This window comes from Bradyrhizobium sp. 195 (assembly GCF_023101665.1).
Classification (GTDB): Bacteria; Pseudomonadota; Alphaproteobacteria; order Rhizobiales; family Xanthobacteraceae; genus Bradyrhizobium.
Genome location: NZ_CP082161.1, coordinates 3,712,451 through 3,770,121, shown reverse-complemented (window position 1 = coordinate 3,770,121; position 57,671 = coordinate 3,712,451). Strand labels below are relative to the sequence as shown.

General features: G+C 61.0%; 49 protein-coding genes and 3 pseudogenes (2 of these 52 running past the window's edge). 13 read left to right on the top strand and 39 right to left on the bottom strand.

What is annotated here, in order from left to right; all coding sequences use genetic code 11:
* The 6 genes from IVB26_RS17195 to IVB26_RS17170 all read left to right on the top strand — a co-directional run.
* On the top strand, window positions 1–88 hold the final stretch of the coding sequence (locus IVB26_RS17195; RefSeq protein WP_247972732.1) for an acetoacetate decarboxylase. Its footprint begins 707 nt before the window's first position; only the last 88 of its 795 coding nucleotides appear in the window; the start codon falls outside the window, past its left edge; its stop codon occupies window positions 86–88.
* A gap of 32 nt (window positions 89–120) precedes the next feature.
* Window positions 121–1,299 (top strand): DUF3734 domain-containing protein, encoded by a 1,179-nt coding sequence (locus IVB26_RS17190; protein ID WP_247972731.1) that lies wholly within the window; start codon window positions 121–123, stop codon window positions 1,297–1,299.
* 34 nt (window positions 1,300–1,333) lie between these two features.
* Window positions 1,334–2,485, top strand: coding sequence for an HlyD family secretion protein (locus IVB26_RS17185; protein WP_247972730.1), 1,152 nt, complete (start codon window positions 1,334–1,336; stop codon window positions 2,483–2,485).
* Between the two features lie 21 nt (window positions 2,486–2,506).
* A complete protein-coding gene (locus IVB26_RS17180; protein ID WP_247972729.1) occupies window positions 2,507–4,123 on the top strand; it encodes an MDR family MFS transporter in 1,617 nt (538 codons plus the stop codon).
* 47 nt (window positions 4,124–4,170) lie between these two features.
* On the top strand, window positions 4,171–4,953 hold the full coding sequence (locus IVB26_RS17175; RefSeq protein WP_247972728.1) for a 3-hydroxybutyrate dehydrogenase: 783 nt from the start codon (window positions 4,171–4,173) through the stop codon (window positions 4,951–4,953).
* 172 nt (window positions 4,954–5,125) lie between these two features.
* Window positions 5,126–5,737, top strand: coding sequence for a DUF1275 family protein (locus IVB26_RS17170; protein ID WP_247972727.1), 612 nt, complete (start codon window positions 5,126–5,128; stop codon window positions 5,735–5,737).
* A gap of 607 nt (window positions 5,738–6,344) precedes the next feature.
* On the opposite strand, the gene IVB26_RS17165 is transcribed toward IVB26_RS17170, so the two are convergent.
* The 10 genes from IVB26_RS17165 to IVB26_RS17120 are packed head-to-tail and all read right to left on the bottom strand — an operon-like array spanning window position 6,345 to window position 16,419.
* Window positions 6,345–7,718, bottom strand: a complete 1,374-nt coding sequence (locus IVB26_RS17165) for an amidohydrolase family protein (RefSeq protein ID WP_247972726.1) — start codon at window positions 7,716–7,718, stop codon at window positions 6,345–6,347.
* Window positions 7,715–9,298: an ABC transporter substrate-binding protein gene (locus IVB26_RS17160; protein ID WP_247972725.1), complete on the bottom strand. Its 1,584-nt coding sequence runs from the start codon at window positions 9,296–9,298 to the stop codon at window positions 7,715–7,717. Before IVB26_RS17160 ends, IVB26_RS17165 begins: the two co-directional genes overlap by 4 nt.
* 13 nt (window positions 9,299–9,311) lie before the next feature.
* Window positions 9,312–10,631: a dihydroorotase gene (locus tag IVB26_RS17155; RefSeq protein ID WP_247972724.1), complete on the bottom strand. Its 1,320-nt coding sequence runs from the start codon at window positions 10,629–10,631 to the stop codon at window positions 9,312–9,314.
* Window positions 10,632–10,640: 9 nt separating this feature from the next.
* Window positions 10,641–11,303 carry an aspartate/glutamate racemase family protein gene (locus tag IVB26_RS17150; RefSeq protein ID WP_247972723.1) on the bottom strand — a complete coding sequence of 221 codons (663 nt, stop codon included), beginning with the start codon at window positions 11,301–11,303 and terminating at the stop codon, window positions 10,641–10,643.
* Window positions 11,304–11,325: 22 nt separating this feature from the next.
* Window positions 11,326–12,210: a polysaccharide deacetylase family protein gene (locus IVB26_RS17145; protein ID WP_246929805.1), complete on the bottom strand. Its 885-nt coding sequence runs from the start codon at window positions 12,208–12,210 to the stop codon at window positions 11,326–11,328.
* On the bottom strand, window positions 12,197–13,012 hold the full coding sequence (locus IVB26_RS17140; protein WP_247972722.1) for an ABC transporter substrate-binding protein: 816 nt from the start codon (window positions 13,010–13,012) through the stop codon (window positions 12,197–12,199). Before IVB26_RS17140 ends, IVB26_RS17145 begins: the two co-directional genes overlap by 14 nt.
* A 15-nt stretch (window positions 13,013–13,027) precedes the next feature.
* Window positions 13,028–13,792, bottom strand: coding sequence for an amino acid ABC transporter ATP-binding protein (locus tag IVB26_RS17135; protein ID WP_247972721.1), 765 nt, complete (start codon window positions 13,790–13,792; stop codon window positions 13,028–13,030).
* Entirely contained in the window at window positions 13,789–14,646 is an 858-nt protein-coding gene (locus tag IVB26_RS17130) for an amino acid ABC transporter permease (RefSeq protein ID WP_247972720.1), read from the bottom strand. Before IVB26_RS17130 ends, IVB26_RS17135 begins: the two co-directional genes overlap by 4 nt.
* Window positions 14,643–15,470, bottom strand: a complete 828-nt coding sequence (locus IVB26_RS17125; protein ID WP_247972719.1) for an ABC transporter substrate-binding protein — start codon at window positions 15,468–15,470, stop codon at window positions 14,643–14,645. Before IVB26_RS17125 ends, IVB26_RS17130 begins: the two co-directional genes overlap by 4 nt.
* Window positions 15,471–15,495: 25 nt before the next feature.
* On the bottom strand, window positions 15,496–16,419 hold the full coding sequence (locus IVB26_RS17120) for an N-carbamoyl-D-amino-acid hydrolase (protein ID WP_247973193.1): 924 nt from the start codon (window positions 16,417–16,419) through the stop codon (window positions 15,496–15,498).
* Between the two features lie 184 nt (window positions 16,420–16,603).
* Between IVB26_RS17120 and IVB26_RS17115 the strand changes: the two genes are divergently transcribed.
* Both IVB26_RS17115 and IVB26_RS17110 read left to right on the top strand, forming a co-directional pair.
* The gene (locus IVB26_RS17115) at window positions 16,604–17,491 is read left to right on the top strand and encodes a LysR family transcriptional regulator (protein WP_247972718.1); all 888 of its coding nucleotides are present in this window, start codon (window positions 16,604–16,606) and stop codon (window positions 17,489–17,491) included.
* A gap of 91 nt (window positions 17,492–17,582) precedes the next feature.
* A complete protein-coding gene (locus IVB26_RS17110; protein ID WP_246918367.1) occupies window positions 17,583–18,482 on the top strand; it encodes a LysR substrate-binding domain-containing protein in 900 nt (299 codons plus the stop codon).
* Window positions 18,483–18,631: 149 nt separating this feature from the next.
* Here IVB26_RS17110 and IVB26_RS17105 read toward each other — a convergent pair whose 3' ends face one another.
* The 12 genes and pseudogenes from IVB26_RS17105 to IVB26_RS17050 all read right to left on the bottom strand — a co-directional run bounded on the left by IVB26_RS17105 (window position 18,632) and on the right by IVB26_RS17050 (window position 32,187).
* A complete protein-coding gene (locus IVB26_RS17105; RefSeq protein WP_247972717.1) occupies window positions 18,632–20,125 on the bottom strand; it encodes an amidase in 1,494 nt (497 codons plus the stop codon).
* Window positions 20,126–20,140: 15 nt separating this feature from the next.
* Window positions 20,141–20,938, bottom strand: coding sequence for an FAD binding domain-containing protein (locus IVB26_RS17100; protein WP_247972716.1), 798 nt, complete (start codon window positions 20,936–20,938; stop codon window positions 20,141–20,143).
* Window positions 20,939–20,949: 11 nt separating this feature from the next.
* Window positions 20,950–23,338: pseudogene (locus tag IVB26_RS17095) on the bottom strand (xanthine dehydrogenase family protein molybdopterin-binding subunit).
* Window positions 23,339–23,340: 2 nt separating this feature from the next.
* Window positions 23,341–23,832: a (2Fe-2S)-binding protein gene (locus IVB26_RS17090; RefSeq protein WP_246918355.1), complete on the bottom strand. Its 492-nt coding sequence runs from the start codon at window positions 23,830–23,832 to the stop codon at window positions 23,341–23,343.
* A gap of 21 nt (window positions 23,833–23,853) precedes the next feature.
* Entirely contained in the window at window positions 23,854–24,960 is a 1,107-nt protein-coding gene (locus tag IVB26_RS17085; protein ID WP_247972715.1) for an ABC transporter ATP-binding protein, read from the bottom strand.
* A 2-nt stretch (window positions 24,961–24,962) separates the two neighbouring features.
* Entirely contained in the window at window positions 24,963–25,868 is a 906-nt protein-coding gene (locus IVB26_RS17080; protein ID WP_247972714.1) for an ABC transporter permease, read from the bottom strand.
* Window positions 25,865–26,755, bottom strand: coding sequence for an ABC transporter permease (locus IVB26_RS17075; protein ID WP_247972713.1), 891 nt, complete (start codon window positions 26,753–26,755; stop codon window positions 25,865–25,867). The genes IVB26_RS17080 and IVB26_RS17075 overlap by 4 nt, the downstream gene beginning before the upstream one ends.
* 77 nt (window positions 26,756–26,832) lie before the next feature.
* The gene (locus tag IVB26_RS17070; RefSeq protein ID WP_247972712.1) at window positions 26,833–28,182 is read right to left on the bottom strand and encodes an ABC transporter substrate-binding protein; all 1,350 of its coding nucleotides are present in this window, start codon (window positions 28,180–28,182) and stop codon (window positions 26,833–26,835) included.
* A gap of 649 nt (window positions 28,183–28,831) precedes the next feature.
* The gene (locus IVB26_RS17065; protein WP_247972711.1) at window positions 28,832–29,848 is read right to left on the bottom strand and encodes a branched-chain amino acid ABC transporter permease; all 1,017 of its coding nucleotides are present in this window, start codon (window positions 29,846–29,848) and stop codon (window positions 28,832–28,834) included.
* Between the two features lie 2 nt (window positions 29,849–29,850).
* Window positions 29,851–30,729 (bottom strand): branched-chain amino acid ABC transporter permease, encoded by an 879-nt coding sequence (locus IVB26_RS17060; RefSeq protein WP_247972710.1) that lies wholly within the window; start codon window positions 30,727–30,729, stop codon window positions 29,851–29,853.
* A gap of 13 nt (window positions 30,730–30,742) precedes the next feature.
* Complete coding sequence (locus tag IVB26_RS17055; RefSeq protein ID WP_247972709.1) at window positions 30,743–31,456, bottom strand: ABC transporter ATP-binding protein; 714 nt, start codon at window positions 31,454–31,456, stop codon at window positions 30,743–30,745.
* Window positions 31,453–32,187: an ABC transporter ATP-binding protein gene (locus IVB26_RS17050; protein WP_346732877.1), complete on the bottom strand. Its 735-nt coding sequence runs from the start codon at window positions 32,185–32,187 to the stop codon at window positions 31,453–31,455. Before IVB26_RS17050 ends, IVB26_RS17055 begins: the two co-directional genes overlap by 4 nt.
* 556 nt (window positions 32,188–32,743) lie before the next feature.
* On the opposite strand from IVB26_RS17050, the pseudogene IVB26_RS17045 reads away from it, so the two are divergent.
* Window positions 32,744–32,908, top strand: a pseudogene (locus IVB26_RS17045) (ABC transporter substrate-binding protein); the annotation flags it as partial.
* Window positions 32,909–33,053: 145 nt separating this feature from the next.
* On the opposite strand, the gene IVB26_RS17040 reads toward IVB26_RS17045, so the two are convergent.
* The 4 genes from IVB26_RS17040 to IVB26_RS17025 form a co-directional block, all read right to left on the bottom strand.
* Window positions 33,054–34,679, bottom strand: a complete 1,626-nt coding sequence (locus tag IVB26_RS17040; RefSeq protein ID WP_247972708.1) for an AMP-binding protein — start codon at window positions 34,677–34,679, stop codon at window positions 33,054–33,056.
* A 77-nt stretch (window positions 34,680–34,756) separates the two neighbouring features.
* Complete coding sequence (locus IVB26_RS17035) at window positions 34,757–35,917, bottom strand: ABC transporter substrate-binding protein (RefSeq protein WP_247973192.1); 1,161 nt, start codon at window positions 35,915–35,917, stop codon at window positions 34,757–34,759.
* A gap of 185 nt (window positions 35,918–36,102) precedes the next feature.
* Window positions 36,103–38,043, bottom strand: coding sequence for an NADPH-dependent 2,4-dienoyl-CoA reductase (locus IVB26_RS17030; RefSeq protein WP_276578732.1), 1,941 nt, complete (start codon window positions 38,041–38,043; stop codon window positions 36,103–36,105).
* A gap of 241 nt (window positions 38,044–38,284) precedes the next feature.
* The gene (locus IVB26_RS17025) at window positions 38,285–39,058 is read right to left on the bottom strand and encodes an SDR family NAD(P)-dependent oxidoreductase (RefSeq protein WP_247972706.1); all 774 of its coding nucleotides are present in this window, start codon (window positions 39,056–39,058) and stop codon (window positions 38,285–38,287) included.
* A gap of 189 nt (window positions 39,059–39,247) precedes the next feature.
* On the opposite strand from IVB26_RS17025, the gene IVB26_RS17020 reads away from it, so the two are divergent.
* A complete protein-coding gene (locus IVB26_RS17020; RefSeq protein WP_247972705.1) occupies window positions 39,248–39,694 on the top strand; it encodes a PaaI family thioesterase in 447 nt (148 codons plus the stop codon).
* Between the two features lie 12 nt (window positions 39,695–39,706).
* On the opposite strand, the gene IVB26_RS17015 is transcribed toward IVB26_RS17020, so the two are convergent.
* The gene (locus IVB26_RS17015) at window positions 39,707–40,678 is read right to left on the bottom strand and encodes a quinone oxidoreductase family protein (protein WP_247972704.1); all 972 of its coding nucleotides are present in this window, start codon (window positions 40,676–40,678) and stop codon (window positions 39,707–39,709) included.
* Window positions 40,675–42,852: an acetate--CoA ligase family protein gene (locus IVB26_RS17010; protein WP_247972703.1), complete on the bottom strand. Its 2,178-nt coding sequence runs from the start codon at window positions 42,850–42,852 to the stop codon at window positions 40,675–40,677. The genes IVB26_RS17015 and IVB26_RS17010 overlap by 4 nt, the downstream gene beginning before the upstream one ends.
* Window positions 42,853–43,367: 515 nt before the next feature.
* On the opposite strand from IVB26_RS17010, the gene IVB26_RS17005 reads away from it, so the two are divergent.
* The 3 genes from IVB26_RS17005 (at window position 43,368) to IVB26_RS16995 (ending at window position 47,053) form a co-directional block, all read left to right on the top strand.
* Window positions 43,368–44,591 (top strand): ABC transporter substrate-binding protein, encoded by a 1,224-nt coding sequence (locus tag IVB26_RS17005; protein WP_458309372.1) that lies wholly within the window; start codon window positions 43,368–43,370, stop codon window positions 44,589–44,591.
* 135 nt (window positions 44,592–44,726) lie between these two features.
* Window positions 44,727–45,914, top strand: a complete 1,188-nt coding sequence (locus IVB26_RS17000) for an acyl-CoA dehydrogenase family protein (protein ID WP_247972701.1) — start codon at window positions 44,727–44,729, stop codon at window positions 45,912–45,914.
* Window positions 45,915–45,916: 2 nt separating this feature from the next.
* Window positions 45,917–47,053: an acyl-CoA dehydrogenase family protein gene (locus tag IVB26_RS16995; protein ID WP_247972700.1), complete on the top strand. Its 1,137-nt coding sequence runs from the start codon at window positions 45,917–45,919 to the stop codon at window positions 47,051–47,053.
* 346 nt (window positions 47,054–47,399) lie between these two features.
* Here the strand turns inward: IVB26_RS16995 and IVB26_RS16990 are convergent.
* The 11 genes and pseudogenes from IVB26_RS16990 to IVB26_RS16940 form a co-directional block, all read right to left on the bottom strand.
* Window positions 47,400–47,681, bottom strand: a pseudogene (locus IVB26_RS16990) (3-hydroxyacyl-CoA dehydrogenase); the annotation flags it as partial.
* 197 nt (window positions 47,682–47,878) lie between these two features.
* Window positions 47,879–48,781, bottom strand: coding sequence for an SDR family NAD(P)-dependent oxidoreductase (locus IVB26_RS16985; protein ID WP_247972699.1), 903 nt, complete (start codon window positions 48,779–48,781; stop codon window positions 47,879–47,881).
* Window positions 48,782–48,830: 49 nt separating this feature from the next.
* On the bottom strand, window positions 48,831–49,625 hold the full coding sequence (locus IVB26_RS16980) for an SDR family NAD(P)-dependent oxidoreductase (protein ID WP_247972698.1): 795 nt from the start codon (window positions 49,623–49,625) through the stop codon (window positions 48,831–48,833).
* Between the two features lie 140 nt (window positions 49,626–49,765).
* A complete protein-coding gene (locus IVB26_RS16975; protein WP_247972697.1) occupies window positions 49,766–50,566 on the bottom strand; it encodes an enoyl-CoA hydratase/isomerase family protein in 801 nt (266 codons plus the stop codon).
* A 125-nt stretch (window positions 50,567–50,691) separates the two neighbouring features.
* Window positions 50,692–51,537 (bottom strand): SDR family oxidoreductase, encoded by an 846-nt coding sequence (locus tag IVB26_RS16970; RefSeq protein ID WP_346732888.1) that lies wholly within the window; start codon window positions 51,535–51,537, stop codon window positions 50,692–50,694.
* A 17-nt stretch (window positions 51,538–51,554) separates the two neighbouring features.
* Window positions 51,555–52,718, bottom strand: coding sequence for an acyl-CoA dehydrogenase family protein (locus IVB26_RS16965; RefSeq protein ID WP_247972695.1), 1,164 nt, complete (start codon window positions 52,716–52,718; stop codon window positions 51,555–51,557).
* 1 nt (window position 52,719) lies between these two features.
* Window positions 52,720–53,913 (bottom strand): acyl-CoA dehydrogenase family protein, encoded by a 1,194-nt coding sequence (locus IVB26_RS16960; protein ID WP_247972694.1) that lies wholly within the window; start codon window positions 53,911–53,913, stop codon window positions 52,720–52,722.
* A gap of 133 nt (window positions 53,914–54,046) precedes the next feature.
* Window positions 54,047–54,775 (bottom strand): IclR family transcriptional regulator, encoded by a 729-nt coding sequence (locus IVB26_RS16955; RefSeq protein WP_247972693.1) that lies wholly within the window; start codon window positions 54,773–54,775, stop codon window positions 54,047–54,049.
* Between the two features lie 264 nt (window positions 54,776–55,039).
* Window positions 55,040–56,236 (bottom strand): CaiB/BaiF CoA transferase family protein, encoded by a 1,197-nt coding sequence (locus IVB26_RS16950; protein WP_247972692.1) that lies wholly within the window; start codon window positions 56,234–56,236, stop codon window positions 55,040–55,042.
* Between the two features lie 8 nt (window positions 56,237–56,244).
* Window positions 56,245–56,709 carry a MaoC family dehydratase gene (locus IVB26_RS16945; RefSeq protein ID WP_247972691.1) on the bottom strand — a complete coding sequence of 155 codons (465 nt, stop codon included), beginning with the start codon at window positions 56,707–56,709 and terminating at the stop codon, window positions 56,245–56,247.
* Between the two features lie 30 nt (window positions 56,710–56,739).
* Window positions 56,740–57,671 carry the 3' portion of an acyl-CoA dehydrogenase family protein gene (locus IVB26_RS16940; protein ID WP_247972690.1) on the bottom strand. It continues 235 nt past the right edge of the window, so 932 of the gene's 1,167 nt are visible here — the last part of the coding sequence; the start codon falls outside the window, past its right edge; its stop codon occupies window positions 56,740–56,742.

Genomic DNA, 57,671 nt, shown 5'->3' with positions numbered 1-57,671 from the left:
TGGCACTGTCGTCCACGACTACCTTGCACCTGGCGCCGCCGTGCGCGGATCCGGGTCCAAAGTTCTGATCGAAGCGAATGTCGGCTGATCGGATCGGCCATCATGCAAGGAGTCCTGGCAATGCTGAACGTGATACGTGAACAGACTAGTCCCGCGCCGCAACAGCAGTGCAATGTGCTGCCCTATGATGTCGTCGCTCTCGTGCTGCAAGGCGGCGGCGCGCTCGGGGCCTATCAGGCCGGCGTCTATGAGGGCCTGCATGAGGCTGGCATCCGGCCGAACTGGCTGGCCGGCATTTCGATCGGCGCGCTCAACGCCGCCATCATCGCGGGCTCGCCTGAAGGCGAGCGGGTACAGCGGCTGCGCGAATTCTGGGAGACCATCTGCGCCTTCTCGATCGAGTGGCCCGCCGGCGAAGGGCTCGCCAACGCCTTGCCCTTTGCGTTCGACATCAGCTCGGTGCGCAACGCGATGGCGGCGACGCGGGCCCTGGTGCAGGGCCAGCCCGGCTTCTTCAAGCCACGTTTCCCTTCACCGCTCTGGTCCCCGTTCTCGGGCGATGCGGCGACGAGCTTCTACGACACGGCACCGTTGCAACAGACGCTGGAGCGCCTCGTCGACTTCGACCGCTTGAACTCGGGCGAAATGCGCGTCAGCGTCGGCGCAGTCAACGTCCGCACCGGCAACCTGACCTATTTCGACACCGCCGAACGCCGTCTGGGACCGAAGCATTTCATGGCGTCAGGCGCCCTGCCGCCGGGATTCCCCGCGGTCGAAATTGAAGGCGAGCACTATTGGGATGGCGGTGTCGTCTCCAACACGCCCCTTTCCCGCGTGCTGTCCGGCGAGCCGCGCGACACGCTGACGTTCCAGATCGATCTCTGGTCGGCGATGGGTCGCGTTCCCCGCGACATGATGGAGGTGTCGAGCCGGCAAAAGGACATTCAATATTCCAGTCGGACGCGGGCCATTACGGACCACATGACGCGGATGCAGAAGATGCGTCAGGCATTGCAGCGGACGATGGAGAAACTGCCGACAAGTGCAAAGAACGACCCGGAAATCCGAGCCATTGCCGATCTGGCCCGCCACAGCTCCTACAACATCATCCACCTGATCTACCAGTCCAAGATCTACGAGGGTCACTCCAGGGACTACGAGTTCGGGTTGAGCGCGATGCGCACGCATTGGCAGAGCGGACTGGATGACATCCGCCGCACGCTGGCCGAGCCGCGGCGTCTCGATCGGCCGCCACCTGAGCTCGGCATGGTCACCCACGACATCCATCGTCGGGACTGAGCTTTAACGCATCCTGCAGATTTGGGAGAACGCCATGTCGACACTTGCCTATACCGATGAGCAAAAAGCCAAAGCCAGCCTTCGCCCCTCACGGCAGGCAATCAAACGTGCCGCCCTGGCGTTGGCGGCGGCGCTCGGCGTCGCAGCCGCCGTCGATTTCGGCCACTACTACCTCACCACCGGCCGCTATCTTGAAACGACCGACGACGCCTATGTCAAAGCCGATTCCACGATCGTCGCGCCGAAGGTTTCGGGTTATATCGGCGAAGTCCTCGTTACCGATAACGAGCCGGTCAAGGCCGGGCAATTGCTGGCGCGAATCGACGATCGCGATTTCAGGGCCGCGGTCGATCAGGCCCGCGCCGACGTCGCGGCGTCGGATGCAGCGGTGCGTAACCTCAATGCGCAGATCGAATTGCAGGAACCTGTCATCCAGCAGCAGGCTGCTCTGGTCGAGGCCAGCGAAGCCGGGCTGAAGTTCGCGCGGGAAGAACAGGCCCGCTACGACGGCTTGATGAAGTCGGGTTCCGGCACCATTCAGCGCGCACAGCAGACCGACGCGGCGCTACGCGAGAAGTCCGCTCAGTTGATCGGCGAGAAGTCGGCATTGATCGCCGCCAACAAGCGGATCGAGGTACTCGCCACCGAACGCGCCAAGGCGGCGGCTCAACTCGACCGTGCCCGCGCGGTCGAGCAACAGGCGGCGCTGAACCTCTCCTATACGCAGATCACTGCCCCCGTGGCAGGCACCGTCGGCGCGCGCTCGCTACGCGTGGGCCAGTTCGTGCAGGCCGGCACGCAGTTGATGGCGGTAGTGCCGCTCGATGCCGTGTATGTCGTCGCCAATTTCAAGGAGACCCAGCTCACCCATGTGCGAAACGGTCAGCCGGTCGAACTGTCCATCGACGGTTTCCACGGCACCAGGCTGCGGGGCCGTGTCGACAGCCTCTCGCCGGCCAGCGGCCTCGAATTCGCGCTGCTGCCGCCCGACAACGCCACCGGCAACTTCACCAAGATCGTGCAGCGCGTGCCGGTCAAGATCGTGCTCGACGATCACGATCTGAAAGGCCTGCTGCGTCCGGGCATGTCGGCCGAGCCCACCGTCAACACCAAGTCGGCAGCCGTTGCCGCGCGTGAAGCGAAAAGGCGCCTCGCCTCGCGCGGCCCGAGCGCCACGGCTGAATGAATCCGGGTCGTGGACAGTGTCATGAGCACGCTGCAAACCGCCGCCGATGCAAATCCCGCCGGTGAAGGCCGGACAACGGCGGCGCCGGCGGCTCCCGCCGTCTCCGCAAAAACCTGGATCGCGGTGGTCGGCGCCACGCTCGGCGCCTTCATGGCGGTGCTCAACATCCAGATCGTTAACGCCTCACTCGCCGACATTCAGGGCGCGATCGGCGCTGGAACCGACGACGGCGGCTGGATCTCGACCTGGTACCTGATCGCTGAGATCGTGGTAATCCCGCTCTCCGGCTGGCTTGCCCAGGTATTCTCGATCCGGGTGTATCTTCTCACTAACGCGATCCTGTTTCTGCTGTTCTCGGCGGCCTGCGCACTGGCGCAAAACCTGCCGCAGATGATCGTGCTGCGCGCCGTGCAGGGCTTTACCGGCGGTGTGCTGATCCCGATGGCGTTCACGCTCATCATCACGCTGCTGCCGAAGGCGAAGCAGCCGATCGGGCTCGCGCTGTTTGCAATCTCCGCGACGTTCGCCCCCGCGATCGGCCCCACGATCGGCGGCTATCTGACCGAGAACTGGGGCTGGGAATATATTTTCTACGTCAACCTGGTGCCCGGCACGGTGATGATTGCGATGCTGTGGTTCTCGCTTGAGCCGGCACCGATGAACCTGTCGCTGCTCGGCGAAGGCGATTGGCCGGGCATCGTTACCATGTCGATCGGCCTGTCCGCGCTGCAGACGGTGCTGGAGGAGGGCAACAAGGACGACTGGTTCGGTTCGCCCTTCATCTTCAGAATGTCGATTATCGCCGCGGTCGCACTGTCTGCCTTCCTGTGGATCGAATTGACAGCGAAGAAACCGTTGCTAAATCTGCGCCTGCTGGCCCGCCGCAATTTCGGCTTCGGCATCCTCGCCAACTTCCTGCTCGGCATCGCACTGTACGGCTCGGTGTTCATCCTGCCGGTCTATCTGTCGCGTATCCAGGGCTACAACGCTGAACAGATCGGCATGGTGCTGGCCTGGACCGGGCTGCCGCAATTGCTGTTCATCCCGCTGGTGCCGCAACTGATGCGGCGTTTCGATGCCCGGATCATCATCGGTATCGGCTTTGCGCTGTTCGCGGCCTCCAACTTCATGAACGTCCACATGACCAATGACTACGCCACCGACCAGTTGTTCTGGCCCAACGTCGTTCGTGCGGTAGGCCAGGCCTTCGTGTTCGCACCGCTGTCGGCCGTCGCTACTGCGGGCATCGAGGCGGAAAACGCGGGCTCGGCCTCGGGCCTGTTCAACATGATGCGCAACCTCGGCGGCGCCGTCGGCATCGCACTGTTGCAGACATTGCTCACCAAGCGCGAGCAGTATCACTCCAACGTCCTGATGCAGTCGGTCTCGATGCTGGAGCAGGCGACGCAGGCGAGGGTCGAGAAGCTGACGCAATATTTCATCAGCCACGGCGTGATCGATCGCAGCGACGCTGCCCACCGGGCTTATGTCGCGATCGGCAGGGTCGTGCAGAAGCAGGCGTTCATCCTCGCCTTCAGCGACATGTTCTTCCTGCTCGGTGCCGCGCTGATCGTGGCACTCGCGGCCTCCATGATGCTGAAGAAACCCGGCCAGCTCGATGCCGGCGGCGCCCACTGATCATCGTTTCAACCCACACCTCAAGGCAGGCGTCGAAAGCAATTCCGATGTTGAAGGACAAGGTGGCCATCATCACCGGCTCGACCAGCGGCATTGGCCTGGGAATTGCGCGAGAACTGGCGCGGCTCGGCGCTGACCTCGTCCTGAACGGGTTCGGCGAACCAGGCGAGATCGAGGCGATCCGCAACGGTATCGAGAGCAACCACGGCGTGCGCGCCGTCTACGACGGTGCCGACATGTCGAAGGCAGATGCGGTGCGCGGATTGATTTCGGCGACGGTCGAGCGATTCGGTCGTCTCGACATCCTGGTGAACAATGCCGGCATCCAGTTCACCGCCCCGGTCGATGAGTTCCCGACCGCCAAGTGGGATGCAATCCTGGGAATCAATCTGTCGGCCGCGTTCCACAGTATTGCGATAGCGGTGCCCCAGATGAAAAAGCAGCGTTGGGGACGGATCGTCAACATCGCCTCCACCCATGGCCTCGTCGCTTCAACACACAAAGCCGCCTACGTCGCCGCCAAGCACGGGCTGGTCGGCCTGACCAAGGTGGTCGGCCTGGAGACGGCCGGAAGCGGCGTTACCTGCAATGCGGTCTGCCCCGGCTGGGTGCGAACGCCTCTGGTTGAAAAGCAAATCAGCGACATCGCCGCGCAACGCGGCATCAGTCAACAGCAAGCCGTCGAGGAGTTGCTGTCCGAGAAACAACCGTCGCTCGATTTTGCTTCCCCAGAGCAACTTGGAGGCACCGTCGCCTTTCTGTGTTCACCGGCAGCGGACCAGATCACGGGAACAACGATCTCCGTCGATGGTGGCTGGACCGCGCAATAGCCGGGGCTGGCTGAGCCATGGCGCGGACCGTCAAGATAGGAGCAGCCAAAAAATGACTATGCTGGTGAGAGACTCCCGCGCCTTCGCAAGGACACCGGACGCAGCGGATGACGCAGCAGAGCTGTCGCGGCTTCAGGCTCGGCTGCCGCTGTTGCTCAGCATGATCGCCGGAATGGTCGACGCCACCGGCTTCTTCACCCTGGGTCATGTCTTCACTGCGCATGTGACCGGCAATATCGTACTGGCCGCCGGCGTGGCCGTGGACGGCGGCTCGTTTCACTGGGCGCAGCTATTGGCTATTCCGGTCTTCATGCTGGCGCTGGGGAGCGTCTGGCTGGTTGCGCAGGCTTCGCACCGGCATGGTCCAAGCCTCGCGCGGCTGTTGCTGCTGGTTCAATTTCTGCTGCTTGCCGCACTCCTGATCTTTTGCGTCACTACCAAGGCATCGGCCGACCCGGTCGGACTGCTGGCCGGCACGGCCGCAATGATCGCGGTGGCCGCCATGGCCTGCCAGTACGCCCTGCTCCGCCTGGCGGTGCCCGGCGCGATCTCGACGGCGGTGATGACCGGCAATCTGGCCAACGCGGTCTTGTCAACGATGGACTTGCTGACCGACCGACATCCCTTGCTGCCGCACGATTCGACCCCGCTGAATCGCTCGCTGGGTCGCCTGTTCGGATTCGTCTTCGGATGTGTCGTTGCAGCAGCAGCAACTTCACTGGCAGGAGATTGGGCCTGGTCCCTTCCGGCCGCACTGGCCGCTGTTGCGATCGCGGTGCGTTAGCGGCTGCCGGCGAGGCTGCAATCGCGCCCAGCTATCCCTTCGCCCGCACAGCCAATGAGGCCGGCGCTGCAAGCAGCGGGATTTTCGAATATATCGTGACGTCGTCCTGACCGAGTGCACCTGATCGCCCGAGGCGCCTATTCACAAGGCTTGCTCCCGTTGGCTGTAGCGAGATTTTTCTTGATCTCCCGGTGCACACGTCGTGCACACACCACCTTCTAAGCGATTGAAAAGCTTGATCTCTCGGTCCAATCCATCATCGGCCAATTTGAGCTAACCGGCGCCGAGGGGGTCAAAATAGAACAAGTCAAGGATAGCCAATGCTGCGGAGTGTTACCGCTTTTGCCCTTACCAAGTTCGCTCATCGCGCCATTGACGGGAATCCGTTGAGTCACCTGTTACGCTCAACTTGTCTCATGCACACGGTCGCTTTCACCTCTCCCTCAAGCTCTCCTGCCGATACCTCAACAGCGGCGACATCACATACTCCATGATCCGCCGCCGTCCCGTCTTGATCTCCACCGTCACCGCCATGCCGGGTGCAAGGTTCCTCGCTGCTGGAGCCGCGCGGCACGATCATCATCAGTTGCTGCGCCGGCCATCCACATCAGCCGCCAAAAGCCGCCTGGGCCTCGGGAAGATCCCAGATCTTGCCGATCGCAGCCGTCCCTGCCGATGTTATCGCGGCCTCATCGCCACGAACGTAGCGACCGGCGTCGATGAGCACGCAGCCATCGACCATGACCATATCGATGTTGGCGCGGTTGGCCAGCGCAACCAGTGCGCGCCTGACATCGAAGAGCGGCTGCAAATGCGGATGGGTGAGATCGACGACCGTGAGATCGGCGGTCGCACCCGGCGCAATCCTGCCGAGATCCGGCCGCTTGATGACGTCGGCCGCGGTTGCGGTGATCGACTCAATCAGTTCAGGCGAGTTGGCAACATCAGCGCACTGCGACACGATCTTGGAGATCAGTGAGGCTGCGTTGAGCTCGCCGAGCAAATCCATGTTGTAGCCGTCGGTGCCGACGACGGTCCGCACGCCATGCTCGGCAAAGCGGCTGAACGCGGCCGTGACGCCGGCGCGCGCAAACACGCGCGGGCAATTCAGCACAGTGGCCCCGCGCGCCGCCATCAATTTCAGATCGTCATCGGTCGACGCGATGCAGTGCGCCGCCAACAAGTCCGGCGCCAGGAGACCAAGCCAGTCGAGATATTGCGCCGGCGTGCGCCCCCCATAGCGCTTGCCAATGGTCTCGACCTCGGCGCGGCTCTGCGCCAGATGCGTCGTGATGGGAACACCGAGTTCGCGCGCACGCTCCGCACAGGCTTTCAAGAGATCCGGACCGCAGGTGTCGGTCGCATGCGGGCTCATGGCGAGACTGATGCGCCCGTCGCCACAACCGTTCCAGCGCTGATACTGCGCGTCCCAGGTCGCCATATCGGCTGCGCCGTCGTCGCCGGCATAGCGGACCACGCCGTCCGCACCGGCCTTGGCGTCGGAGGTTGAGAACAGATAGGGCGCCCCGTAGAAACGGATACCCATCTCTTCCGCCGCGTCGAACATTTCCGGAATCGTGTTGCGGAACGGCTCCATCACCGTAGTTGCGCCACCCTTCAGGAGCTGGAGGATGCCGAGGCGCGCCACCGAAAGCCGCTCCTCCCTCGTCAACAGGTCAGCGCCACGCTTCGTCAGCGGCAGAAGCACCGTGTACACAATGCTCTGATTGTTGCGGCGCCCGTTGCCATCCTCGGTGTGGCTGCGCGCTACTGCCTCGCTAAAGCAGTGATTGTGCAGGTTCATTAGGCCCGGCAACACCAAGCGGCCGGGTTTGTCATAAATCTGCTCCGCGGCGGGACGATCGCGCGTAACCGCGGCGATCTTCCTGTCTTCGATCAACACCCAATGATCGCGCAGGACATGCTGCACGCCGTCCTTGTGTGACAGCACATAGCTACCGAAGATCGCGATCGTGCTCATGCGGGGCGTACGTTCCAGAAGACGGCGGTGCCGTCGAGAATGCCGGTAATGCTCTTGCGGTAGGCGGTCGGCTGCTTGTACTGGCCGATCGGAATATAGGGAATCTCCTCGAAAGCCAGCGCCTGGATCTCACGGCAGATTCGCTGCTGCTCGGCGAGATCGGAGGCTGCCAGCCATTGGCTGCGCAACGCCGCCATCTTGTCGCTCTTGTACCAGCCGGCCACCTTGCCCTCACCGCGCAGGTTGGTATTGCCAGCGGGATTGAGCCAGTCGATGCCTTGCCAGTTGGCGACCGCCGCGCTCCAGCCGCCCTGCCCGATCGGCTCCTTCTTGAGCTGCCGTTGCAGCACGACGGCGAAATCGAGGCCGGCATACTCGACGTTCATCCCGGCCTTTCGCAAGCTGTCGACCGCAATCTCGCCCAACGGTTTCTGGGCCAGCGAATTGGTCGGGACGAGCAGCACGATCTTCTCGCCATTGTAGCCGGCAGCCGCCAGGTCTGCCTTAACCTTGGCGTAATCGCGGAGCCCGCGGAAGACGTCGAGCCCGACATCGCTTGCCATCGGCGTATCCGGCGCAAAGAAGCCGATCGGCGAGTATTGGTGGGCGGGAGCGGTGCCTGCCACGGCCGTCATGAAAGAGGACTGGTCGATCGCGCCGAGCAACGCCCGGCGGACGGCGGGATTGTCGAACGGCGGCTGCAGATGATTGAGGCGCAGCATGCAAGTGTAGCCTCTGGGATCGAGGATCCGCGTCTCGACATCCTCGGCCGCTCGCAGCACCGGCAATAGATCGTGCGGCGTGGTCTCCTGCCAGTCCTGCTCGCCGGTCTGGAGCGCGGCAACGCCGGTGCCGGCATCCGGCGTGGTGGTCCAGACCACGCGGTCGAAATGCACGATCTTCGGGCCGGCGGTCCAGTCCGGCTTGCCTTCGGCGCGTGGCTGATAGCGGTCGAACTTTGCGTAAGCATTGCGCGCGCCCTGCACGCGCTCGTCGGCGAGGTAGCGGAACGGACCGCTGCCGATGACTTCGGTCAGCGGCTTGAACGGATCCTGGCTCGCCAGCCGCTCCGGCATCATGAAGCAGGCATTGATCGCGGCCTTGCCGAGCGCCTGCGGCAGGAGCGGAAACGGCCGCTTGAGGCGGAAGCGGATGGTGCGGTCGTCAGCCCCCGACAGCTCGTCAGTCGCTTCCATGAGCTCGCCGCCAAACCCGTCTCGCGCCGCCCAGCGGCGGATGCTCGCGACGCAATCGCGTGCCAGGACCTTTTCTCCGTCGTGCCAGAACAGGCCATCCCGCAGGGTGAGATCCCACTGCCGGCCGTCGCTCGAGACGACATGGCCCGACAGCATCTGCGGCGAGACCTGAAGCGAGGAGCTGATGCCATAGAGCGTGTCGTAAACCATGAAGCCGTGGTTTCGCGACACTTGCGCGGTCGAATATATTGGATCGACGAAGGCAAGATCGATCACTGGAATGAAGCGCAGCGTGGTCTGCGTTTCGGCACGCACGATCCCCGGCAGCGACAGCGCCGGCACGGCGGCTGCGGCCTTGAGCAGTGAGCGACGGGACACAGGCATCGAAACAAACCTCCTAGGACGCAAAGCGGGCGAGGCGGCCGATCGGCGCGCCCAGCACCTCGTCGTCGCGCATGACGATGTGGCCGCGCACGATGGTGCCGAGCGGCCAGCCGGTGATTGGCTTGCCGGCAAACGGCGTCCAGCCGCAGGGCGAAACGATCCAGGACTCCTCGATGGTCCGCTTCGCCTTCATGTCGACCAGCGTGAAATCGGCATCGTAACCGGCGGCGAGCCGTCCCTTGCCGACAAGGCCGTAGACGCGCGCGGGACCCGCCGCCATGAGGTCGACGAGTCGCGCCAGCGACAGCCGGCCGGCATTGACGTGATCGAGCATCACAGGAACGAGCGTCTGCACGCCGGTCAGCCCCGCGGGACAATCGGGCCAAGGCAATTCCTTGGCGGCGCGCGAATGCGGCGCGTGATCCGAGCCGATGGTGTCGACGACGCCGTCGCGCAACGCGGCCCAGCTCGCCTCGCGGTGGCGCTCGCCCCGGATCGGTGGATTCATCACGCCAAAACCCTTGAGCGTGTCGTAACAGTCCGGCGCGACCTGCGTCAGATGATTGACGAGCACCTCGACAGTCGCGATGTCGCGATGTTCGCGCAAATAGCCGAGCTCTTCCGCGGTCGAGACGTGGAGGATGTGCGCCGGACGGCCGGTCTTGCGCGCCAGCGCCATCAGGCGGCGGGTGCCGAGAAAGGCGCACTCCTCGTCACGCCACTCCATATGCGATCGATGCGGCATGCCGCGCGAGAACATCGGCTTGCGCGCCTGCAGGCGATACTCGTCCTCGCTGTGGAAGGCGATGCGGCGGCGGCCTGCGCGCATGAGCTTTTCGAGATGCTCATCGTCTTCCACAAGCAGAGAAGCGGTCGAAGATCCCGCGAACACTTTGATGGCGCAAACGCCAGCTTCGCTTTCGAGATGCGCAAGCTCGCCGATATTGGTCTTGGCGCCGGCGATGTAGAGGCCGATGTCGCACCAGCTGTGCTCTTCGGCATAGCCTCGCTTCCAGTCGAGCCGCTCCTGATCGATGATCGGCGGGTTGGTGTTGGGCATGTCGAACAGCGTGGCGATGCCGCCGAGCACGGCGCCGCGCGTGCCCGTGCCGAGCGTCTCCACCTTGGCATCGCCGGGGTCACGCAGATGGACGTGGCTGTCGATCAGGCCGGGCAGCACGTGAAGGCCGCGAGCATCGATCACGTGATCGGCGGTGTCGGCCGATGTCGCCGACAGTGTCGCGATCAGGCCACCGGCAATACCGACGTTTGATGTCTCCTCGCCCCAGGGCGTGACGCAGGTGCCGTTCCGGATCAGGAGATCATAATGCATCGTCTGCTCTCATTGTCTCAACAGGACCGCGCCGACGGCGGCGGCGACCGCCTGCTGCGCCGGCTCGACCACGGGCACGCCGATTGCCTGCTCGAGCGCGGAGCGATGCGAGGCCATGCCGGCGCAGCCCATCACCACGACGTCGGCGCCGCGCTGCGTAACCAGCGCACGGCCCGCCTCGATGAGGCGCTCTCGGATATCGGCGCCCGCCGTTTCCGCGGCGCTGGCGCCCACCGACCAGCTTCCGGCATAGCGGGCATCCAACCCCATCTGCCGCACCATGCGCTGCTGGCGTCGGATGCTTTGCGGCGATAGCGCGATGATGCCGAACCGCTCGCCGAGGGTCAACGCCCGCAAAATACCCCATTCGGCGATGCCCATGACGGGACGGCCGCCTGCGGCTTCGCGGACCGCATGCAGGCCGGGATCGCTGAAGCAGGCGATGACGAAAGCATTCGCATCCTCCCGCGCGACGCGGTTCACCAACGGCATGACGACGCTGTCCGCGTCACGCTGCGAGGTGATGCTGGGCGGTCCTTCGGGAAGGCTCACGACCAGTATCTCCGGCCCGCCCGGGATCCGCAACGGCGCCACCGCCTCGTCGATCGCCGCCGTGACCGAAGCCGAGGAGTTCGGATTGATGATCAGGATGCGGCGACGGCTCGATGTCATGACTTGGCTCAAGCAGCTTGGCTCAACGATTGCCCGCTTCGTGGCGCTGGAAGTTTGCGGCAATATCGCGACCGGTTGTGATCCAGAGATCGGGACAGGATTTTGCGTAAGTCAGGAATTCGCGCAACAGCCGAAGCCGCATGGGACGCCCGCTGCATTGCGGATGCAGCACGGTCGTCACCATTGCACCCCAGTCCCTGACCTCGTCGAGTTCGTCCTTCCAGATCGAGAGCACGTGCTCCTTGGGGAAGATTGAGCGCGGGCTGAACCGCGCCGAGAGGCCATGCATCCAGTCGTCGTAGCTCGCAGTGACCGGCAACTCGATCGTGCCCGGCTTGCCGTCAGCGAGGCGATGGCGATACGGCCGGACGTCGTCGCGGAACGACGAAGTATAGACGATGCCGTGGCGCACCAGCGCTTTGCGCAGCTCTTCAGTGAATTCGCCGTAAGGCGCGCGATAGCCGATCGGCTTGACGCCAAGCCGGCGCTTCAGCACCTCGAAGCCGCGCTCGAGCTCTTCCTCGATCCAGGGATCGCCGGGATCCGGCAGGAGATGATGATAGCCGTGATGGCCGATCTCGTGGCCGGCCTTGATGATCGACTCGGCCATCGCCGGATGCGCATCGACCGACCACCCGGTGACGAAGAACGTCGCCTTCAGCTCGAGCTGGTCGAGCAGCTCCAGAAGCTTGGGCGTGCCGACACGCGCTTCATAACCACCATAGCTCATGGTGATCAGGCGCTGCGCGTGAACTGCATCCTTGCTGGTCCAGGCACTTTCCGCGTCCACATCGAACGACAGGAACATCGCCGACGTATAAGGCTTTGGCCAGGGATAGTCGGGTGCGGGATCGGCGGTGTTGGCCGGGGTGAGCGGGATGCTCGCAAGTGCCTTACTGTCCAGCATTGATAGTCGCCTTCTCAATCCCGTTATCGGTCAACTTCCATTTCGCAAGCAACGCACGATAGGTGCCATCCGCGATCAGCGCATCGACCGCCTGCGCCATCGCCTCTTGCAATGTCTTCTCCTTGATGGGCAGCGCGATTCCGGTGAGCTGCTGCGCGATGGTCTCGCCGACCGGCGCGTAGACGCCGGGTTCGAGATCCATGAGATAGGGCAGCGTCTCGTTGCCCTGCACGGCGGCATCGATACGGCCTTGCCTGAGCTGGTTGCGGGCATCGCCCGAGCCGTCTGTGCCTACGAAGACGATCGGATTGCTGGCACAGTTCTTCTCGCTCCATGCCGCAATCTGCGCCGGGAACGAGGTGCGGCGGCTGGCGCCGACCTTCTTGCCGCAGAGCGCAGCCATGTCCTTGAACTCGGTCGCGCGGGACTGCTGCACGAAGAAGCGTGGACCGCTGCGCAGGTAATCGACGAAGGTCGCTGTCTCGTGCCGGCTCGCATAGTCTGTGAAGCCCGACAGCACCGCATCCACCCGTCCCGTCGAGATCGACGGCATGAACTCGGCGAAGCTGGTCTCCTGCCATTCAATCTTGACGCCGAGCTTGCGGCCGATCGCCTCCCCGAGATCGACGTCAAAGCCGGAGAGCGCATTGGTGGCGGGATCGCGAAACTCCATGGGCGGATAGTTCGGAACCAGCGCGACCTTGAGGCTGCCGCGTTTGGCGATCTCCGGCGGCAGCTCGATCGCCCTTGCCGAAACACCCGCGGCCAGCAACAGTGCCGCCGCAACAACAAGTCTCTTCATCAAACCGCCCCCATATCAGATCACCGCCGAGAGAAAAGCCTTGGTGCGCGCCTCCCGCGGCGCGCCGAGAATCTCGGACGCCGGCCCCTGCTCGACGATCGCGCCGTGATCCATATAGACAACGCGGTCGGCGACCTCGCGCGCGAAGCCGAGCTCATGCGTCACCACCATCATGGTCATGCCGCTCCGCGCCAGTTCCTTCATGACCGCGAGCACCTCGCCGACGAGCTCGGGGTCGAGCGCGCTGGTCGGCTCGTCGAACAGCATCAGCATTGGCTTCATGGCCAGTGCGCGGGCGATCGCGACGCGCTGCTGCTGGCCACCGGAAAGCTGCGCAGGATAAGACTGCGCCTTAGCCGACAGCCCGACGCGCCTGAGCAGCTCGATGGCCTCTGCGCGCACCTCGTCCGGCTTGCGGCCCTGCACCTGCACCGGGCCTTCGGTGATGTTCTCCAGCGCCGTCTTGTGCGGGAACAGGTTGAAGCGCTGGAATACCATGCCGGTCTTCAGCCGCTGCTTCGCGATCTGCCGCTCGGTCAGGCGGTGCAGACGTCCGCCCTCTTCCCGCACGCCGAGCAACTCACCGGCGAGCCAGATGCCGCCACTGTCGATCGCGGTGAGCTGATTGATGCAGCGAAGCAGCGTGGTCTTGCCCGAGCCGGAAGCGCCGATCAAGCACATCACCTTCCCGGCCCAGACATCCAGCGAGACGTCCTTGAGAGCCTGAAACTCGCCAAAGGCCTTGCTGACGGAGCGGATCGCGACAAGGGGCTTTGTCATCGGACGAACTGCATGGTGCCGCGGGCAAAGCGTCGCTCGAGCAGCATCTGAAGCGGCGTCAAGATCGACACCACGAGAAGATACCAGAGACCGGCAACGATCAGGAGCTCGATCACGCGGGAATTGGCGTAGTAGATGTTCTCGGCGTTATGCAGCACCTCCGGATACTGGATGACGCTGGCGAGCGAGGTGGCCTTCACCAAGCCGATGAACTCGTTTCCGATCGGCGGGATCACCACCCGCATCGCCTGCGGCAGGATGATCCGGCGCAGCGCACGCAGCCGCCCCATGCCGATGGCCTGCGCAGCTTCGTACTGCCCGACGTCAACCGACAGCATCCCCGCCCGCATCACTTCGGACGTGTAGGCGCCCTGGTTGATGCCGAGCCCGAGCAGAGCGGAGAGAAACGGCGTCATGATGTCGACGGCCCGCGCGCTCCACAGGCCGGGAATGCCGATGGTCGGAAACACCAGCGCGAGATTGAACCACAACAGGAGCTGGAGGATCAGCGGCGTGCCGCGGAACAGCCAGGTGTAGCCGGCGGCGACCGATTTCAGCACCGGATTGGGCGAGAGACGCATGATCGCGACCACAACGCCGAGAAAGATGCCGAGCGCCATGGCGAGCACGGCCATCACCATCGTGTTGACGATGCCTTCCAGGATGACTTTGGCGGTCAGGAAGCGGCTGACGTAGGACCATTCGATCTGGCCGTTCGCGAACGCGCGGGCGATGGCGACAAGCACGAGAACGATTAGGGCCGCGCTGAACCAGCGGAACCAGTGCGGCTCGCGCGCAACATGCATCCCGGAGAGATCGGGAAATCCTTCAGCGAGGGCGGGCGCTGCCTTCATTGCGGAGCCGCGTTCATCAAGGGCTCGGCGACTGCGTTCGCGCCCAGCCCCCATTTGTCGAGGATGGCCTTGTAGCTCCCGTCGGCGATCATCGCGCTGAGCTTTTCCGTCACCACCTCGCGCAAGACGACGTCATCCTTGCGGAACATGATGCCCTGATAACCTTTGGCGAAGGGCTCGCCGACGAGGCGATATTTTCCGGCCTCCTGCGATTGGGCATATGGCAAGGTCTCGCTGCCCTGCACCGCAGCGTCGATGCGGCCCTGCTTGAGCTGGTTGCGCACGTCGATCGAATTCTCGCCGGGAACGTATTGGATGGCAGGCTTGCCGGCCGCCTCGCAATTCTGCTTGCTCCACTTGTCGATCTCGACGGGAAAGCTCGTGCTGCGCGTCGTGCCGACCTTCTTGCCACAGAGATCGGTGGCAGCCTTGGCCTCGCTCTCCGCCATCACGAAAAACTGCGGACCTGTCGTCAGATAGTCGATGAAATCCGCGGTCTCGCGCCGCGAGCTGCGGTCGGAAATGCCCGAGATGATGAAATCGGCCCGCTTGGTCTGGAGCGAGGGGATCAGCTCGGCGAAGGGCGTCTCGCTCCAGACGATCTTGAGGCCACCGAGCCGCTTGGCCAACTCGCCCGCGAGATCGATGTCGAGCCCCACGAGCTCGTTCGTCGCGGGATCACGATATTCCATCGGCGCGTAGGTCGAATTGACCGTGAGCCGCAATGTGCCGGCCTGCTTGATCTCTGACGGCAGCTCGGCCGCCTGCGCCGAACTGATGGCGAAAAGCGCCGCGAAGCCGGTGAACATCGGGAAGCGTATCATGTCAGGTCCTTGCCCGCGCCGTGAATCAATCCGCATCGAGAACGGCCGGCTCGATGACGCCGGCGCGCTCCGTGATCACTCTGTATTGCTCCGGCCGCCGGTGGGCGGCGAAGTTGAACATCTTGTCCTTCCCCTGCCGGCAGAGATCGAGATCGATGTCGGCGACGATCACCTCGTCCGCCAGGCTCGCTGCCTGCGCCACGATGCGGCCATTGGGATCGACGATGCAGGAGCCACCGATCAGCCCGGAGCCGTCCTCCTCGCCCGCCTTGGCGACCGAGATGGCCCATGTGGCATTCATGTAGGCGTTGGCCTGCGTGACGAGCATTGAATGGAAGGTGCGCAAGGAAGCATCCTCCGTGGTGCCGCCATTGGGATCATAGGCAGCTGAATTGTAGCCGATGCAGACAAGCTCGACGCCCTGAAGGCCGAGCACGCGCCAGGATTCCGGCCAACGACGGTCGTTACAGATCATCATGCCCATGATCGCGTGGCTCCAGGCCGGGCCGGCGCGAAACGCAGGAAAGCCGAGGTCACCATAGTCGAAATAGCGCTTTTCGAGCTGTTGGTAGAGCGCGCCCGGCCGCGGCTCGACCGAACCCGGCAGGTGCACCTTGCGATAGCGGCCGACAACCTCGCCGGCGCGATCGACCAGGATGGCGCAGTTGTAGCGCCGGCCGTCTGCCGTCTGCTCGGCATACCCGACATAGAAGCCAATGCGCAGCGCGCGGGCGCGATCGAACAGTTTTGCGACCTGCGGGTTCGGCATGACGCGCTCGAAATATTGGTCGAGGGCTGCGCCTTCGAGCAGCCAGCGCGGAAAGAAAGTGGTGAAGGCGAGCTCCGGAAACACCACAAGGCTCGCGCCGCGCGCGGCCGCCTCCTCCAACAAGCCAAGCATTCGGGCCAGCGTATGCTCCCGCGTATCGGCTTTTTGCGTCGGCCCCATCTGGGCGGCGGCCGCGCGAAGGACACGAACCAAGACTGCCTCCAATCTGTGCGCGCTGCTGCCTCAATAGGCGACAGAACTCTTTGATACAGCGTGCAAATCCGGCGCCATTAGGCGGAAACGCCGCTGCAAAATCAATTCGCTGTGCTATGATCTTTTGGCCAAGAGTATAATCTGGACTTATATGAACCTGCGCCAGCTCGAGATCCTGCGTGCCGTCATTCGCCACCGCACCACGGTGGCGGCAGCCGATGAGCTCGCGCTCTCGCAGCCGGCCGTCAGCAACGCCCTGAAGTCCATGGAAGCACAAGCAGGCTTTGCGCTGTTCGAGCGCGTCAACAACCGGCTGTTTCCAACCGCCGAGGCTATGGCGCTCTACAAGGAGAGCGAAGCGATCTTCGCGCTGCATGCCAAGCTCGAAAGCCGCGTGCGCGATTTGCGCGAGAATCGGTCCGGACATCTGTCGATCGTGGCGACGCCGCCGCTTGCCTATAGCATCATCCCATCGGCTCTGTCGGCCTTCCTGCGCAGTCGCTCCGAGACCCGGGTGTTCTTCGACGTCCGCCGCTACGAGGGCATCATCGAGGGCGTGCTGAGCCATGTCGCCGAGCTCGGCTTCGCGCTCGGGCTCACACATCATCCGGGCATTGCGCATGAGGTTGTGCACACCGGCGAGATGGTCTGCGTGCTGCCGCCAACACATCCGCTCGCCGCGCAGCCGATCGTCTCCGCGGCTGACCTTGTCGGCCTGCCCTTTATCGGACTCGAGCGCGGAACGCGGCTCGGCGAGGCCGTGCGCGAGAGCTTTGCCCGCGCCGGCGCGCCATTCCAATCGACCGTGGAAGTGCGCTATTGCAACACTGCCTGCGTGTTGGCGGCCGCCGGCGTCGGCGTCGCCGTGGTCGACCCCTTCTCGCCGCGGCAAAACGGCGGCAACGGCCTGGTCGTGCGGCCCTTCGCGCCGGCGACGCAGGCGGTGGCCTATATGCTATGGTCGGAAGCAGAACCCCTGTCGCGCCTCGCCAAGGCCTTCTTGAGCGAAGTGCGGCAAGCAAGCTGTTTACTGAACTGAGTGCCGGCCCGCGGCCTGATCCAGCGCCCGGTCATCGTTGAGAGGCACTGAGCACAAATTTTGCATAATACCGGGTGAAACGAGTGCCCTCATGAACCTCATCAGCCTCGACATCCGCATGCTCCGCTCGCTGATCTCCGTGGTCGAGACCGGCAGCATCACTGAGACCGCGCGACGGCTGGGCCGCACTCAACCAGCGATCACACTGCAATTGCAGCGGCTGGAGGAGCTTACCGGCAAGCAGCTGTTCGAGCATGGTGGCCGCAGGCTGACCTTGACCGACGACGGCACCACCGTCCTCACATACGCCAAGTCCATCCTGAGGTTGCATGACGAGCTGATTTCGCAACTGGCGTCGCAGGAGATCGAAGGCCAGGTCGTGCTTGGTACGCCCGACCTCTATGCGGCGTTCATGCTGCCGCAGATTCTGAGCGTGTTCCGAAAATCCTTCCCGCGCGTTCAGGTCGAGCTGAATTGCGCACTGTCGACACCGCTGGTCGGCCTCGTCAAACGCGGCGATGTCGACATCGCCCTCGTGACCCGCATGAACGACTTCACCGGCGGCCAGGTGGTGCGTCGCGAGCAGCTGGTGTGGATGACGGGCGAGCAATCCGCCGCGCACCAAGAGCGTCCGATCCCGCTGGCGCTGCTGCCGCCGGGCAACATCTACCGCGATTACGCCATCGATACGCTGGAACGCGCCAACCTGCGCTGGCGCATCGCCTGCGTCAGCGAAAGCGTCGGGGGACTACAGGCCGCGGCCTTCGCCGGCATGGCCGTCACCGTGCTCGGCCGCAGCGCGCTGGTGCCGGCGATGCGCGAGATCGGGGCCAACGAGGGCCTGCCGCCGCTGCCGAAGATCGAGCTGCTGCTCTACAAATCCAGCGGCGCAACCTCGAAGGCGGCGACCGCGCTGCACGATTATCTCGCGCACTACCTCCGCCTCGACGAAGAGCTCAGCGGCCGCGGCGCGCCGATCGAGCTGGGCTAGGCCGCTAAAAAACTCGAAAACAACCCCATGCACAGTAGAGCGGCCCTTGTTCGCAAAGGGATTTTCGCGTGCTGCTTCTCGCAGAGCCGCGCCGTCTTTTCGTTCGGTACTTGAGTTGACACGTCGGGCAAAACACCTGCACGATTGCATTAAGACCCCTTCACGGGCCCTCCACTGCCCTCACGTAGCGCCACCGGCGGCCAGAACTTCGCCCAGGGCTGCACCTGCTCGAACGCCGCCGCGATACGGAAGATCGTGGGCTCGTCGAGCCAGGGCGCGATGATCTGAAGCCCGATCGGCATGCCATCACGATCGAAGCCGCAGGGCAGCGTCGCCGCAGGGAGACCGGCAAGATTGATCGGCCAGGTAAAGGGCGACCAGCCAAGATGCAGATCGACCTTCCTGCCATCGATGGTATCGACGCCGATCTGGCCAGCCTGGAATGCAGTGACTGCAACAGTCGGCGTCACGAGGGCATCGACGCGTTCGAACAGCTTCACGAAAGCGCTGCGCGCCTGGCCACGGCGGTAGCTCGCTGTGATGTAGTCCGTGCCGCTGTAGTCACGGCCGGCACTGACAACGGCTTGGTAGTCCGTCTCAGAGCTTGCGAGGTCGGCTGCGGATTTGGTCGCGACCGCCGCAGCCTGTTCGGTGAGTGCGATCGGCTTCAGCGTATGCTCGAGAATTCCGGGATCGAGATCCGGCCCATCCATAGTGACCCGCGCGCCACAGGAATCGAGAATGGCGAGCGCCTTGTCAAACGCTGCGCACACGTCCGGGCTGACGGCGGCATAGCCGAGATCGGCGCTGGCGCCGATACGAACACCATCCAGGCGCCCAGCATTCGCATCGAAGCAGCGCCTGGACACCGGAAGACTCGCGGCATCACGCACATCGTAGCCGGCGATGATCCCGAGCGTCAGCGCAGCGTCCGAAACGGTGCGCGTGATCGGCCCGGTATGGGCAAGCGAAGCCCAGGACGGCGGCGAGAAGCCCGGCGAGCGCGGCACGAGGCCGAAGGTCGGCTTCAAGCCGAACACGCCGCAGAAGGAGGACGGCACACGGATCGAGCCGACACCGTCAGTGCCAATCGCGATCGGACCGCAGCCGGCGGCAACGCCTGCCGCCGCGCCGCCGCTCGACCCCCCACTGGTGCGACCAGGATTCCAGGGATTGCGCGTGATACCTGTGACAGGGCTATCCGCCGTCAACTTATAGCCGGACTCGCAGGTCGTGGTCTTGCAGGTAATGATCGCGCCGGCCGCCTTCAGCGCCGACACAACCGCGGCATCGTCCTCGGGCACAAAGCCTTTGTTCATCGGCGAGCCGGCATAGGCCGGCACGCCCGCGACGAAGACGAGGTCCTTGATCGTCACCGGCACGCCGGCGAGCGGCCCCTTGGCCTCACCGGCGCGCATCTCCTTCGTGAGACGGTCGGCCTCTGCCCTCGCCTGCTCGTACATGGGCGTCACAACCGCGTTGCAGGCCTCGTTCGTCGCCTGAAGCGCGGCGATGGTCTCGTCGACGACATCGCGCGGCGTGAAGGCCTTGCGCCGGTAGCCGGCCATGATGTCGGTTGCAGAAAGCGCGCCAAGGCCAGTCGGCGCCGGCGGAAAGGCCGTTCGGCCGGAACCATCAGTCATCATCAAACCCAGGAGCTAGCTGAGCGCCGCGTCGACGGCGCGCTTGGCCATCACAGTAACGAGATGCGCCCGGTAATCGGCTTCGGCATGGATGTCGGAGGTGAGGCCCTCGGTGTCGATCCTGATCGCCGCAATCGCGGACGGATCGAAATTGCCCGACAGCGCCGCCTCCATCGGCGGCACGCGGAACACGCCGGGCCCAGCACCGGTGACGGCGACGCGAACGCCATCGGCGAACTGCGCGACGAACACGCCAACCAGCGCATAGCGCGAGGCCGGAGCCTTGAATTTTGCGTAGCCGGCCTTGACCGGCACGGGGAAGCGGATCGCAGTGATGATCTCGCCCGGCTCCAACGGGGTTTCGAACAAGCCGCGGAAGAACTTGTCGGCAGCGATCTCGCGCTTACTGGTGACGACGGTGGCGCCAAGGCCGAGCACGCCGGCGGGATAATCAGCAGCCGGATCGTTGTTCGCGACCGAGCCGCCGATGGTGCCGCGACTGCGCACAGCGGGATCGCCGATCATCGAAGCCAGCGCCGCGAGGCCGGGGATTTTGGTCTGCACCAGCCTCGAGCCCGCCACCATCGCATGCGGCGTCATCGCGCCGATGGTGATGGTGGTGCCGCCGTCGGTGATACCCTTGAGGTTTGCGAGCTTCGACAGGTCGACCAGCGCCGGCGGATTGGCCAGCCGTTGCTTCAGCGTCGGGATCAGCGTCATGCCCCCGGCAACCGGCTTACTGTCCTCGATCGAGGTCAGGAGCTTGGCCGCATCCGGAATCTGGTCGGGCTGGTGATAGGCAAATGGTTTCATTGTAGTCCTCCCTATTCCGCCGCGACCGGCAGCGACGCGTTTTGCAGCAGGCGCCAGATCCGGTTCGGGGTCGCCGGCATGTCGACATGCGTGACGCCGAGGTGCGAAAGCGCGTCCACCACCGCATTGATGACGGCGGCCGGCGAGCCGATGGTGCCGACCTCGCCGCAGCCCTTCACACCCATCGGCGTGTGGGTGCAGAGCGTCGAGTGGGTTGCAACCTTCATCATCGGCAGATGATCGGCGCGCGGCATGCAGTAATCCATCAGCGAGCCCGACAGCAACTGGCCGGACCCCTCGTCATAGACCGCGTTCTCAAACAGCGCCTGGCCGACGCCCTGCACGATGCCGCCATGCAGCTGGCCCTCGACGATCATCGGGTTGATCACCGTGCCGACATCATCGACCGCGGTGTAGTTCACGAGGGTGACCGTGCCCGTTTCGGGATCGACCTCGACCTCGGCGATGTGGCAGCCGCCGGGATAGGTGAAGTTGATGGGGTCGTAATAGGCCTGCTCCTCCAGCCCCGGCTCAAGCACCTCGAGCGGATAATCGTGCGGGACATACGCGGCCCCCGCGATCTCCTCGAACGTCTTGATGCGGTCCGTACCGGCGACGGAAAACTTGCCGGCCCCGAACTGGATGTCGGCCTCGGACGCTTCGAGCAGATGCGCGGCGATCTTCTTGCCTTTGACGATCACCTTGTCCGTCGCCTTCGACAGCGCGGCGCCTCCGACGACTAGCGAGCGCGAGCCATAGGTCCCCATGCCGAACTGGACGCGGTCGGTATCACCAAACACGATGTCGACGTTGTCGAATGCGACGCCAAGCTTGTCAGAGACGATCTGGGCGAAGGTCGTCTCGTGGCCCTGCCCGTGATTATGCGTGCCGATCATGACCGTCACCTGCCCCGTCGGATGCACGCGCACCGTGGCGCTCTCGTAGAGACCGCCGCGTGCACCGAGCCGTCCGGCAAAGCGCGATGGCGCAAGGCCGCAAGCCTCGACGTAGGTGGAGTAACCGAGACCGCGGAACTTGCCTTTGCTGGCAGAAGCCGCCTTGCGCACGCCAAAGTTCTTGACGTCGGCTGCGACCAGCGCACCGTCGAGACAGCCTATGGGATCGCCGGAATCGTACTGCACCAGCACCGGTGTCTGATACGGATAGGCCTCCTTCGGGATCATGTTGCGGCGGCGGATCTCGACGCGGTCGATTCCCATCTCGCTCGCTGCGACGTCGACAATGCGCTCCAGCACAAAAGTCGCTTCGGGCCGGCCCGCGCCGCGATAGGCATCGACCGGCACCGTGTTGGTGAACACCACCTTCACGTTGCAGTAGATCGCGGGCGTGGTGTAGACGCCGCCGAGCAGCGGCCCGTAGAGATTGGTCGGGATGTTCGGTCCGAAGGTCGAGAGGTAGCCGCCCATATTGGCGAGCGTGTTGACGCGGAAGGCGAGGAATTTGCCGGTCTCGTCGAGCGCGAGCTCGGCCTCCGTGACGTGATCGCGGCCATGACGATCGGAGACGTAGCCCTCCGAGCGGCTCGCGACCCATTTTACCGGCCGCCTCACGCGCTTGGCGGCCCAGGTAATGACCGCCTCCTCGCCGTAGTGGAACTGCTTGACGCCGAACCCGCCGCCGACATCAGGCGCGACGACGCGCAGCTTGTGCTGAGGGATGTTCAGCACCAGCGCGCCCATCAGGAAACGCACGACGTGCGGGAACTGGCTCGTGGTCCACAGCGTGTAGCGATCGGTGCCCGGCTCGTATTCGGCGATCGCCGCGCGCGGCTCCATGGGATTGCCGATCAGGCGATTGTTGACAAGGCTCAGCTTGGCGACATGCGCCGCCTTCTTGAATGCGGCCTCGACCGCGCCCTTGTCGCCGAGCTCCCAATCGCAGCAGATGTTGTTCGGCACGTCGTCGAACAATTGCGGCGCGTCCGGCCTGATAGCTTCGAGCACGCCGACCACGGAGGGCAGCACCTCGTAGTCGACCTTCAAGAGTTCGGCCGCCGCATTGGCCTGCTCCGGCGTCTCCGCGACGACGAAAGCGACCATGTCGCCGACGAAGCGCACCTTGTCCTGGGCCAACATCGGAAACGGCGGCTCCTTCATCGGCACGCCTTTGGCGTCCGTGATACCCCAACCGCAGGGCAGCGATCCCAGTGCATCGTCGGCGACATCGTCGCCGGTCAGCACCGCTATGACGCCGGGCGAGGCCAGCGCTGCGCTCCTGTCGATGCCGCGCAGCGCCGCATGGCCATGCGGCGCTGCGTACGAACACGCCCGCCGTCATGCCCGGCCGCTTGATGTCGGAGACGTAGTTGCCGCGGCCGGTGAGAAAGCGCTGGTCCTCCTTCCGCTTCGGTGCGGCGCCGATGCCGATCACATTTCCCATGGTCACTCCCCCTTGGCGGCGTTCATGGCGGCAGCGCCGGCCATGACCGAGACGACGATGTTCTGGTAGCCGGTGCAGCGGCAGATGTTGCCTTCGAGGCCATGACGGACATCGGCCTCCGTCAGGTCCGGCTTCTCGGTCGCGAGCGCGACAGCGGTCATCAGCATGCCGGGCGTGCAGAAACCGCATTGCAGGCCGTGATGCTCGCGAAACGCCTCTTGCATCGGATGCATCAGGTTCGAGCCCGCCGCGCCTTGTAGGCCTTCGATGGTGAGTAGCGTCTTGCCGTCGAGCGCTGGAGCCAGCAGCGTGCAGCTCTTCACCGGCAGGCCGTCGAGATGAACCACGCAGGCGCCGCACTGACTGGTATCGCAGCCGATATGGGTGCCGGTGAGGTTGAGTTGCTCGCGCAAGAGCTCGGCGACGAGCGTTGCCGGCTCGACCTCGACAGTGGTTGGCCGTCCGTTGAGTGTGAAGGATATCTGCACGGTCATGCTCCTTTGCGCGACGGGTCTTTAGGCAAGTGGAAGCGCGCTGCCGGTGGCCCATGTGGCCATCACGACGTCGCCGACGGTGAAGGGATCTGCGAAGAAGGTCTTTTCCGGCACATAGGCCACGAACTCGTCGTCCGGCACGGTGTCGAGCATCACCTTGACGAAATAGCCCTGGTATTCGATCGCGAGCACCCGGCTCGGCAACGATGTGGTGCAGCCCGGCGGCAGGTCCCTGCCCGGCCGAACCAGCGCGACATCGTCGCGGCGCACCGCGATATCGACCTTGTCGCCGACGTTGACGCTCGGGCGAGCCTGAAGCGGCACCTCGATGCCTGAGGGCCCCGCCTGCGCAAGCGTGAAGCTGGCGCCGTTGACCTTCTCGACGTGCCCCGACAGCACATTCTGCCCGCCCATGAACTGGGCGACATAACGGTCGTGCGGATGAGCGTAGACATCGCGCGCCGGCCCGGCCTGCTTGATCTGGCCCTGCTCCATCACCACGACGAGGTCGGCGAGTGCGATCGCCTCCAGCTGGGTATGGGTGACGTGGATGAAGGTGATGCCGAGCTCCTGCTGCATCCGCCTGAGCTCCTGCCGCATCTGGACGCGGAGCTGCTCATCGAGTGCCGATAGCGGCTCGTCGAGCAGCAGCACGCGCGGCTCGGTGATCGCGGCACGCGCCAGCGCCACCCGCTGTTGCTGGCCGCCGGAGAGCTGGGCCGGCAGGCGGTCGGAGAATTGCGTCAGCCGCACCTTCTCGATCATGGCGTCGGCCGAGCGCAGACGATCGGCCTTGGACATGCCGCGCACCCGCAGGGCGAAGGCGACGTTCTCGCGCACGGTGAGATGCGGGAACAGCGCATAGGACTGGAACATCATCGCCGTGCGCCGCTGCACCGGCGCGAGGCCGACGACGTTCTGGCCGCCAATGACGATCTCGCCCGCCGTCGGATCCTCATGGCCTGCAATCATGCGCAGGATCGTCGTCTTGCCGCAGCCGGAAGGGCCGATGAAGCAGCAATAGGCGCCGTCCGCGATCTTCAAATTAACGCCGTCAACCACGTTGGTGACGCCGTCGAAGCTCTTGCAGACACCCGCCAGTTCGATATCGCCGCGATCGTTTTTCATTCCTAGCCCTTTGCCCGGCTGCCGCGCTTCTTCTGGATCAGCACGATGGTGCCGAGGCTGGCGCCAATGACGACGAAGGAGACGATAGTGGTCACCGTTCCCAGCGCGTAGAGCGAGGGCGAGGTGACGTTCAGCGTCATGCTCCAGATCTCCAGCGGCAACGTATTGAGCGAGCCCGCGGTCTGTAGACTGCGCGCAAACTCGTCATAGGACAGCGTGAAGCCGAACAGCGCGACCGCGATCAGGCCGGGCGCCAGCACCGGGATCATCACCAGCCTGATCGACTGCCACCGGCTCGCGCCGAGATCGTAAGCCGCCTCTTCCCAGGCGTGATCGAAGCGCGACATCACCGCGAACATCACGAGGACGCCGAATGGCAACGTCCAGGACAGCTGCGCGCCGAGTGCCGAGGTGTACCAGCTCGCGTTAAGCCCGAGCGCCTGGAACAGAAGCCCCGTGCCGAGGCCGAGCACGAGACCGGGCGCGACCAGGCTGCCGATCATCATGTAGAAGACGAAGGTGTCGCCCCGGAAGCGCCTGCGGAAGCCGAGGCCGGCGAGGAACGAGACCACCACCGTGATGACGGTGACGATGGCCGCGAGCTTGATCGAACGGTCGAACGAGCCCTTGACGTCGCCGGTACGCACCTGGGTGAAGAGGTCGACGAACCAGTGCAGCGACTGCCCCTTCATCGGGAATACGAGCCCGCCACGGATATCCTGGAACGACAGGACGTAGATGCAGAACATCGGGCCGTAGAGCGCGATGACGTAAGACGTAAACAACGCCGCCAACACGTAGAACGTCCACGGCCTGCCGTCCTTGCTCGGCGCGATCGCCTTGATCGTCGCGGCCGCTGCCGGCTTGGAGATATCGGTTTTGGGCATGTCGGCGAGAACCGCGCTCATCGCGTGATCTCCTGCCTCATATCGACGGTACGCAGGATCAACGAGACGATGGCGACCAGCACCAGTGTCAGCAGCACGGCGCTCGCCGCCGCGGTCGGATATTGCAGCACGCCGACATCCTCGTAGAACGCACTCACCACCGAGGCCGAGCCGCCGCCGGACATCACCTTGACCACGAAGAAGTCGCCCATCACGATCGAGACCACGAAGATGGTGCCGAGCGCGATGCCGCTCTTGGACATCGGCACCACGATCAGGCGCATGATGTCGAAGCGGCTGGCGCCGGCGTCGATCGCAGCCTCGATCAGCTTCTTGTCGATCCTCGCCATGGAGTTGAAGATCGGCACGATCATGAAGATCGTGAGCTGGTGGACATAGGCGATGACCACCGCAAGGTCGGAGAACAACAGCACCTCGAGCGGCTGGCGGATCACGCCCGCTCCTAGCAGCGCCTGGTTGATCAAGCCTTCCTTGCCGAGCAGCGGAATCCAGGAAATCATCCGGATGATGTTCGAGGTCCAGAACGGAACGGTGCAGAGCAGGAACAGGCCGATCGCCAGCAACTGGTTGCGGACGTGAAACACCAGGAAATAGGCAACGAAGAAGCCGATGATCAGCGTGAAGATCCAGGCCAGGACCGTGAACTTGATCGTCGCCAGATAGAGCTTCAGTGTCAGCGCCGAGTGCAGCACCTCGACATAGCTTGCGAGCGTGAAGCCGGGGGTGAGCCCGCCAAAGCCGTCGGTGGCGAAGAAGCTCGCACCGAGCACGACCAGGATCGGCGCCACAAAGAACGGCACCAGCACCAGGACCAGCGGCGAGACGTAGAGCCAGCCGGCCAGATTGGATCGCGATGGAGTTGGACTTTGAATTGGATTTGGCTGCATGTCAGCGAACGCCTCGATGTCGATCTCACCCGCCGGCGCGTCGCCGCGCCGGCGCCTTTCGTCAGGGAAAGCAGGTTTCAGGCCACCTTGAAGTCGTTCCAGCGCTTGTTCATGTAGGCGGCCTCGTCCATCAGCGTGTTCCAACAGGAGATGTTCTTGACGCGGTCGAGGAACGAGCCGCCGTCACGCTTGGTGCCGGCCTTCTCCATCGCGACGCCGTAGGGATCGTTGACCACCTCCGGCGCGGGCTGGCCCTCGTACCAGAAGGCCCATTCGGCCGGCGTGAGGAATTTCTTCGCGGTCGAGGGCACCGGGCTGTAATAGCCGTAGCGCGCGACGAAGCCGCCCTGCCACCCCGAGAGGTACCAATTCAGATATTCATAGGCAGCATCGAGTTTCTTGCCGGAGAGATGCTTCATCAGGCCCATGCCGTTGCACCAGCCGCGGTAGCCTTCCTTGCCGTTCTTGACGTTGACAGGCGCGTAGACGCAGGGAATTTCCTTGACGCGGACAGCCGCGACGGCGGGCGACCACATCGACTGGATGACCACCTCGCCCGCCGCCATCAGCTGCACCGACTGGTCGAAGGTGGTCCAGGTCGCGCGGAACTGGCCCTGCTTCTTCAGCTCGATCAGCTTGTTGCAGGTGAAGTCGATCTCCTCCTTGGTCATGTTGCCCTTGTTGCCGTACTTGATCAGCCCGGCACTCTCGAAGCAGAGCGCGGCGTCCATGATGCCGATCGCGGGCACGTCGAGGATCGCGGCCTTGCCCTTGAACTTAGGATCGATCAGGTCCTTCCACTCGGTCACCTCATGGCCGACGAGGTCGGGGCGATAGCCGATGGAATCGGCGTTGTAGACCTGCGGCAGGAAGGTCGCCCATTCAGTGACGCCGTCATTGAGATCGGTCGCATCGGGCTTGGCGATGTACATGGCCTCATAGGGCGAGATGCCCTGGCGCGGGATCTTGTGACCGTCGATCTCGCCTTTGGTGAAGATCGGCAGGATGTTGTCGAACTCCTTGATCTTCTTGACCTCGATGCCCTGGATCACGGCGCGCTTGGCGGCGAGCTTGGCCTGCCAGCCCTCGAGATCGGCAATATCGACCGTATTAGGCTGGCTTATGAAGCGGTTGATGGCGGCGGAGGTGTCGAGGTTTTGCATTGTCACCTTGAAACCGAGATCCTTTGCCGCCTGGTCGCCGATCGCTTTCACTACCGAATAGGACACGCCGACATGGCGCAGCTCGATGTCCTTGATCTCCTGCGCCCAGATGGTCGGGAAACCGCGGATCGCATCCGCCCCCACTGTAGCGCCAGCAACTGCCGCCGCGCCCTTCAACAACGTGCGGCGGCTCAGCTCTTTCGCAGGCCTCGCCTCCGTTCCCGCCGGATCGGAAGTGAATGTCCCCTTAGCCTCATCAGACATGGCAACCCTCGTTGGTTACGATGAACGCCCGCACCGGTCGCCATTGACCGACTGCAGATGTGATCAGTTGCGCGTGAGGCTAGGGTCGGAATTTTGCGAAGTAAAATTGGAAGTAAAAATTTGCGACATAAGCGCCACTAATGGCTCAACCCTCTGCACTTCGTCGCGGCAGGCGGCTCAGGAAGGCAGCAGGGCATAAGTACCGGTCGCTATGACGAGATAATTGTCTGGTCTTTCGTTTTGGCGAACTGTTCGAGGTCTGAGCCTGCCTTTCGAAGAAGCTCCTCGCTCTTACCTGATCAACGACGCAGCGCGATGCGCCGCAAGGGATGACTTTGGGCCTCCGCAACTGAACCTGCTGATCAACGCTTGGTAGTTCGAAGGTCCTCCGAAGGATTGGCTATGCTCGTTCGCCGACGGCCCACGCCAGTTTCAGCAAGTCTGCTCACGTTGGTCGTGGCAAGCTTTTCCTGGATTTCCCCCTGCACACGTCGTGCACACGCCGCCTTCTAACTATTTGAAAGACCTAAACTCTCGCTCCAGTCCATCATGGGTGCCGCAAGACCCGCTATGTGGCCGAGACATTCCGACGGCGCAAGGACGGCGAAAAATGGGCGCCGGCCGCCCGCGCGAAGATCCGGATCGTCCTTCAGCCTTTTCGGATTTTTCCCGCCAGTCGGTCAGCGATTTCCCCGATCTCTCTCGCTCCACCCGGAACGAGGAAGATGACAAGAAACAGCAAGGCTCCGAATACTGCGCCGGACAGACCTTTTGAGATCGCTTCAGCCATGTTGGGCACGAAGATGATGAAGGCCGCACCGACGAACGAGCCGGGCAGCCAGCCGACGCCGCCGACGACCATGCCAAGGAACAGTGATATCGCGAGCACAATTGTGTAACTGTCTGGCGCAACGAATTGAACAGCGATTGCGCCCAACCCACCGGCGACACCGGTGATCCCCGCAGAAACACCGAATGCGAGCGTTTTGTAGAGCGCGACGTTGACGCCCATGGCGGAGGCCGCGATTTCGTTATCGCGGATCGCCAAGAAGGCGCGACCTGAACGCGAGCGCAACAGGTTGACCGAGAAGATATAGATGGTGAGCGTCACGATGAGCGTGAAGTAGTAGAGCCACATGTCCTGCGACATCGGCAGGCCGAACGGGGCGTCCGGCTTGGTGACCACGAGACCCTGCACGCCTCCGGTCCACTGCTCCAGAACGAGTTTTAGGAGCTGCGGCATCGCGGTGGCAAGCGCGAAGGTAGCGAGCGCCAGGTACACGCCGGAGAGCCGAAGCGCCGGCTGGCCGAAAAGGAAGCCGATCCCGAAGCAGAGTATGCCTGCGGCAGGCAAACTGAGCGCATAGCCAATATTTAGGTGCTCCATCATCATGGCCGTGCCGTAAGCGCCGATGGCGTAGAACGCACTCTGGCCTAACGAGAACTGGCCGGAGCCCCCCGTTAGAATGTTGAGCGCCAGAACCGCAAGCCCGTAAATGAGCAGCATTGTCATCTGAAAGACGACAAAGTTCTTAGCGAACGGCGGCACGATCAATAGAATCAGCAACGCCAGGATGGAGATTCCTGTCGTGCGCGCGCTTGCTCGTGTTGGCGACACTTGGAGAATCGCTGATTTATCTTCATCAATTCTTTCGACGGCGCCCATAATTAGACTCGCTTCACTATTTCCCGGCCGAACAGGCCAGCGGGTTTGACGACCAGGACGGCGATGATCAGCGCGAGCGCGATCGGGAGTTTCAGCTCGTTGCCGACGCCGGGAATGTAGGTGCCGGCGAGGTTCTCGAAGACGCCGACCAGGAAGCCGCCGACCACCGCGCCGAACGGGCTCGACAGCCCGCCGAGCACCGCGGCGGCGAAGCCGTAGATCAGGACGCCGCCCATCATGTTGGGCTCGAGGAACACGACAGGAGCGATCAGCATGCCGGCGATCGAGCCGATCGCGGTGGCCATGCCCCAGCCGAGCGCAATCATCCAGCTCGTGTTGATGCCGACCAGGCGAGCCGATTCAGGCACCGAGGCGGCCGCGCGCATGGCAAGACCGATCCGCGTGTACTGGAAGAAGAAGTAGAGCCCGAGCAGCAGCAGCACCGTGACGCCGATCATGCCGGCCTGGTGGGTCGAGATCAGCTGGCTGCCCAGGAACGGCGCAGAACCGAACGGACTAGGGTACTCCTTGATCGTGAAGTCCCAGATCAGGCCGGCCGAGGAGTTGATGATCGCAAACAGCGCGATGAAGCCGGCGACATTGGTCAGCACCGGTGCCTTGGCGAGCGGCTTGAACAGGATGCGCTCGATCGCGATGCCGGCGACAAAGGAGAATGCCAGCGTGATGATGAAGGCGGCCCAATAGGACACGCCCCATTGCATCAGCTGCCAGGAGATGAAGGTCGAGAACATCGCCATCTCGCCTTGCGCGAAGTTGAGATGGTCGATGGCCTGGTAGATCATGACCACGGCGAGCGCCATGCAGGCATAGATCGCGCCCGTGGCGATGCCGGCCAGGACCTGGTTGGTGAACAGCTCCATTGTCCCGGCTCCCTCAGTAACCCAGATAGGATTTGCGGATTTCTTCGTTGTTCGCGATGTCCTTGGCCTTGCCCGACATCACGATGCGGCCGGTCTCGATCACATAGGCCTGGTCGGCCAGCTCGAGCGCGAGCTGGGCGTTCTGCTCGACCACCAGGATCGACACCTTGTCCTCGCGGTTGATCTTGCCGAGGATGCCGAACAGGTCGCGCACCACCAGCGGCGCAAGGCCGAAGGACGGCTCGTCGAGCAGCATCAGCCGCGGCCGCAGCATCAGCGCGCGGGCGACCGCGAGCATCTGCTGCTCGCCGCCGGACAGCGTGCCGGCCTGCTGGGTGTGGCGCTGCTTCAAGACCGGGAAATGCGCGTACATGCGCTCGATGTCGGAGACGATGCCGGCGCTGTCCTTGCGGGTGATGGCCCCGAGCTGGAGGTTCTCCTCCACCGTCATGGTGGTGAAGGTGCCGCGGCCCTGCGGCACATGAGCGATGCCGTACCGCACGATGCTCTCGGTGGAGCGGTCGTTCAGCGGCTTGCCGTCGAACTCGATGCCGCCGGTCGAGCGCACCATGTTGCAGATCGCGCGCAGCGTGGTGGTCTTGCCGGCGCCGTTGGCCCCGAGCAGCGTCACGAGCGAGCCCTCGTTGAGCGAGAAGGACAGGCCATGGAGCGCCTGGACCTGACCGTAATAGGCGCGCAGGTCCTTGACGTTGAGCAGCGTCGTCATTGGTCCTTGCTCCCGAGATAGGCCTTGATGACGTCGGGGTCGGCCTGCACCTGGGCGGGCGTGCCTTCCGCGAGCTTCTTGCCGAAGTTCAGCGCGACGACATGGTCGGCGATCGACATCACGAGGCCCATGTGGTGCTCGACCAGCAGCACGGTCATGTGACGCTCGTCGCGGATGCGGCGAATGAGGTCCCCGAGCACATAGACTTCCTCATGGTTGAGGCCGCCGGCCGGCTCGTCGAGCAGCAGGATCTTCGGATCGGCCGCCAGCGCGCGCGCCAGCTCGACGCGCTTCTGCGTGCCGAAGGGCAGGCCTGACACGACGGTGTGGGCGACGTCCTCGAGATCGAGATAGGCGAGGATCTCGTGCACCTTCTTGTTGACGCTGGTCTCGCTGCGCCGGACCCAGGCAAGCTTCAGGGAGTCGCTGATGATGTCGCTGGAGGTCTTCGAATGGGCGCCGACGCGGACGTTGTCCATCACCGACAGGTTCGGAAACAGCGCGACGTTCTGGAAGGTGCGGCCGATGCCGATCTCGGCGATCCGGTGCGGCGGCCGCGTCAGGATGCTCGCGCCTTCCATCAGGATGTCGCCGGACGACGGCTGATAAAGCCGCGAGAGGCAGTTGAACAGCGTGGTCTTGCCGGCGCCGTTGGGGCCGATCAAGCCGAGGATCTGGCCCTTGTGCATGTCAAAGGACACGCCGTTGAGCGCGATGATGCCGCCGAACACGACGCTCTTTCAACGGACGGATCATCTCAACCCCAATGCACAACGCGCGGATGCACCAAGTCGTGAAGAATGACAACGCTCACAGACGCGCCCGTCGTTCTATCAATGATCCGCTCGCTCCAACTCCGGTATCGTGCTTCGCGCACGCACTCGTACGAGACGAGCAACTGCACGCAAGGTCGATCCATCCTCAAGATGGAGCCGCTCTTTCGCAGATATGCGCTATTTGACCGAGCGATCAGCATCGTGACGGCACCAAATCGGCTTCTTGCGATTGGTGAACTGGGCAAGACGTCGAAGCCACACGTATGTGAGAAATGGCATGCCACCGTTGACCAACTGCTACGGCGCACGAGACGCTCAGGTCACTCGCGAACAACCCGGATCACGTAATTTCTTTGGCGCAAGCGCGACAGAATGCTGGCGGGGAATGACCTCGCCAACTTCTGGACTCCGAAGCAAGAAAGGCCGCTTTTCGTAATGACCGTATCGAAGACTTCCCAACGCATACTTCTCGGTATGATTGTCGGCGTTGCTTACCTCGCAAGCGCACTGCAAGATCAACGATCAAGGTGGCATCAACGGACGCAAAATCACGTTCATATCCTACGATGATGCCTACAGCCCTCCAAAAGCCGTCGAGCAAGCAAGGAAATTGATCGAGAGTGACGACGTCGTAGCCATTTTCGGTGCATTGGGCACAGCGTCCAACGCAGCGATAATTTCCTCGTGATGCAGGATCCATGGTGACGCGCGCGCTGCGGCTCTAACATCTGGACTGCGGCATCAAGGGCAACGGCGTCTCGGATGCGCCCAGATACCAGCCGCCGGCAGATTTCGCCAGGGCGGCACGAACGGTACGATAATCACGTGCTGGACAATCTGTCCGCCATATCGCGAAGCACAAACTTCTGGATCTTACCCGTCGCTGTCATTGGCATGGTTTCGACGATCTCCAGGCGCTCGGGCCAGTAGGACCTGGCCACACCCGACTCCTTCAAGAAGTCCCGCAGTTCGGTAAATGCCAGAGAGCACCCGGGCTTGAGAACGACGAAAGCACAGGGACGCTCACCGAGACGGGCGTCCTTCATTGCTACAATCGCGACTTGCCGGACCCCGGGGTGTCGATAAAGGACGTTCTCGATCTCAACTACAGGAATGTTTTCGCCGCCGCGAATTACGACATCCTTTAATCGACCTGTGATGGTGACGTAACCGTCTTGATCCAAACGCGCGAGATCGCCTGTTTCGAACCAGCCGTCCTCGTCCACGTTGTAGAGTTCCGGACGCTTTAGGTACCCCACAAACGTGCTGGTACCTCGCGTCATCAGGCGACCTGCAGTACCTGAAGGCAATTCGTGGCCCTGTTCGTCGACAACTCGCAACTGCAAACCGACGGTCGGATAGCCATCCGTCTCGTAGACCTTCTGCTCATGATCGTCAGGGCGCGTTGCGCTGACGAGAATATTCTCCGTCATTCCATAGGCCGACAGAACTCGAAAGCCTGCGTCTTCACGCGCGCGCTTGACAAGAGCACGCGGAATCGGAGCGCCTGCAGACAGAAATCCGGTCAACGGACCTGCACCACCGTTCCTTGTGCATTCTTCGACCAGGTCTGCCAAGAACGGCGTAGCACCCGTTGCAAACGTGACTCGGTTTTCTCGGATACGTTCGGGTGCGACCTGTGGATTCCAGACATCCTGTAGGACCGCCGGAGAACCGAGCACAATCGGCGCAATAACCCCGATGATGAAACCGAGCTGATGGGCGAGCGGCGTCGGGCAAAAGATCGGATCTGACTTGGTGAGCCCGAGCCTATCAATCGAGGGAAGTACGTTGCTCATCAGGGTTCTTGTCGTATGCTGAACCCCCTTTGGCTCGCCGGTGGTCCCCGAGGTATACAGCAGTTGCACCACATCGTCTGGCGAGGGGCGTCGTTCGGCAAATAATGGGAGAGCCTCTGCTGCTCCGCCAAGCAGAACCTGTTCGAAGCTGTTGGGGCCCTTCCCTCCTACTACCACCACGTGGCGCAAAGCCGGGAGGCTTGGTCTGACTCGTTGAATCAACTCCTCATGATCCGTGTCGCGGAACAGCTTCGGAATGATGACGACCTTCGACTCCGCAAGCCGAAGCATGAACGATAGCTCGCGCTCTCGAAAGATCGGCATCAGAGGATTGGTCACCGCTCCTATTCTCAGGCAGGCGAGATGAACGGCAATCAGATGCCACCAATTCGGTAGCTGCACGGATACAACATCTCCGCGCTCTATCCCGAGCCGAGTAAGGCCCGCCGCGATACGACCGACGCGCGCTCGCAGATCAGCGAATGTTAGCGTCAGTCGCGCCCCATCGCGATACCAGTGATGGACAATCGCGATATCGTCGCCGCTCTCATCCGCGACGAGATCCAAATAGTCCGTCAGAAGACGCTCATTCCATCCTGCGAGCCGATCAGATGAACACCGCTCTCGCCCGACAGTCGCCGCGCCCATACCGCCTCCCCTTTTCGTCCGTTCTTCGACTAGGGCGGCTAGGTCGGGCCGCCGGCCGCCCTACCGCCGTCAGCTAATCATTTCTCGTTGAGAATCGGCCCAAAGATTTCCCAACTCTCTCCGTTGAATCTCGTTAGCTGCGACTGCTGGATCGGGCTGTAATCCTCTGGACCCGTATCCACCTTGATTCCCGGTAAGAGCAGTCCGAGCTCTACACCCTTCAAGTTCGCGGCCTGCGCCATGATGTTCTCCCGCGTGAGATTGTCGCCGCACTGCTTCAGTGTCTGAACTAGAATCTGAGCTTCAAGGTAACCATAGACTGATTGGTCATTCAGGCTCTCTGCCGGAAGATGCTTAGCCATGAATGTCTTGAATTCTTGCATTCCTGGATCGCTGTTCCACGCTGGATCAGCGGGATCCTTGCGATAGGCCGCCGAGATAATGCCCTTGGCATTCTCCAGGCCTGCTGGCTTCAGGACCGTGTCAACCGCAATGGACGTGTTCGTGAGATACATGGCTGGCTTCCAGCCCAGCTCTGCGACCGACTTTATGGTCTGCGTCGCAAACTTGGTGATCGCGGCGATAACCAGTGTATCGGCACCGGACGCTTTGAGATTGACGATAGCTGACGCAATTGTTGGAGAGGAGACCTCGAACGACGCCTCGGCCACCAACTGCGTCTTCGCGCCGTCGCCAAGTCCCTGTTTGATTCCAGCAAGAAAATCCCGTCCGAGGTCGTCGTTCTGATAGATGATAGCGACCTTGGCGGGATGCTCCTGGGAGCGAATATGCTGACCGTAGATGTCGGCTTCCGTGTGATAGTTTGGCTGCCAACCGATCGTCCACGGAAAGCGCTTCGGGTCAGCGAATCTTTGCGCTCCTGATCCCACGAACAGTTGCGGCACCTTCTGGCGATTCATGTACGCCTGAATCGCCGAGTTTGACGCCGTCCCGATGGTACCGAATAATGCCAGGACTTCGTCGCTATCGATCAGCTTCCGGGCCTGTTCTACCGCTTTTGGCGGACTATATGCGTCATCATAAGAGATGAAGTTGATCTTGCGCCCGTTGATTCCACCACTCTCGTTGATCATCTTGAAGTAGGCGGCCTCTGTCTTCGCGATCAGGCTGTAGGCCGAGGCGGGTCCGCTATATGGCGCGATATTGCCGATCTTGATCTCGGTATCGGTAACGCCAGGCCCATACGATTTTTCGGCAGCGAACGCCGCCGACGCCATCCCAGCCACGAGCAGGAGAACGCATAGCGGTCGCGCAACTCGAGCGATCTTTCCCTTCAAAGCGCGTTTGACGTCAATAGTTCCGCGCACGGATGCCCCGATCTGAATTCCGTCGGACAGCGCACTATTCATCAGCATCTTCTTCTCTTCCTGGCTGCTAGATCATCGCATCGTGGCGCGATGGATTAGATGGAATAGGCGAGTTCAACGCCCTGCCTGATCGCGCGCATCGCGTCCAACTCTACCGCATGCTCGGCACCGCCGATGAGGTGCGGCTTGATCCCAAGACCGGTCAAATCGTCCATCAATGCAACGTTCGGCTCCTGCCCCGCGCAGATGACAACGTGATCGACCTCCAACAGGTGAGCTACGCCGTCGACGCTGTAGTGCAGTCCCTGCTCAGAGATCCTCTCGTAACTTACGCCGGCAACGATCTCGACATCTTTGTCTCGAAGCTGATTGCGCAGAATCCATCCGGTCGAAACACCGAGGCGGCTACCGGGACGTTCGCGACGACGCTGGAGAAGGGTGACCTTTCGAGGCGACTGGCGCTTGGTCGGTGGCTTCAATCCACCCGGACTATGTATTGTGGTGTCGACGCCATACTCGTCGAGAAACGCTTGCGTGGTCTGCTCGACGTCCGCAGCTCGGGTCAGCATTTCCGCTACATCGTATCCAATTCCACCGGTACCGATGATCGCGACCCGCTTCCCGATATCGACGTGACCGAGAATCGCGTCGGCATAACTGACGACGTTCGGGCGATTGATTCCTTCGATTGCGGGGAGTCGGGCCGATATTCCTGTCGCAAGAACAATCTGGTCGAATCTTCCTTTGGCAAGCGACTTGGCAGTCGCGCGAGTGCCGAGTTGGACCTCGACGCCGAGCAATTCGAGCTGCCGTCTGAAGTAGCGCAGCAATTCATTGAATTCTCCCTTCGCGGGAATCCGCCGTGCGAGAAGCATTTGTCCGCCGATTTCGCTCTGTTCTTCAAACAGAACGACGCGATGACCGCGTGCAGCCGCTGCAGTCGCCGCTGCCAAGCCGGCAGGCCCTGAGCCAACGACGGCTATTCGAGATGGCGTCGCTAATGGCTTGTTGGCATAGTCGATTTCGTACCCGGCAATAGGATTAACCAGGCACGTCGCGACCCTCTCCGAAAAGATGAAGTCAAGACAGGCCTGATTGCACGCGATGCAGGTGTTGATCTCGTCCGAGCGACTTTCTTCGACTTTCCTGACAAATTCTGGATCCGCCAGCAACGGCCTGGCCATTGAGACAAAATCGCATGCCCCATCCGACAGAAGCTCCTCCGCGAGCTCGGGCGTATTGAGGCGATTTGAAGCCACAACAGGGATGGAAACGGCACCGCGCAGTCGCTTTACCGCAAACGAAAATGCGGCGCGCGGGACGCTATATGCGATGGTCGGGACGCGGGCTTCATGCCAGCCGATCCCGGTATTCAGGACATCGGCGCCCGCGGCCTCTATCGCTTGCGCTTGCGCGTCGATCTCGTCCGCGGTCAGCCCCCCCTCGACAAGATCGACTGCGGAGATGCGATACATGATCAGGAAAGAGAACCCGAGCTTTTTCCGAATTCGCTTCACGATTTCGACCGGAAATCGCACCCGGTTTTCCAGCGAACCGCCCCAGCGATCGTGTCGATCATTGGTTCGCAGAGCGGTGAATTGGTTGATCAAGTAGCCCTCAGAGCCCATGATCTCGACACCGTCGTAGCCAGCCGCCGCGGCCAGTCGAGCGCAATCGACGAACGCTTCGATCGTCTCTTCGATCTCAGTTTCCGAAAGCGCTCTGGGCGTACGAGGATTAATCGGAGAGCGGATTTCGGAGGCGCCCACGATCCTGTCGTGCTTGGCATATCGTCCGGCATGCAAAACCTGAAGCAGGATCTTGCTCCCGTGTCGATGAACCTGATCGACAATCGCGGTATGAGGCTCCAGCTTTTGGGAGCCGTCGAGGATTGGCCCCCCTTCCTCCAACCTGCCCGCCTCGCTCGGGGCAAAGCCGCCCGTAATCACAAGGGCGACTCCCCCTGCCGCCCGGGCGGCATAGAACGCCGCCTGGCGTTCGACCGGCTTAGAGGCGTGCTCCAGGCGCGTATGCATGGACCCCATGATGACGCGATTTCGGAGGGTATGTGCTCCGACACGCATCGGTGAAAGAAGCGTTGGAAATCGTGAGCCACCTCTCGCCGGTGATTGCATGCATCCTCCTCCCATCTGACAAACCTTCGATCAATCGGACGGGACGCGCAAACAATCTGTGCCTGATCGGCCGGATCGCGCTGTAGTCCGCACATATGTGCTGAGTAACTGCGTAATCTTGACGCAAAGCCAGCACGGCAATTCAGGCCGCCGAGATGCCGCCATTCACGCTTATGGCTTGCCCTGTAATCTTCGATCCGAAAGGGCTCGACAAAAACACCGCCATTGGCGCGACGTCTTCCGGGACCGGAACTCCCAGCTTGGCTTTCGCCGAAGCCTTTTCGAAGATCTTGCGGCTTGCCTCGCCCGACATGATACGGTCGTACGATTTTGTGTTAGCGACCAAGGAGGGGGTCAGCACGTTTACCCGAATTCCTTGCCTCGAGACCTCGAGGGCAAGCGTTCGCACAAACATAATGACCGCAGCCTTCATTGCTCCAATTATTGACTCGGCAGGAGTGGCGATCTTCCCCGCGTCGGATGCAATGGCAACTATGGACCCGCCCGAAGCCATCATTGGAATCGCTCGCCGGCAGCAGGTGACAAAGCTGGTGAAGTGACCATCGATCTGCTCGCGATACGTAGCTGGATCGATCCTTGTAAAGAATTCAGGCCTTACTTGAGCGCCACCGCAGTGGACTAGGATATCTATACGTCCGATCCGCCGCTCGATCTCATCGAACATGGCCTCCTGCTGCTCGGGCACGTTCAAGTCCGCCTGAAGAAACAAGAACTCTGTTCGAGGGAACCTTACTGCCAATTCATCGCGGACTTGTGCACCGACTTCGGCGTTACGGCCGTTCAGAGCAACGATCTCCGCTCCCGACTCTGCGAGTAGACGAGCTGTCTCTCTGCCGATACCGGAAGTCGACGCCGTGACCAGCGCGATCTTCGAGTTGAACATCTGACTGAGCATACCCACTCCGCTGTCTGTGAAGGCATGGCTTTCTCAGAACAGCAAACTGACCTTGTCTCAACGCTTCCCCCGGCAATGTCACATATGTGCGATCGGCCCGCGTTGGCTTGACGATTGTCCAACGAGACATGTCCCTCTGACGCGTGGAGCATCGGCCTGACGCCGTCGAACAGTAGTGGGAGCAGTCACTTGAGCTTGACCGAGGATCAGCAATGGCTGAACGTTCGCCTGAGGCGGAATCACTTCTGTAAGTGGCTGGATCTCCGCGTGATCAGGGCTGCCGACGGTGAAATTGACATCTTCGCGCCGTGGCGCGAGGAGATTGTGTCAAATCCGGACCTTCGGTTCACCCACGGCGGCGTGCTCGCAACATTGGTAGATACAGCGGCGAGTTTTGCTATTGCGACCCGTCTTGGGCGGCCTCCTCAGACCATCGATATGCGGGTTGACTATCACGCTATGGCACAGTCCGGCGACCTTGTCGCTCGCGGCAAGATCCTGCGTCTGGGACGTACGATCGGCAGCGCGGAAGCCGCCATCTTCGATACGGCCAATAGGATGGTATCGAGCGGCAGGGCGACATTTCTCGTCGTTGAATCCAAGCCGTCGGCTACTAACGCAGCAGGCACCGGTTAACTCGCGCCTGCATCATGGCAGCAGAATGCTTGAGCCGATCGTCTCCCGAGCCTCGAGCGAGCGATGGGCTTCCGCCGCGTTCGATAGAGGAAAGAATTGCCGGAGATGTACCTTGACTGCACCTGATCCTACGATCTCAAACAGATCTTTCGCGCAACCCAGCAATCCTTCGCGCGCACGAGTAAAGGTTGCTAGTGTTCCCCTGGTCAGGCTAATCGATCCCTTTTGCCCCAGTAGCGCCAAGTCGAAGGGCGGAATAGGCCCCGACGAATTTCCATACGACACGATGTGGCCTCGCGGTCTTAGACTGTCGAGAGACCGTACGAACGTGTCTTTGCCGACGGCATCGTATACCACATCGACCATCCGGCCGTCCGTTAATCGCCGGACTTCCGCAACGACGTCCTGACGACTGTAATTGATGACATGCAGGCAGCCGTTAGCTTTCGCAACTTCGGCTTTCACATCAGTAAATGCAGTGCCAATGACGACCGCTCCGAGGGCGGCCGCCCATTGGCACAAGAAGAGGCCCACCCCGCCAGCTGCGGCATGAACGAGAACCACATCCCCGGCCGCGACATGGTGAATTTGACGCAATAGGTACTGCGCCGTCATTCCCTGCAACATCATGGCAGCCGCAGTACGATCGTCGATATTGCCGGGCAGAGATACCAGGCGATCTGCCGATATCACGCGCTCTTCACAGTAACTGCCTGAGACCGGCGCATACGCAACTCGATCTCCAACGGAGACTCCCTCTACCTCTGGTCCAATTTTTTCAACTACGCCGGCGCCTTCGTTCCCAGGAATGAACGGCAGCCGAACAGGGATCTCGCCTGTCCGCTGTAGAACCTCGACATAGTTGAGCCCGATCGCGGTATGTCTAAGTCGCACCTCTCCTGGACGGAGTGACCGCACATCAACCTTTTCCCACCGGAGACTTTCCGGACCTCCATATTCGTGTATTCGGATTGCTCGCGTCATGGGGCCGCGCGAACCTTTCTGCGCACCACCAAGGCATCGACCGCGATGATTGACGTCCCGTGACAAATGAGGGGATTCACGTCGATCTCGGAGATCTCGTCCGTCAGATCTGCCGCCAGTTCGGAGACCCGCACGATCGTATCGGCGAGCGCCTCTCGATCAACTGCCGCGCCGCCTCGGAACCCATCAAGAAGACGCTGGCCCTTCAAGGAGCTCAGTAGATTGAGTGCCTCATCACGACTAACAGGGGCGAGTTGCAGGGCAGTATCCTTGACCAGCTCGACCATCACGCCTCCGAGACCCACCAGCACCAGCGGTCCAAAAAGCGGGTCCACCCGAACCCCAATCATCATTTCGGCCCCAGGAGGGATCATCTGCTGAACCAACACACCGTTGATGCGCGGCGCGGGTTCGACGCGTGCTGCATTCACCATAATGGAATCGAACGCTACGCGCGCCTGTTCTCGATCCCTGATATTCAGCCGAATGACGCCGGCCTGGGTCTTGTGCGGAACGTCCGGCGATTCAAGCTTCATGGCGACGGGGAAGCCCAGTTCAGTTGCGATCACCTCAGCGTCTGCCGCGCTCGACGCAAGACGTTCCTGTGTGACGCGGATGCCGTAGGCCTGAAGAAGCTCCTTTGACTCGCGCTCTGTTAGAACATCCGCAGTAGCCTTTGAGATAAGTTTCCTCGAACGTTCGCCAGCATCAACCGGTGCGGTTCGAGATCGTAGGCTCTGCCCGGCCGCCAGACGCTTCTCGCGCTTCTGCCAGGCGGAAATGGCTGCGAAGCATCTGTCTACCGAGCGAAAGAGAGCAACGTGCGGCTCCAATTCCGCCTGCAGGCTGCCGGGCCCGTCGGACCAGGCAGTCATCCACGCCAAGCACATTAGCTTGCCGTGCTTGCGACCAAGTTCGGCTAAGATCTTGATCCTTTCGGCGCTGCTTTCGCTTGCCACTAGATGAGGCAGAACGAGAGCTCCGAACTCTTCATCAGTGATAAGCGCTTCACAGCACGCTGGCAGCGACTTGGGATCTGACAGGACTTGCGCCGTAACGTCACATGGGTTGCGCGCCGAGCCGAATTCCGGAATGTGCATCTTCAGGATCGCGGTCGTCTCTGCATTCGGCTGGGGCAGCGGCACATCAAACTTCTCAGCCTTGTCCGCGCAAATGATTGATGCACCGCCGGATGAAGAAACGACCGCTACGCCGGCGCCTCGCATCCGTCCGGCTTTCGCGAACAGCGCGGCGGTTTCGATCAGCGCCTCGAAATCGTGAACCACAACGATCCCGGCTCTCTCGAACATCGCCATGTATGCTGCGTTCGATCCTGCTAGTGAGCCAGTATGCGAAACGGCGGCGTGCGCCCCCTCCTCGCCTGTGGCGATTTTGTACATCACGACAGGCTTGCCATGATCCCAAGCCACAGATGCAGCATCGAAGATTCGTCGCGGATCGGACATGCCCTCGAATAGGCACGCGATGACCTTGCAGTCCGGATCCTCTGCCAGATAAGCGATATAGTCCGCCGCGTCGACGTCGCACGAGTTTCCGCTTGTGAGCACATGAGAAAAGGAGAACCCTGTCTTGACGCCCTGCAGAAGCGAGATGCCTAGCGCGCCGGACTGCGTAATTAGACCGATTCCGGCCGCTTTCTCCTCGCGCTTCGGAAGATCAGTCGGATTGAACGTCGTCGCCATGCCAAGCGTGAGGTTGTATATACCGATGCAGTTTGGCCCGATGATCGGGATACCCGATAGCCGCGCAAGCTTGGCCAACTTGTCCTGCTGAGCAATGCGGTCGGCTTTTCCGGTCTCGCTGTAGCCGGAGGCATAGATCAATATGCCGCCCGCCTTAGCTTCGATCGCGTCTTCGACCATGCTCTCGACGGACTCGCGTCCAGCCACGATGACGACGCAATCGGGCGACTTCGGAAGTGCCTTTAGCGAAGGATAGCACTTTCGGCCCAGCACTTCTTCGTATTTTTGATTTACCGGAAACACTTCGCCGTTGAATGACAGAAGATTTCGAACCGTCCGCTCTCCGAACGATCCTGGCCGGGTCGTGGCTCCGTAAACAGCGATACTACCTGGAGCCAATAGTCGGCGAAGGTCCGGATGGCGATAGAGCTGCGACGGTAGTCTTGATGCTGGCGCCTGATCCACGTTCATTGCCCTTCCACCGGTGTTGATCTCTGCTTTCGGCCTGCGCCGCTCATTGAGCGAATTCGACTATTTGCGACCGGGCCAGGACTTCAAGACGCTGGCCGTGAATGACACATCCGTGCGTTCTATATCGCGCAGCCCGTCGCAACCTGATCGCACAACCATGTCCAAATGTTCTGCAAGGCTTGCGCTCGGCTGCAAGTTGGCGAACTTAAGGGCGCGAGAGTCCTGCACGGACTCCCTCCCTAGACTTGGGCCGCCAGCTCCATGCTTGGCGGCCCTCTTTCTGCAGTTTGCACTTAGCTTTCGCTTCGCCAGAGACATAATCGACACGTATGTGACGAATGCCTCTGCGCGATTGACCCACCGCGCAACGCGCATGATGGTGCGTTCAGCGCGTCAACGGAATTCTGCGCCCGAAAGGTCAATATATCAGCTCAGCGCGATGCATGTTCGGCATTTCCGTGGGCGAAATCGGACGTTTCGTGCGGCAGGACTCCTCAATTGCGCTGGAGAAGATAATGCGCGTCACCATTGCGGATTGCGGCCAGGTTCTTCGACGGCTCACCCTCGGGCTGCTTTGCCTTTCGTTCGGATCGGGCGCTCAAGCGTCAGAGAAACGGTACGGACCTGGCGTCAGCGATACCGAGATCAGGATTGGCAACACCATGCCTTATAGCGGGCCATTGTCCGCTTACGGGCTGATTGGCCGAACTGAAGCCGCGTATTTCAAGAAGGTTAATGACGAAGGCGGCGTCAACGGCCGTACGATAAAGTTCATCAGCTACGATGACGCCTTCAGTCCGCCAAAGACGGTTGAGCAAACGCGAAAATTGATCGACAGCGACGAAGTCCTCCTCATCTTCGGCGCCACAGGAACAGCGGCCAATTCCGCGATCATGCCCTACATGAACCGGCTCAAGATTCCGCAACTGTTTGTCGCATCCGGAGCGTCAAAGTTTTCGAATCCCAAAGCGTTCCCTTGGACGATGGGCTGGATTCCCAGCTACCAGATTGAAGCGACGATCTACGCCAAACACATTCTCTCCCGCAATGCGGACGCAAAAATCGCCATCATTTACCAGCGGGACGATTTCGGGCGCGACTACCTCGATGGCCTGAAACGCGGCCTCGGAGAAAAGGCTTCCCAGCTCGTAGCTGAGGCAGGTTACGACATCACTTCCCCGACGATAACTTCTGAAATTGTCTCTCTGAAGTCGTCCGGGGCGGACACTTTGATCGTCGCCGCGTTAAGCAAATTTTCGAGCCAGACCCTTCGTACTCTCGGAGACATCGGTTGGCAGCCGCAGGTCTATCTTTCGAATACCTCGATTGCCATTGATACGGTCCTCCGACCGGCAGGACTAGACAACGCAAAGGGCGCTATCTCCGCCGCCTATCGCAAGGATCCCGAGGATCCAGCGTGGGCGAACGATGCAGGAATGATCGAATTTAAGGCCTTTATGGATAAGTACTACCCTGAGGGACCCAAGAACGACCAAACGGCGTTCGGATATCTTCAGGCGATAGCGATGGTGCAAGTGCTGAAGCAGTGCGGGGACGACCTTACGCGCGAAAGCGTGATGCGGACCGCATCGAGCCTACACGATCTCGAGCTCCCGCTTCTGATTCCTGGGATCAAGCTGAACACTTCTCCCACCGACTATTCTCCGATCAAGCAGTACAAGCTTATGAGATTTGACGGCGACCGCTGGCAGACGTTTGGAGAGGTTCGGTCGGAATGAGAACCGATCCAAAAATCGAGGCACTGTTGGATGGCCGGAATTCAGCGGTATAGTTGCAACCGTCGCTCGCGTCGTCGTCAACCCCTCCCCACCTCGTCGCGACGCAGAAGAAGTAATGAAGGATAAGACCATCTAATGGATCTCCACGAATCGAAAGACGAAGTCTCGTTGCGGGCAGAAGTCCGCGCCTTCGTTGCGGAAAATCTGCCATCCGACATTCGCGAGAAGGTGTTGGGCCTGCGGCGCGTGGGTCGCGACGATTACCTGCGATGGCAACACATTTTGCACGCTAAAGGATGGGGCGCCGTTAGCTGGCCTAAAGAGTACGGCGGCACCGGCTGGAATGCCATTTACCGGAATATTTTCGACGAAGAATGCCATATCGGCGGCGCTCCACGTCAGATTCCGATGGGGCTGACGATGCTTGCGCCCGTTCTGATGCGCTTCGGTACGGAGGAGCAGCGTCGAACGTATTTGCCCCGGATCATCACGATGGAAGACTGGTGGTGCCAGGGGTATTCGGAGCCTGGCGCGGGATCAGATCTGGCATCGCTTAAATGCCGCGCTGAACGGAAGGGTGACAACTACATCATCGACGGACAGAAGACTTGGACAACATACGCCCAGTGGGCCAACTGGATCTTCTGCTTGGTGCGTACATCGAACGAGGATCGGCCGCAGCGCGGAATTTCGTTTGTTCTGGTCGACATGAAGACACCAGGCATCACCGTGCAGCCGATCAAGACCCTTGATCAGGGGCATGATATTAATTCGGTCTTTTTCGATAAGGTCGAGGTCCCGGTAGCCAATCGCGTCGGCGACGAAGGCGCGGGTTGGGAGATCGCCAAATTTCTGCTTGGTCATGAACGTACCGGTATCGCAGGACTAGGCCTCTGCAAGCGTCTCCTGCGGCAAGTCCGCACGCAGGCGGGGCGACAGCGTTTCCGCGGCCGATCGCTGATTGAACACGATCGATTTCGCGATCGCGTGGCTCTGCTTGAGATGGAAGTCACCGCTCACGAATGGGCCATGCGTCGCCTTATGTCGCTGGAAGGGGCCGACGCTGGCGCGGTTGCTTCGGTCTTGAAAATCAGAGGATCTGAGATCCAGCAGGAGGCGACTGCCCTACTGCTTCAGTCCGCTGGACCATATGCGCTGCCTTATCTGCCGGAAGCACTCGAGTTGGGGTGGTCTGGCGAAACCGCCGGCGGCGAGGACATCAATGCACTGGCACCCGCTTACTTCGATTTCCGAAAGAGCACGATCTACGGGGGCACGAGCGAAGTACAGAAGACTATCATTGCTAAATCAATCTTGGGCTGATCATGGATTTTAAGCTTAGCGACGAACAGGAAATGCTGGCGCGAACCGTCGCGCGCTATGTGGAACGAGAATATGACATCGCCAGCCGACGAAAGTTGGCCGCCAGTCCCCTAGGGTATTCACCTCAGAACTGGGCATCGCTCGCAGAGTTGGGACTGTTGTCCTTGAACATCCCCGAAAGTGACGGGGGCATGGGTGGCGGCCCGATTGAGACCATGCTCGTTATGGAGGCATTCGGACGGGGTTTGGTTGTGGAGCCATTCCTTCCAACTGCGGTCGTGTCGGCCGCCTTGCTGGCCCGCGGAGCCAGCGAGTCGACGCGCGCTTCGCTCTTTCCCTCGATTGCGGCAGGAGAGTTGAAGGTTTGTGTTGGAACCAACGAGCCAGAAGGCGGCTTTGATCTTTCCCATGTCGCCACTAGCGCGCGCCTGGACGGAACCGGTTGGAGGATATCCGGCCGCAAGTGCGTCGTTCTTGGGGGAGATAGCGCGGACAAGTTCATCATCCCTGCCCGGACCGCAGCTGAGCTGACGGATCGCACCGGAGTAACCCTGTTCCTGGTTGACTCCAAAGCTCCCGGCCTTTCTGCACGTCCCTTTCCCACCATTGACGGAATGCGCTGCGCAGAAGTCCAACTGAAAGATGTTCCGGCTCAGGCTGTCATCGGCGAGGTGAACGAAGGCTATCCGCTGCTAGAATGGGCCGTCGATCGAGGTATTGCCGCTCTATGCGCTGAGGCGGTTGGCGCAATCGAGGCCTTGTTGCAGACGACGGCTGAGTATCTGAAAACGCGATCCCAGTTCGGTCAACCGCTGGCACGTTTTCAGGCTCTCCAGCATCGTATCGCGGATATGTTTACCGCGCTCCAGCAAGCCCGCGCTGTTGCGGTTCTGGCAGCCGCGGAAGTCGACAACCCGGACCGTGACGAGCGTCGGCGCGCCCTCGCAACCGCGAAGACCATGGTCGGTCGGGCAGGTCGTCTCGTTGGCGAACTAGCCATTCAGCTACATGGCGGAATGGGCATGACAGACGAGATGTCTGTAGGGCTCTATTTTAAGAGACTTCGCTGCATCGATATGACTTGGGGCGACAGCGACTATCACCTGGAACAATACAGCGGATTAATGCTTCCGGGATAGCGTCGCGCTTCGCCCCAGGAAACGCCTGGCTTAGCTGGCCAGGCGTAGCCGCCCTCATTAGCGCTTGCCTGGACTAGAGAAGCGGTCGTGAAAACTCCCCTCACTCAGCCGAAACGAAGCGAGAGCACTTCTCGCTGCTGATTCCACCTGTCGGAGCCGTCGGTGGGCCGCTCGTTAGCCCAAGCGGACCTTGCGACTGGCGCCAGCTGCGCTCTCCTAGAGAGCGGAAGCACCTAACAAGTCAGAGAGAGAGAGAGAGAGAGAGAGATCTCATCTGATATCTAGAGCCTTGGGGGCGCGGGCCGGCCATTCTCGGCCACTCTTGCACCGCGTCCTATGCCGCCTTTTAGATTGGATCCCAGTTAAAGACGTCTGCCGACCTGTCAAGCTTGTAAAAGGATCCCTTCAATGCCGGCATACCGTGCTCAGCGATCGATTGCGGCGTCCAGCCTTCACTACGCTGTACCGAGCGGATCGGACTGTTCTGGCTGAAGAGGAAAATCTCGTTCATGCGCGCACCAAAAATTTGGCCCGTGACGTCCTTGGCGGAGTCGGAGATCAGATAACCGCAGAGCGGAGCAATCTTCTCTGGCCCCATCTGCTTGATCTTCTCAACGCGAGACTCGTCCCTCGGGCACGATCCCGATCGACCCTTGGCCATTTTCCTGGCCAAGCCATCAAGGCCTTGCCGTCACCTATCTGGATAGACGTGCAGGCTTGTCGGATACCCGTTGAAACTTGACGCGCTCGCGATCAAGTCAACACAGTGAGCACACCAGACATTCCGGCGACTACGACTTCGAGACCTGGCTAAGACCCATGCCTCTAGGCCATTCCCAGGATCCTGCGCGTGTCGTCATCTATCGTCTTCGAATACGGCGCCGCACCGTTCAGATCAAAGATCTGCTCCTTAGCAGCAACGAAATCCTCTATTGTCGCAATCTCGCCATTTCCAACCACGGCACCCGCGCCCTTGACGAGTTTCACTCGCGCAAAATAGCCGGCGCCGGCCGCGATGATCTCGCCCGTCGCGTCGCATTCCTCGCTACACATCCAAGCCACTGCCGGGGACACTTGCCTTGGATCCAGCTTCTTGAGCATTTGTTCGGGCAGAAGTCCCTCCGTCATCCGCGTCGCGGCAACGGGAGATATCGAGTTGATCCTGACGTTGTATTTCGCGCCCTCGGTCATGAGATTGTGCATCAAGCCAATCATGCCCGTCTTGGCCGCACCATAGTTCGACTGCCCATAGTTCCCTGCGAGCCCGGAGCCAGACGTCGTCAAGACAACTCGACCGTACTTCTGATCGATCATATGTTGCCACGCGGCTTTGGTGACATAGACCGATCCCAAAAGATGCACCTTGATGACATCGTCGAAGTCATCCAGCTCCATTTTTGAGAACGTCTTGTCGCGGAGGATTCCCGCATTGTTTACGACAATATCGATCTTCCCATAACTCTCGATGGCGGTCCGCACCATGCGTTCCGCGCCGGCACGATCAGCAACGCTATCGTAGTTGGCTATTGCCTCGCCCCCGGATTTTCTGATCTCGTCGACCACCGTATCGGCGACCGCGTTCGATCCACCTTGACCGGCGGTCGAGCCACCAGGGTCGTTCACGACGACCTTGGCGCCTCGCGATGCGAGCAACAAGGCATGGCACTTGCCAAGCCCAGCACCGGCGCCCGTCACAAGAGCGACGCGGTTGTCAAAACGAACGGCCATTGCCATACCTCAGGAAAAAAGGCTCTTAGTTTCGGAAAGCGGCGCGGCATCAGCCAATCATGCTGTATCCGCCGGAGACGGACAGCACCTGCCCGGTGATGTAGCCCGCGGCCTTGGTGGAAGATAGAAACACCACCGCACTGGCGATGTCCTCCGGACGTCCGATCTTCCTCAACGGAAGCGCCTTAGCGACCTTCTCGAGTTGATCGGCAGTGAACATGTCGTCCATCTTCGACCACATGCTGGTGCCGCCGACATCGCCGGCTTCCTTCGGAATCGTTACGCCGGGACAGACAACGTTGCAGCGGATTCCATACCTGCCATTCTCCCGGGCTACGGTCTTCATGAAGCTGTTCACGGCCGCCTTCATGCCTCCGTAGACGGCCTCCCTCGGTTCGCCCTGCCGGCTTGCGTCTGAACTGATCGAAACGATCGAGCCAGCGCTCTTCGGAATCATGATATCGAGAGCTGTCTTCGTGCAGTTCAGATTTCCAACAAAGTTGATCTTGATGATCTTCTGCCAGAATTCTGGATCTGTCTGCGTGAAGAACAGGAGTTTGTCCCAGCCGACATTGTTGACAAGGACATCGACGCCGCCAAATTTGTCCACAGCGGCTTTGAACATCGCTTGCACTTGGGCAAGATCGGTTACGTCGGTTTTTATGACTTGGCAGGTCCCGCTTCCGGCCTTGCGGGCGAGGCTCGCGGTTTTTTCAGCTTGCTCGGGATCGATATCAATCGTGATATTCGCTCCCTCGGCCGCAAAGCCGAGCACGATTTCTCGCCCAATATTTGAACCACCGCCGGTGACCACGACCGACTTTGCCTTCAGACCCAGATCCATTTTATCCGCCTTGAACACTTGGAGCCGCGGCGCACAATCCGCCGCTCCCCTTTTGTAAGGAGGCTCCGTTCTTCGTTTTCAGTCAATGCAATTCGCCAGCGATGGCACAAACCACATGACTGTGTTTTTAGCCGCTCAATTTACCTGGCGGATGGAAATTTTGGCTCGCGCTTCTCTCTGATTGCGGCCACCCCTTCCTTTGCGTCGTCGCCCAGGAAACAGAGCATTTCCAGCGCTAATGAGGCATCGAACGCAGGCTGCGCCAATCGCATCCAATTGTTGAGGGATCGCTTGGTGTACCGGATCGCCAGCTGGCTTCCCGTCGCAAGCTTGTTGGCGGTGGTCAGCGCCTTATCGAGCAGCTGGGCCCTGGGGACACAAAGACTTACCAAGCCAATTCGCTCTGCTTCTTTGCCATCCACGAATTCCGCGGTCATCAGATAGTACTTGGCCTTGGCTAGTCCGCACAGCAGCGGCCAGAGAATTACAGCGTGGTCTCCAGCCGAGACGCCCAGGCGGACATGGCCGTCGGTAATCTTCGCTTCTTCGGCCATGATGCTGATGTCCGCCATCATCGCCACCGCCAGCCCCGCTCCTACCGCTACGCCGTTGATCGCGGAAACGACGGGCTTCTCGCAGGCGAGCATATTGAATACGATGTCGCCCGCCTCCTTCATCGTGTCGGCAACCTTGTCGGGATTTCCGACGGTCTCCGCGATCCACGACAAGTCTCCGCCGGCAGAGAAGGCACGATCGCCGGCACCAGTTACGACGATGACCCGAACGGCTGGGTCATGATTGACCACGTCCCAGATCTTTGTGAGTTCCCAGTGCAGGCGGCCGTTCGTCGCATTCATGACTTCGGGCCGATTGATCGTAATGAGGAGAACCCCGTTCGCTCTATTGTCGAACTTCAGGAACTGAAAGTCGGTGTATTTCATGGTCTTTCCTTGTCGTTGATACGTAGCCTGTTGCGTCTTCAGAATGCCTCGGAGGTTTTCAGGCATCTCCAGGGATTCTTGCCCTTCGCTTGAAAGCCAATTGCGGCGCCTTCCTCCGCATTACTTCATGTTCGGCCAGCGAGCCGAGATCTGAACTCGCTCCACTGATCAGGTGTCCATTCGAGCAGCTTCTTCGTGCCGACCGCCCCACCCTCCTGAAGGGAACGTCCTCCATCAATGGTGATGCACTCGCCGTTGATGTAGCTGGAATAGTCCGACATCAAATAGGCGACGAGATTCGCGATTTCAGTGTGATCGCCAAGCCGTCGCAGGGGCACCTGCATCTCTTGCGGCGCCTCCTGAGATTGATCTGGGTACAATCGGTCCCACGCCCCTCTCGTCGGAAAAAGGCCAGGTGCGAGCGACAGTGTCCGAATGCCTTTCGGTCCCCACTCGACGGCCAGGCTCTTCATCATTGCGAGCACTCCCGCCTTGGCTGCAGCAGACGGCACTGTGAACGCTCGCCCTTGCCAAGCCGCACTCGTGACAATCGATAGAATCGTTCCCCTCGCGGACGCCTCGATCCATCGGCGGCCTGCGGCCACCGTGCAGTAGGCAGACCCATGCAGAACGATGCCCAGTACGGCATCCAACGCCCGGCTCGACAGGGTTTCGGTTCTGGCGATGAAGTTTCCGGCTGCGTTGTTTATCAGGCCGGTCAGAGGCCCCTTGCTCCAGATTGCATCGAACATGCGCTCGACCTGCTCGGCATCACGCACGTCACATTGCTCAAAGTACGCTTGTCCACCACTTGCCTGGATCTCTTCCACGGCTTTCGCCAGGACGTCTGCCTGACGACCGCAAATGACAACTTCAGCCCCCAGTTCCGCGAGCCGCCCCGCGAAGCTTCTTCCAAGGCCCGTGCCGCCTCCTGTTATGAGAATTTTTTGCCCCCGGAGAAGGCCTACCATAAACATATAAGCGCCCCCTATTTTTCCGCTGTCCGGAGCTCAGCCAATCCCCCCGCTTCCGTCAGTCGCGCGAGGTGGTGCTCGGCGTCACCTAGATACATTCCGAGGACCGTAGCGCGCTTAAAGAGTGGACCGATCGCACATTCCTCCGTCACGCCTATGCCACCGTGGAGCTGCACCGCATTGAACGCGATGAACCTGAGAGATTCTCCGACTTGAATTTTTGCCGCAGCAAGCGCTCGCCGCCGCTCTTCCGCCTTTTCGTGCTCGACCATTGCCGCAGCGTACAGGGCCATACTTCGCGCCTGCTCGAGCGCCACAAGCATGTCTGCCGCGCGATGTTGCAGAGCCTGGAATTCGGCTATTGCTTTGCCGAACTGTTTTCGGGTTTTCAGGTAGAGAACCGTTATGTTCAGCATCGACTCCATCAAGCCAACGCATTCGGCAACATTCGCTGCTTGGGCACAATCCGCTGCTCGTTCAATGACTGAGATGCTCTTCGTGCTTGCATCCAACTTAGCGTCGGCAGCGACGCACACATTCGAAAGAATGATCTCGGCACCTCGGGTACCGTCCTGCGCCACATAACTGCGTCTCGACAAGCCAGGTATCCCTGCCTCGACCAGGAACAATCCAATGCCATCCTGATCGAAGCGACTTCCAGCAACTCGCGCACTCACGATGATCCAACGTGCTTCGTCGCCAGCTACGACACCGCACTTATGCCCGACCAGCTCCCACTGTGAGCCGCTCCACTTCGCCGTCGCCTGAACGTCGGCGAGATCGTAGCGCGCACCAGGCTCTTGAAAGGCGAAGGCGATGATATCGGTGCCGTCGATGATATTTGGCACGAGCGAACGACGCTGCTCAGCCGTCGCCCCAAAGCGCAATAGAGACCCGGCAAGCACGATCGAGGCCACGTACGGGAGCGGACAAAGGTGACGACCGAGTGCCTCGGCCACAAGCATGGTTTCGATCGATGTCCCACCTAAGCCGCCGTCCTCTGGGGAGAAAGGCAGGGCAAGAAGTCCCAATTCGGCAAAGCGGGACCATGCCTCGCGATCGCTCGTCGTTCGGGATGGGTACCGCGAGGTCGTGTTGGCAAAACGACCAAGACTTTCCGCAAGTCGTTCGACATTCGCTTTAAGCAAGGTCTGCTCTTCACTCAGATCGAAATCCACCTCAGAGCTCCAACACTACTTTGGCCAGAATATTTCGTTGGATTTCGTTGGATCCACCGTAAATTGATGCAGCGCGGCTGAAGAAATAGGTCGGAGCCTTACCTTCCGCCCAGTCGTTCAAGGTTTCCACCGAAACGATCGGCTCGCTGCATTTCTCCCACTTTGCTGGAATCGTGTGGGGGCCTGCGGCCTTGAACATCAGCTCAGCGGCTCGCTGCTGCGTCTCTGCCCCCTTGATCTTTAAAATCGAGGACATCGGGTCGGGCTTCCCCTCTACGTTTGCAGTCAGCAGCCGCATCGCGGTAATTTCAATTGATTTAAGCTCCACCTCCAGGCGCACGAATTCCCGTCTGAATTCGGGATCGTCCCAAAGCGAGCCAGATCGCGTGAGTTGGCGGACGGCGAGCGCTTTTGCCTCGCGCAGGCGCGCCTTTGACAAGCCAACGCGGGCGATGCCAGCCCGCTCGTTACCCAGGAGAAATTTGGCGTACTCCCATCCTCGATTCTCCTCCCCGACAAGATTGGCCACAGGGACGCGGACGTCCGTAAAGAAGACCTCGTTCGTATGGTGTTGACCGTCGATCGTGAGGATCGGCCGAATATCGACTCCGGGAGTTCGTAGATCAACGAGAATGAAGCTGATCCCCTGCTGCTTCTTGGCTGATCGGGAGGTCCGGACCAGGAGGAATATCCAATCGGCATGATGTGCGGTCGACGTCCAGATTTTCTGGCCGTTGATGATGTAATGATCACCCCGACGTTCAGCCCACGTTGAGAGCGACGCTAGATCCGAACCTGCACCAGGCTCGGAGAACCCTTGGCAAAACCAAATATCGAGATTGGCAATGGATGGCAAAAAGCGCTTTCTCTGCTCTTCGCTACCGAACGTAGAGATGACTGGGCCAACCATCGTTGTGTTGAACGACAACGGCTCCGGAGCTGGCCACTGAGTGATCTCTTCCGCAAAGATGTAGCGCTGAACCGGGGTCCACCCCGTGCCGCCCCACTGCTGCGGCCAATGAGGGACCGCCCATCCCTTTTTGTTGAGGATTCTCTGCCATCGGACGATATCGGCTTTTTCCGCATGAGCGGCCCGCATCATCTTGCGATAGATGTCGTTCGGCAGTGAGACTTTGAGAAAGTCGCGCACTTCCCTGCGAAAGGCCTTCTCGCGATCGTCAAAATCCAACTTCATGCGCGGAACTCCGCCGCGCCCGTCAGAACATCAGTTGGGCGACGACGGAGGAGTGTTTAACATTTCGCAGATGCATTGAAGCGGCGCGCAGCCAAAAACACATATGAGTTGCCGAGCTCTCGGTGCCCGGTACTCAGCTTGGATAACCGACGGCTCGGGAAGCACGAGAAGCAAACTCCTTGACCAGGTCGCTCCAGTTTTGTCCTTCTCGACCGTAACGATCCGTGGGACCAGCGATCAAAAGCGCCGCTAATAGTGAACCATCGGATCCAAATATTGGCGCAGAAACGCCGGTCGCCCCATCGACCGCCTCTGAAATACTCACGCAAACGCCCGCGTCCCTGACCTCGGTGAGCCGTTGGCGCAGGGCGTCTGTGCTGGCTATTGTTCGCGGAGTAAGGGACTTGAGGCGGACTTTTCGAAGAAATTGCTCCCGCCATCGCTCGTCTTGAAACGCCAAGAGCACCTGACCAGCCGAAGACCCATACAGTGGCCGCGTCGTTCCGGGAGGTACCGAGTATCGGATGAGCTGCGGACTCTCGAGTACGTCCGTATACATCACCGTCTGCGCCGCGCGGTCCATGACGGCCAAGATGATCGTTTCGGGGCAACGACGTTGTAGCTCGACCATCACGCCTCGAACGACAGTCGCAAACTTTCGTGCCGACATGATATTTGAGGCAAGCACAAAGCTTTCGTTGCCGAGACTGTATCGACCGCTCGCGTGCACGAGGTAACCGGATGCAACAAGTGGTCGCAACAGGGTCAGCAAGCTGCTCTTTGGAGATTCCAATTGGTTCGCAAGCTCTGCAAGGGACAGCCCGTCAGGCGAGCGCGCAATGAAATCGAAGATACCCAACATCCGCTGCAACGAGCGAGGACCCGTCGTCGCCGCTTCTGCCTTACGCCTGCCTTTGCGTGCTCCTGGAGAGGCCCTCTCGGCACTTCGCTGCTGCAATGTGTCCATCTCGGTTCGCACCTGAAGCCTCGAAGCCCAGCGCTGCTTCTACCAGTCTAGTGAAATGACTGAACAACTGCCATTACGCAAGCCGAATTTCGTGGCGCGAAACATAAGATCGATTGGTCCCCGCCTGACGTAGTTGCAGGCAAGTCCTTCTTGGCCCGACTAAGGGGGCGACCGCTTTTCACGGCGAGCCGCAAGTTCCTCGACTATCTCGCTGGTATGCTGGCCCAGCTTGGGCGGAAATCGATGTACCGAAGCAGCGGTCTTTGAGAAGCTCGCAAAAGGCGCCATTGATACAATTTTTCCTTCCGTCGGGTGTTGGAACCGCCGGAAAAAGCCGTTCTCCGTAAGATACTGATCGTGGAAGACGTCTTGGAAATCCTCGACCGGACCATTCGGAATATCGGCCGCCGTCAGTCGCTCAAGCCAAGCACTTGTGGTATCGCTCTCGATCGCATCGGAGATTATGCCATAGAGCTCGTCGATGTTCTTGACCCGCGCCTCCAAGCGAGAATAGCGCGGATCTTCGGCGAGTTCCGGCCGATTAATGGCCACGAACAGCCGTCGCCACTGGTCATTTGTGACTGCCAGCAGCGAGATATATGAATCCCTCGTCTTGTAGGGCCGCCGATGTGGCGTCATTAAACGACCATAACCGATGCCGAGCTCGGGCTGATCGAGTACGCCGCCCCACAAGTGTTCGATCATGTTGAAGCCGACCATTGCATCCATCATTGCTACGTGGACTTCCTGGCCAACTCCCGTGCGCTCTCTCGCATAGAGCGCCATTGCGACGGATGACGCGAGGATATACCCGCACAGTTTGTCGCAAATGACGGTCGGGAGATATCGCGGCTCTCCGCCCAGTCTGTTCATTGCGGCAAGTCCCGAAGCAGCTTGGATCACGTCGTCGAAAGCCGGCCAGTCCCGCCTGGAACTATCATTTCGGTACCCACCGGCGGACGCGTATATTAGACGCGAGCTCTCTCGCGACAGCTTCTTGTAGTCAAGCTCGAGGCGCGCGGCCGCACTGGGTCGCATTGAATGAACGAAGACATCGGCCGTCCCCACCAATTCGTGTAGAGTTTTGCGATCGTCTGATTGCTTGAGATCGAGCACGATCGATCTCTTATTGCGATTCATGTTCAGAAAGAATGCGCTCATCCCGTCACTGCGGGAGGGGCCGATTCGCCTCATGTCATCGCCATGAGGCGCCTCGACCTTGATTACGTCGGCACCCATGTCGCCCAGGATCTGCGTGCTCACCGGCCCGAGGACGTTGATCGTAAGATCGATTACCCGGACCCCGGCAAGCGGCCCCGTAGGCCGATCGGGCCCCGAATCGTTATTGAGTGCCATGCCTCACCCTAACCGTTGGAGCGCGCCTTCATCATGCGAAGCGGTGTGTACTCCAAGACGACGGAGCCATCTTGCCTGCGAACGACGTTACGTGTCCGAACCAATCCCCGACCGGGCCTATTCTTGCTGCGTCGCGCTTCGATCACCTCGCATTCAACGTGAATAGTGTCCCCCGCGACGACCGGACCTTTAATGTTGAAATCCATATGCAGGAAAGCGAAGCCGGTGTGCTGCATCGTTGCCTGCACCAGCAGTCCTTCCGCAAAACAAAATACCAGAGCGCCTGGCGCCAGACGCCCCTTGATGTCGGACTCGTTCTTCAGAAATTCCAGATTTGTGAACAACACCTCTGTCATGCCGGTGCAGTTGATGAAATTGACGATATCGGGTTCGGTCACCGTCCGGCCGATCGTCTTGAATTTCCGTCCGAGCGTCGCATCCTCGAAATGCAGGCCAATTCCTAATGTTTCCATATCCGTCTCCGATTCAGAGCATGAGAGTAGTCAGCGCGGAAGCACTGATTTCGCGACTATGTTTCGCTGGATTTGATTGGTACCTTCGATGATCTGAAGCACCTTTGCGTCGCGGAAGTAGCGGTTGATCGGGTATTCATTGGAAATTCCCGATGCGCCAAAGAGCTGGACTGCATCGGTAGCGACCTTCATCGCCGTGTCCGTTGCAAAGCACTTTGCCGTTGCCGCAAGTGGCGCAAGTTGCGCCCCACGAATTCCGCGATCGACGGCGGTTGCCGCCTCGTAAGTCAAGTTGCGCGCCGCGGCGATTTGGATTGCCATGTCCGCGACCATCCATCGCACACCTTGGAAATCGGAGACCGCCTGCCCGAATGCCCGACGATTGTTGATAAACTCCACGGCATGGTCCATCGCGCCCTGCGCCAAACCAACACCACGCGCGGCCATAATTGGCCGCGAGTCGTTCAACGCCGCCATCGTAACCTTGAAACCGGTCTCCTCGTCTCCAAGGCGGTTCTCCTCGGGGATATAGGCGTCATCGAAGAAGAGAGCATGCGCGCCAACGCCGCGAGCGCCCATCTTGTCTTCCTTGGCACCAACCTCAAACCCGGGAGTGCCCTTCTCTACGATGAACATGTTGATCTTGCCGCGCGACCCGTCTTCACCCGTCCGGGCGGCCACCAACACGAAATCGGCATTGCCTGAGTTTGTGCACCAGATCTTCGAGCCGTTCAGTCGATACCCCTTACCGTCCCGCTTCGCTCGTGTTTTGATTCCCGCGACATCAGAACCACTTTGTGGCTCGGTCAGAGAAAAAGCGCCGCGCATTGTTCCGTTGGACAGCCCCGGCAGGTACTTGTCCTTCTGGGCCTTGGACCCACCCGCGAGAATGGCGCCAATCGGCACCCACTGAAGAACCAGGAGATAGGCTGTATTGTAACAAACGCGGCCAAGCTCCTCGA

Coding starts and splice junctions, on each gene's coding strand:
- IVB26_RS17190 (WP_247972731.1), top strand. CDS start 121: ATGCTGAACGTGATACGTGAACAGACTAGTCCCGCGCCGCAACAGCAG.
- IVB26_RS17185 (WP_247972730.1), top strand. CDS start 1,334: ATGTCGACACTTGCCTATACCGATGAGCAAAAAGCCAAAGCCAGCCTT.
- IVB26_RS17180 (WP_247972729.1), top strand. CDS start 2,507: ATGAGCACGCTGCAAACCGCCGCCGATGCAAATCCCGCCGGTGAAGGC.
- IVB26_RS17175 (WP_247972728.1), top strand. CDS start 4,171: ATGTTGAAGGACAAGGTGGCCATCATCACCGGCTCGACCAGCGGCATT.
- IVB26_RS17170 (WP_247972727.1), top strand. CDS start 5,126: ATGGTCGACGCCACCGGCTTCTTCACCCTGGGTCATGTCTTCACTGCG.
- IVB26_RS17165 (WP_247972726.1), bottom strand. CDS start 7,718: ATGAGCACGATCGCGATCTTCGGTAGCTATGTGCTGTCACACAAGGAC.
- IVB26_RS17160 (WP_247972725.1), bottom strand. CDS start 9,298: ATGCCTGTGTCCCGTCGCTCACTGCTCAAGGCCGCAGCCGCCGTGCCG.
- IVB26_RS17155 (WP_247972724.1), bottom strand. CDS start 10,631: ATGCATTATGATCTCCTGATCCGGAACGGCACCTGCGTCACGCCCTGG.
- IVB26_RS17150 (WP_247972723.1), bottom strand. CDS start 11,303: ATGACATCGAGCCGTCGCCGCATCCTGATCATCAATCCGAACTCCTCG.
- IVB26_RS17145 (WP_246929805.1), bottom strand. CDS start 12,210: ATGCTGGACAGTAAGGCACTTGCGAGCATCCCGCTCACCCCGGCCAAC.
- IVB26_RS17140 (WP_247972722.1), bottom strand. CDS start 13,012: ATGAAGAGACTTGTTGTTGCGGCGGCACTGTTGCTGGCCGCGGGTGTT.
- IVB26_RS17135 (WP_247972721.1), bottom strand. CDS start 13,792: ATGACAAAGCCCCTTGTCGCGATCCGCTCCGTCAGCAAGGCCTTTGGC.
- IVB26_RS17130 (WP_247972720.1), bottom strand. CDS start 14,646: ATGAAGGCAGCGCCCGCCCTCGCTGAAGGATTTCCCGATCTCTCCGGG.
- IVB26_RS17125 (WP_247972719.1), bottom strand. CDS start 15,470: ATGATACGCTTCCCGATGTTCACCGGCTTCGCGGCGCTTTTCGCCATC.
- IVB26_RS17120 (WP_247973193.1), bottom strand. CDS start 16,419: ATGGGGCCGACGCAAAAAGCCGATACGCGGGAGCATACGCTGGCCCGA.
- IVB26_RS17115 (WP_247972718.1), top strand. CDS start 16,604: ATGAACCTGCGCCAGCTCGAGATCCTGCGTGCCGTCATTCGCCACCGC.
- IVB26_RS17110 (WP_246918367.1), top strand. CDS start 17,583: ATGAACCTCATCAGCCTCGACATCCGCATGCTCCGCTCGCTGATCTCC.
- IVB26_RS17105 (WP_247972717.1), bottom strand. CDS start 20,125: ATGACTGATGGTTCCGGCCGAACGGCCTTTCCGCCGGCGCCGACTGGC.
- IVB26_RS17100 (WP_247972716.1), bottom strand. CDS start 20,938: ATGAAACCATTTGCCTATCACCAGCCCGACCAGATTCCGGATGCGGCC.
- IVB26_RS17090 (WP_246918355.1), bottom strand. CDS start 23,832: ATGACCGTGCAGATATCCTTCACACTCAACGGACGGCCAACCACTGTC.
- IVB26_RS17085 (WP_247972715.1), bottom strand. CDS start 24,960: ATGAAAAACGATCGCGGCGATATCGAACTGGCGGGTGTCTGCAAGAGC.
- IVB26_RS17080 (WP_247972714.1), bottom strand. CDS start 25,868: ATGAGCGCGGTTCTCGCCGACATGCCCAAAACCGATATCTCCAAGCCG.
- IVB26_RS17075 (WP_247972713.1), bottom strand. CDS start 26,755: ATGCAGCCAAATCCAATTCAAAGTCCAACTCCATCGCGATCCAATCTG.
- IVB26_RS17070 (WP_247972712.1), bottom strand. CDS start 28,182: ATGTCTGATGAGGCTAAGGGGACATTCACTTCCGATCCGGCGGGAACG.
- IVB26_RS17065 (WP_247972711.1), bottom strand. CDS start 29,848: ATGGGCGCCGTCGAAAGAATTGATGAAGATAAATCAGCGATTCTCCAA.
- IVB26_RS17060 (WP_247972710.1), bottom strand. CDS start 30,729: ATGGAGCTGTTCACCAACCAGGTCCTGGCCGGCATCGCCACGGGCGCG.
- IVB26_RS17055 (WP_247972709.1), bottom strand. CDS start 31,456: ATGACGACGCTGCTCAACGTCAAGGACCTGCGCGCCTATTACGGTCAG.
- IVB26_RS17040 (WP_247972708.1), bottom strand. CDS start 34,679: ATGGGCGCGGCGACTGTCGGGCGAGAGCGGTGTTCATCTGATCGGCTC.
- IVB26_RS17035 (WP_247973192.1), bottom strand. CDS start 35,917: ATGGCGTCGGCGGCGTTCGCTGCCGAAAAATCGTATGGGCCTGGCGTT.
- IVB26_RS17030 (WP_276578732.1), bottom strand. CDS start 38,043: ATGCATACGCGCCTGGAGCACGCCTCTAAGCCGGTCGAACGCCAGGCG.
- IVB26_RS17025 (WP_247972706.1), bottom strand. CDS start 39,058: ATGCTCAGTCAGATGTTCAACTCGAAGATCGCGCTGGTCACGGCGTCG.
- IVB26_RS17015 (WP_247972704.1), bottom strand. CDS start 40,678: ATGACGCGAGCAATCCGAATACACGAATATGGAGGTCCGGAAAGTCTC.
- IVB26_RS17010 (WP_247972703.1), bottom strand. CDS start 42,852: ATGAACGTGGATCAGGCGCCAGCATCAAGACTACCGTCGCAGCTCTAT.
- IVB26_RS17005 (WP_458309372.1), top strand. CDS start 43,368: ATGCGCGTCACCATTGCGGATTGCGGCCAGGTTCTTCGACGGCTCACC.
- IVB26_RS17000 (WP_247972701.1), top strand. CDS start 44,727: ATGGATCTCCACGAATCGAAAGACGAAGTCTCGTTGCGGGCAGAAGTC.
- IVB26_RS16995 (WP_247972700.1), top strand. CDS start 45,917: ATGGATTTTAAGCTTAGCGACGAACAGGAAATGCTGGCGCGAACCGTC.
- IVB26_RS16985 (WP_247972699.1), bottom strand. CDS start 48,781: ATGGCCGTTCGTTTTGACAACCGCGTCGCTCTTGTGACGGGCGCCGGT.
- IVB26_RS16980 (WP_247972698.1), bottom strand. CDS start 49,625: ATGGATCTGGGTCTGAAGGCAAAGTCGGTCGTGGTCACCGGCGGTGGT.
- IVB26_RS16975 (WP_247972697.1), bottom strand. CDS start 50,566: ATGAAATACACCGACTTTCAGTTCCTGAAGTTCGACAATAGAGCGAAC.
- IVB26_RS16970 (WP_346732888.1), bottom strand. CDS start 51,537: ATGGTAGGCCTTCTCCGGGGGCAAAAAATTCTCATAACAGGAGGCGGC.
- IVB26_RS16960 (WP_247972694.1), bottom strand. CDS start 53,913: ATGAAGTTGGATTTTGACGATCGCGAGAAGGCCTTTCGCAGGGAAGTG.
- IVB26_RS16955 (WP_247972693.1), bottom strand. CDS start 54,775: ATGTTGGGTATCTTCGATTTCATTGCGCGCTCGCCTGACGGGCTGTCC.
- IVB26_RS16950 (WP_247972692.1), bottom strand. CDS start 56,236: ATGGCACTCAATAACGATTCGGGGCCCGATCGGCCTACGGGGCCGCTT.
- IVB26_RS16945 (WP_247972691.1), bottom strand. CDS start 56,709: ATGGAAACATTAGGAATTGGCCTGCATTTCGAGGATGCGACGCTCGGA.